The 55,846-nt window shown below is 74.8% G+C and carries 56 protein-coding genes and 1 riboswitch (2 of these 57 running past the window's edge); of the genes, 18 read left to right on the plus strand and 38 right to left on the minus strand.

Annotated elements, in window-relative coordinates; translation table 11 throughout:
- The 3 genes in view from ACTMS2_RS19085 to pdhA are tightly spaced (each overlapping or abutting the next) and all read right to left on the minus strand, a layout consistent with a single transcriptional unit that may run on beyond the window.
- A protein-coding gene (locus ACTMS2_RS19085) for a dihydrolipoamide acetyltransferase family protein (RefSeq protein WP_441176595.1) crosses the window boundary here: on the minus strand, nt 1-408 show its start. 969 nt of this gene lie to the left of the window's left edge; only the first 408 of its 1,377 coding nucleotides appear in the window; it begins with the start codon at nt 406-408; its stop codon lies off the left edge, out of view.
- Nucleotides 405-1,421 (minus strand): alpha-ketoacid dehydrogenase subunit beta, encoded by a 1,017-nt coding sequence (locus ACTMS2_RS19090; protein ID WP_441176596.1) that lies wholly within the window; start codon nt 1,419-1,421, stop codon nt 405-407. Before ACTMS2_RS19090 ends, ACTMS2_RS19085 begins: the two co-directional genes overlap by 4 nt.
- On the minus strand, nt 1,421-2,584 hold the full coding sequence (pdhA, locus tag ACTMS2_RS19095; protein WP_441176597.1) for a pyruvate dehydrogenase (acetyl-transferring) E1 component subunit alpha: 1,164 nt from the start codon (nt 2,582-2,584) through the stop codon (nt 1,421-1,423). The genes ACTMS2_RS19090 and pdhA overlap by 1 nt, the downstream gene beginning before the upstream one ends.
- A 104-nt stretch (nt 2,585-2,688) precedes the next feature.
- Between pdhA and ACTMS2_RS19100 the strand changes: the two genes are divergently transcribed.
- Nucleotides 2,689-3,195, plus strand: coding sequence for an Lrp/AsnC family transcriptional regulator (locus ACTMS2_RS19100; RefSeq protein WP_357720738.1), 507 nt, complete (start codon nt 2,689-2,691; stop codon nt 3,193-3,195).
- 34 nt (nt 3,196-3,229) lie between these two features.
- Here ACTMS2_RS19100 and ACTMS2_RS19105 read toward each other — a convergent pair whose 3' ends face one another.
- Nucleotides 3,230-4,201 carry a DNA polymerase domain-containing protein gene (locus tag ACTMS2_RS19105; protein ID WP_441176598.1) on the minus strand — a complete coding sequence of 324 codons (972 nt, stop codon included), beginning with the start codon at nt 4,199-4,201 and terminating at the stop codon, nt 3,230-3,232.
- Nucleotides 4,202-4,347: 146 nt separating this feature from the next.
- Entirely contained in the window at nt 4,348-4,578 is a 231-nt protein-coding gene (locus ACTMS2_RS19110; RefSeq protein ID WP_089003424.1) for a hypothetical protein, read from the minus strand.
- A 252-nt stretch (nt 4,579-4,830) separates the two neighbouring features.
- Here ACTMS2_RS19110 and ACTMS2_RS19115 point away from each other — a divergent pair, with 252 nt between their 5' ends.
- From ACTMS2_RS19115 to ACTMS2_RS19145, 7 genes are all read left to right on the plus strand, one after another.
- On the plus strand, nt 4,831-5,850 hold the full coding sequence (locus ACTMS2_RS19115; protein ID WP_441176690.1) for a sigma-70 family RNA polymerase sigma factor: 1,020 nt from the start codon (nt 4,831-4,833) through the stop codon (nt 5,848-5,850).
- A 109-nt stretch (nt 5,851-5,959) separates the two neighbouring features.
- The gene (locus tag ACTMS2_RS19120; RefSeq protein ID WP_441176600.1) at nt 5,960-6,679 is read left to right on the plus strand and encodes a DUF899 domain-containing protein; all 720 of its coding nucleotides are present in this window, start codon (nt 5,960-5,962) and stop codon (nt 6,677-6,679) included.
- Nucleotides 6,680-6,681: 2 nt separating this feature from the next.
- Nucleotides 6,682-7,404 (plus strand): alpha/beta hydrolase, encoded by a 723-nt coding sequence (locus ACTMS2_RS19125; protein ID WP_441176601.1) that lies wholly within the window; start codon nt 6,682-6,684, stop codon nt 7,402-7,404.
- Between the two features lie 136 nt (nt 7,405-7,540).
- Nucleotides 7,541-8,272, plus strand: a complete 732-nt coding sequence (locus ACTMS2_RS19130) for a histidine phosphatase family protein (RefSeq protein WP_441176603.1) — start codon at nt 7,541-7,543, stop codon at nt 8,270-8,272.
- Nucleotides 8,256-9,125 (plus strand): NAD(P)H-hydrate dehydratase, encoded by an 870-nt coding sequence (locus tag ACTMS2_RS19135; protein ID WP_396802100.1) that lies wholly within the window; start codon nt 8,256-8,258, stop codon nt 9,123-9,125. Before ACTMS2_RS19130 ends, ACTMS2_RS19135 begins: the two co-directional genes overlap by 17 nt.
- 147 nt (nt 9,126-9,272) lie before the next feature.
- Nucleotides 9,273-10,760, plus strand: coding sequence for a S8 family peptidase (locus tag ACTMS2_RS19140; RefSeq protein WP_441176604.1), 1,488 nt, complete (start codon nt 9,273-9,275; stop codon nt 10,758-10,760).
- Nucleotides 10,761-10,875: 115 nt separating this feature from the next.
- A complete protein-coding gene (locus ACTMS2_RS19145; protein ID WP_363897866.1) occupies nt 10,876-11,376 on the plus strand; it encodes a hemerythrin domain-containing protein in 501 nt (166 codons plus the stop codon).
- Here the strand turns inward: ACTMS2_RS19145 and ACTMS2_RS19150 are convergent.
- On the minus strand, nt 11,345-12,271 hold the full coding sequence (locus tag ACTMS2_RS19150) for a metallophosphoesterase family protein (protein WP_441176605.1): 927 nt from the start codon (nt 12,269-12,271) through the stop codon (nt 11,345-11,347). The two genes, ACTMS2_RS19145 and ACTMS2_RS19150, sit on opposite strands and share 32 nt — an antisense overlap.
- Before the next feature lie 91 nt (nt 12,272-12,362).
- Nucleotides 12,363-13,169, minus strand: a complete 807-nt coding sequence (locus ACTMS2_RS19155; protein ID WP_441176606.1) for an SDR family NAD(P)-dependent oxidoreductase — start codon at nt 13,167-13,169, stop codon at nt 12,363-12,365.
- Between the two features lie 155 nt (nt 13,170-13,324).
- Nucleotides 13,325-13,414: riboswitch (ZMP/ZTP riboswitch) on the plus strand.
- Between the two features lie 17 nt (nt 13,415-13,431).
- On the opposite strand from ACTMS2_RS19155, the gene ACTMS2_RS19160 reads away from it, so the two are divergent.
- The gene (locus ACTMS2_RS19160; protein WP_441176607.1) at nt 13,432-14,871 is read left to right on the plus strand and encodes a glycine hydroxymethyltransferase; all 1,440 of its coding nucleotides are present in this window, start codon (nt 13,432-13,434) and stop codon (nt 14,869-14,871) included.
- 164 nt (nt 14,872-15,035) lie between these two features.
- Here ACTMS2_RS19160 and ACTMS2_RS19165 read toward each other — a convergent pair whose 3' ends face one another.
- The 7 genes from ACTMS2_RS19165 to ACTMS2_RS19195 form a co-directional block, all read right to left on the minus strand.
- Nucleotides 15,036-16,706 (minus strand): ribulokinase, encoded by a 1,671-nt coding sequence (locus tag ACTMS2_RS19165; protein ID WP_441176608.1) that lies wholly within the window; start codon nt 16,704-16,706, stop codon nt 15,036-15,038.
- A 191-nt stretch (nt 16,707-16,897) separates the two neighbouring features.
- Nucleotides 16,898-17,158 carry a hypothetical protein gene (locus tag ACTMS2_RS19170; RefSeq protein ID WP_350821249.1) on the minus strand — a complete coding sequence of 87 codons (261 nt, stop codon included), beginning with the start codon at nt 17,156-17,158 and terminating at the stop codon, nt 16,898-16,900.
- 67 nt (nt 17,159-17,225) lie between these two features.
- Complete coding sequence (locus ACTMS2_RS19175) at nt 17,226-18,554, minus strand: PLP-dependent aminotransferase family protein (protein WP_441176609.1); 1,329 nt, start codon at nt 18,552-18,554, stop codon at nt 17,226-17,228.
- A gap of 3 nt (nt 18,555-18,557) precedes the next feature.
- Nucleotides 18,558-19,667: an alpha-hydroxy acid oxidase gene (locus ACTMS2_RS19180; RefSeq protein WP_350821247.1), complete on the minus strand. Its 1,110-nt coding sequence runs from the start codon at nt 19,665-19,667 to the stop codon at nt 18,558-18,560.
- Nucleotides 19,667-20,668 (minus strand): alpha/beta hydrolase, encoded by a 1,002-nt coding sequence (locus ACTMS2_RS19185; protein ID WP_441176610.1) that lies wholly within the window; start codon nt 20,666-20,668, stop codon nt 19,667-19,669. Before ACTMS2_RS19185 ends, ACTMS2_RS19180 begins: the two co-directional genes overlap by 1 nt.
- A complete protein-coding gene (locus ACTMS2_RS19190; RefSeq protein WP_441176611.1) occupies nt 20,665-21,885 on the minus strand; it encodes a cytochrome P450 in 1,221 nt (406 codons plus the stop codon). Before ACTMS2_RS19190 ends, ACTMS2_RS19185 begins: the two co-directional genes overlap by 4 nt.
- Nucleotides 21,886-21,951: 66 nt before the next feature.
- Nucleotides 21,952-23,226 carry an SGNH/GDSL hydrolase family protein gene (locus tag ACTMS2_RS19195; protein WP_441176691.1) on the minus strand — a complete coding sequence of 425 codons (1,275 nt, stop codon included), beginning with the start codon at nt 23,224-23,226 and terminating at the stop codon, nt 21,952-21,954.
- 299 nt (nt 23,227-23,525) lie between these two features.
- Between ACTMS2_RS19195 and ACTMS2_RS19200 the strand changes: the two genes are divergently transcribed.
- The 4 genes from ACTMS2_RS19200 to ACTMS2_RS19215 all read left to right on the plus strand — a co-directional run bounded on the left by ACTMS2_RS19200 (nt 23,526) and on the right by ACTMS2_RS19215 (nt 28,387).
- A complete protein-coding gene (locus tag ACTMS2_RS19200; RefSeq protein ID WP_441176612.1) occupies nt 23,526-25,121 on the plus strand; it encodes a class I adenylate-forming enzyme family protein in 1,596 nt (531 codons plus the stop codon).
- Nucleotides 25,118-26,437: an MFS transporter gene (locus ACTMS2_RS19205; protein WP_441176613.1), complete on the plus strand. Its 1,320-nt coding sequence runs from the start codon at nt 25,118-25,120 to the stop codon at nt 26,435-26,437. Before ACTMS2_RS19200 ends, ACTMS2_RS19205 begins: the two co-directional genes overlap by 4 nt.
- Before the next feature lie 163 nt (nt 26,438-26,600).
- The gene (locus ACTMS2_RS19210) at nt 26,601-27,353 is read left to right on the plus strand and encodes a GNAT family N-acetyltransferase (protein ID WP_441176614.1); all 753 of its coding nucleotides are present in this window, start codon (nt 26,601-26,603) and stop codon (nt 27,351-27,353) included.
- 344 nt (nt 27,354-27,697) lie between these two features.
- Nucleotides 27,698-28,387, plus strand: coding sequence for an SGNH/GDSL hydrolase family protein (locus tag ACTMS2_RS19215; protein WP_441176615.1), 690 nt, complete (start codon nt 27,698-27,700; stop codon nt 28,385-28,387).
- A 153-nt stretch (nt 28,388-28,540) separates the two neighbouring features.
- On the opposite strand, the gene ACTMS2_RS19220 is transcribed toward ACTMS2_RS19215, so the two are convergent.
- The 13 genes from ACTMS2_RS19220 to ACTMS2_RS19280 form a co-directional block, all read right to left on the minus strand.
- Complete coding sequence (locus tag ACTMS2_RS19220) at nt 28,541-29,503, minus strand: phosphotransferase family protein (RefSeq protein ID WP_441176616.1); 963 nt, start codon at nt 29,501-29,503, stop codon at nt 28,541-28,543.
- A 174-nt stretch (nt 29,504-29,677) separates the two neighbouring features.
- The gene (locus ACTMS2_RS19225; protein ID WP_441176617.1) at nt 29,678-31,036 is read right to left on the minus strand and encodes a hypothetical protein; all 1,359 of its coding nucleotides are present in this window, start codon (nt 31,034-31,036) and stop codon (nt 29,678-29,680) included.
- Nucleotides 31,037-32,008, minus strand: coding sequence for an alpha-ketoacid dehydrogenase subunit beta (locus tag ACTMS2_RS19230; RefSeq protein WP_441176618.1), 972 nt, complete (start codon nt 32,006-32,008; stop codon nt 31,037-31,039).
- Nucleotides 32,009-32,980, minus strand: a complete 972-nt coding sequence (locus tag ACTMS2_RS19235; RefSeq protein ID WP_441176619.1) for a thiamine pyrophosphate-dependent dehydrogenase E1 component subunit alpha — start codon at nt 32,978-32,980, stop codon at nt 32,009-32,011.
- Nucleotides 32,977-33,774, minus strand: coding sequence for a DUF3050 domain-containing protein (locus ACTMS2_RS19240; protein ID WP_441176620.1), 798 nt, complete (start codon nt 33,772-33,774; stop codon nt 32,977-32,979). Before ACTMS2_RS19240 ends, ACTMS2_RS19235 begins: the two co-directional genes overlap by 4 nt.
- A 1-nt stretch (nt 33,775) precedes the next feature.
- Nucleotides 33,776-34,705 (minus strand): phytanoyl-CoA dioxygenase family protein, encoded by a 930-nt coding sequence (locus ACTMS2_RS19245; protein WP_441176621.1) that lies wholly within the window; start codon nt 34,703-34,705, stop codon nt 33,776-33,778.
- Nucleotides 34,702-35,802: a 4-hydroxyphenylpyruvate dioxygenase gene (gene hppD, locus ACTMS2_RS19250; RefSeq protein WP_441176622.1), complete on the minus strand. Its 1,101-nt coding sequence runs from the start codon at nt 35,800-35,802 to the stop codon at nt 34,702-34,704. Before hppD ends, ACTMS2_RS19245 begins: the two co-directional genes overlap by 4 nt.
- A 67-nt stretch (nt 35,803-35,869) precedes the next feature.
- Complete coding sequence (locus ACTMS2_RS19255; protein ID WP_441176623.1) at nt 35,870-37,108, minus strand: beta-ketoacyl-[acyl-carrier-protein] synthase family protein; 1,239 nt, start codon at nt 37,106-37,108, stop codon at nt 35,870-35,872.
- Complete coding sequence (locus tag ACTMS2_RS19260; RefSeq protein ID WP_441176624.1) at nt 37,105-38,721, minus strand: class I adenylate-forming enzyme family protein; 1,617 nt, start codon at nt 38,719-38,721, stop codon at nt 37,105-37,107. The genes ACTMS2_RS19255 and ACTMS2_RS19260 overlap by 4 nt, the downstream gene beginning before the upstream one ends.
- Nucleotides 38,718-39,251 (minus strand): beta-ketoacyl synthase chain length factor, encoded by a 534-nt coding sequence (locus tag ACTMS2_RS19265; protein ID WP_441176626.1) that lies wholly within the window; start codon nt 39,249-39,251, stop codon nt 38,718-38,720. Before ACTMS2_RS19265 ends, ACTMS2_RS19260 begins: the two co-directional genes overlap by 4 nt.
- Nucleotides 39,248-40,330, minus strand: a complete 1,083-nt coding sequence (locus ACTMS2_RS19270; RefSeq protein WP_441176627.1) for a beta-ketoacyl-[acyl-carrier-protein] synthase family protein — start codon at nt 40,328-40,330, stop codon at nt 39,248-39,250. The genes ACTMS2_RS19265 and ACTMS2_RS19270 overlap by 4 nt, the downstream gene beginning before the upstream one ends.
- Nucleotides 40,323-40,568 (minus strand): hypothetical protein, encoded by a 246-nt coding sequence (locus ACTMS2_RS19275; RefSeq protein WP_088999970.1) that lies wholly within the window; start codon nt 40,566-40,568, stop codon nt 40,323-40,325. Before ACTMS2_RS19275 ends, ACTMS2_RS19270 begins: the two co-directional genes overlap by 8 nt.
- Nucleotides 40,568-40,834 (minus strand): acyl carrier protein, encoded by a 267-nt coding sequence (locus tag ACTMS2_RS19280; protein WP_088999969.1) that lies wholly within the window; start codon nt 40,832-40,834, stop codon nt 40,568-40,570. The genes ACTMS2_RS19275 and ACTMS2_RS19280 overlap by 1 nt, the downstream gene beginning before the upstream one ends.
- 15 nt (nt 40,835-40,849) lie before the next feature.
- Here ACTMS2_RS19280 and ACTMS2_RS19285 point away from each other — a divergent pair, with 15 nt between their 5' ends.
- Nucleotides 40,850-41,569: a 4'-phosphopantetheinyl transferase family protein gene (locus tag ACTMS2_RS19285; RefSeq protein WP_441176628.1), complete on the plus strand. Its 720-nt coding sequence runs from the start codon at nt 40,850-40,852 to the stop codon at nt 41,567-41,569.
- Here ACTMS2_RS19285 and ACTMS2_RS19290 read toward each other — a convergent pair.
- From ACTMS2_RS19290 to ACTMS2_RS19340, 11 genes are all read right to left on the minus strand, one after another.
- A complete protein-coding gene (locus ACTMS2_RS19290; RefSeq protein WP_441176629.1) occupies nt 41,500-42,885 on the minus strand; it encodes a class I adenylate-forming enzyme family protein in 1,386 nt (461 codons plus the stop codon). The genes ACTMS2_RS19285 and ACTMS2_RS19290 overlap by 70 nt on opposite strands.
- A gap of 276 nt (nt 42,886-43,161) precedes the next feature.
- Nucleotides 43,162-43,464, minus strand: a complete 303-nt coding sequence (locus ACTMS2_RS19295; RefSeq protein ID WP_441176630.1) for a hypothetical protein — start codon at nt 43,462-43,464, stop codon at nt 43,162-43,164.
- Between the two features lie 100 nt (nt 43,465-43,564).
- The gene (locus tag ACTMS2_RS19300) at nt 43,565-43,942 is read right to left on the minus strand and encodes an antibiotic biosynthesis monooxygenase family protein (protein WP_441176631.1); all 378 of its coding nucleotides are present in this window, start codon (nt 43,940-43,942) and stop codon (nt 43,565-43,567) included.
- A complete protein-coding gene (locus tag ACTMS2_RS19305) occupies nt 43,939-45,186 on the minus strand; it encodes a beta-ketoacyl synthase N-terminal-like domain-containing protein (protein ID WP_441176632.1) in 1,248 nt (415 codons plus the stop codon). The genes ACTMS2_RS19300 and ACTMS2_RS19305 overlap by 4 nt, the downstream gene beginning before the upstream one ends.
- Complete coding sequence (locus tag ACTMS2_RS19310; RefSeq protein ID WP_441176633.1) at nt 45,183-46,457, minus strand: beta-ketoacyl-[acyl-carrier-protein] synthase family protein; 1,275 nt, start codon at nt 46,455-46,457, stop codon at nt 45,183-45,185. Before ACTMS2_RS19310 ends, ACTMS2_RS19305 begins: the two co-directional genes overlap by 4 nt.
- Complete coding sequence (locus ACTMS2_RS19315; protein WP_441176634.1) at nt 46,454-46,858, minus strand: cupin domain-containing protein; 405 nt, start codon at nt 46,856-46,858, stop codon at nt 46,454-46,456. Before ACTMS2_RS19315 ends, ACTMS2_RS19310 begins: the two co-directional genes overlap by 4 nt.
- Nucleotides 46,851-47,576 (minus strand): SRPBCC family protein, encoded by a 726-nt coding sequence (locus tag ACTMS2_RS19320; RefSeq protein ID WP_441176635.1) that lies wholly within the window; start codon nt 47,574-47,576, stop codon nt 46,851-46,853. The genes ACTMS2_RS19315 and ACTMS2_RS19320 overlap by 8 nt, the downstream gene beginning before the upstream one ends.
- The gene (locus ACTMS2_RS19325) at nt 47,573-48,952 is read right to left on the minus strand and encodes an acetyl-CoA carboxylase biotin carboxylase subunit (RefSeq protein ID WP_441176636.1); all 1,380 of its coding nucleotides are present in this window, start codon (nt 48,950-48,952) and stop codon (nt 47,573-47,575) included. Before ACTMS2_RS19325 ends, ACTMS2_RS19320 begins: the two co-directional genes overlap by 4 nt.
- A 13-nt stretch (nt 48,953-48,965) precedes the next feature.
- Nucleotides 48,966-49,487 carry an acetyl-CoA carboxylase biotin carboxyl carrier protein gene (locus tag ACTMS2_RS19330; protein WP_441176637.1) on the minus strand — a complete coding sequence of 174 codons (522 nt, stop codon included), beginning with the start codon at nt 49,485-49,487 and terminating at the stop codon, nt 48,966-48,968.
- On the minus strand, nt 49,484-51,205 hold the full coding sequence (locus ACTMS2_RS19335) for an acetyl-CoA carboxylase carboxyltransferase subunit alpha (protein WP_441176638.1): 1,722 nt from the start codon (nt 51,203-51,205) through the stop codon (nt 49,484-49,486). The genes ACTMS2_RS19330 and ACTMS2_RS19335 overlap by 4 nt, the downstream gene beginning before the upstream one ends.
- Nucleotides 51,202-51,540: a TcmI family type II polyketide cyclase gene (locus tag ACTMS2_RS19340; protein WP_088999958.1), complete on the minus strand. Its 339-nt coding sequence runs from the start codon at nt 51,538-51,540 to the stop codon at nt 51,202-51,204. Before ACTMS2_RS19340 ends, ACTMS2_RS19335 begins: the two co-directional genes overlap by 4 nt.
- A 417-nt stretch (nt 51,541-51,957) precedes the next feature.
- Between ACTMS2_RS19340 and ACTMS2_RS19345 the strand changes: the two genes are divergently transcribed.
- The 4 genes from ACTMS2_RS19345 to ACTMS2_RS19360 all read left to right on the plus strand — a co-directional run.
- Complete coding sequence (locus ACTMS2_RS19345; RefSeq protein WP_441176639.1) at nt 51,958-52,797, plus strand: AfsR/SARP family transcriptional regulator; 840 nt, start codon at nt 51,958-51,960, stop codon at nt 52,795-52,797.
- 91 nt (nt 52,798-52,888) lie between these two features.
- Entirely contained in the window at nt 52,889-53,239 is a 351-nt protein-coding gene (locus ACTMS2_RS19350; protein WP_101410495.1) for a TcmI family type II polyketide cyclase, read from the plus strand.
- Nucleotides 53,240-53,253: 14 nt separating this feature from the next.
- Complete coding sequence (locus ACTMS2_RS19355) at nt 53,254-54,603, plus strand: FAD-dependent oxidoreductase (protein ID WP_441176640.1); 1,350 nt, start codon at nt 53,254-53,256, stop codon at nt 54,601-54,603.
- Nucleotides 54,604-54,848: 245 nt separating this feature from the next.
- Nucleotides 54,849-55,846, plus strand: the 5' portion of a protein-coding gene (locus tag ACTMS2_RS19360; protein WP_441176641.1) for a helix-hairpin-helix domain-containing protein. 241 nt of this gene lie beyond the right edge of the window; only the first 998 of its 1,239 coding nucleotides appear in the window; it begins with the start codon at nt 54,849-54,851; its stop codon lies off the right edge, out of view.

Genomic DNA, 55,846 nt, shown 5'->3' on the forward strand with positions numbered 1-55,846 from the left:
ATCGGGCGCGGCCACGAGACGGGGGCGCCGACGCCGCCGCCCCGCGCCGCCGTGGCCGGTGCCGTAGCCGATGAGGACGTTGCCGGAGCCGGCCCGCTCCTCCTCGCGGTAGGTGGCGTGCCCGGCGGGCTCGTCGCCGGCCCCGCCGTCGCCGTCCAGGGGCGCGATGGTGATCAGCGGCTGGCCGACCGGGCGGGTCTCGCCCGCCGCGCCGTGCAGCGCCACGACCCGCCCGGCGTACGGGCAGGGCACGTCGACGACCGCCTTGGCGGTCTCCACCTCGACGACGCTCTGGTCCACCGTGACCACGTCACCCACGGCGACCCGCCACTCGACGATCTCGGCCTCGCTCAGCCCCTCGCCCAGGTCGGGCAGGAGGAAGACCTGCGTACCGTCCACGGTGGTCACGCCGCGCTCCCCCGGCTCAGCCAGCGCCCGTCGGGCTGGTCGTCCCACTGGAGCCGGGCCACCGTGTCGAGGACCCGGTCCACCGACGGCAGGTGGGTGTGCTCCAGCATCGGCGCCGGGTACGGGATGTCCAGCCCGGACACCCGCAGCACGGGGGCGTGCAGGGCGTGGAAGCAGCGCTCCTGCACTCGGGCGGCGATCTCGGCGCCGACCCCGGCGAAGCCCTGCGCCTCCTGGATCACCACGCACCGGCCGGTACGCCGGACGGAGGCCGTGACGGTCTCGTCGTCGAACGGCACGATGCTGCGCACGTCCACGACCTCCAGGTCCCAGCCCTCCTCGCGGGCGGCCTCGGCGGCCTCCAGCGCGACCGGCACCGCCGGCCCGTACGCCACGAGCGTCGCGTCGCGGCCGGGGCGGCGCACGACCGCCCGGCCGATCGGCGCGGAGGTCGTGGACAGCTCCGCCTCGGCGCTGGAGAAGTAGAGCTTCTTCGGCTCCATGAACACGACCGGGTCGGGATCGTCGATCGCCTGGCGCAGCAGCGAGTACGCGTCCTCGACCGTGGCCGGGGTGACGACCTTCAGCCCGGGGGTGTGCGCGTAGTACGCCTCGCTGGAGTCGCAGTGGTGCTCGACGCCGCCGATACCGCCGGCGTACGGCACCCGGATGACGATCGGCACGCTGAGCGCGCCCCGGGTGCGGTTGCGCAGCTTCGCCACGTGCGAGGCGATCTGCTCGAACGCCGGGTACGCGAACGCGTCGAACTGCATCTCGACCACCGGGCGCATCCCGGACATGGCCATGCCGACGGCGAAGCCGACGATGCCGGCCTCGGCGAGCGGGGTGTCGAAGCAACGCTTGTCGCCGAAGCGGGCCTGGAGGCCGTCGGTGATCCGGAAGACGCCGCCGAGCGCCCCGACGTCCTCGCCGAAGACGACCACCCGGTCGTCGTCGAGCATCGCGTCGGCGAGCGCGGCGTTGAGCGCCTTCGCCATGGTCAGGGTCGCCATCAGCGCTCACCCTCCTCGTCCGCGGCGGCGGCCAGTTCGGCACGGACCTGCTCGCGCTGCTCGACCAACTGTGGGGTGGGCTCGGCGTAGACGTGGTCGAAGAGGCTCATCGGGTCGACCGTCGGCTGCGCGTTCATCCGGGTGCGCAGGTCGGCGGCGTACGCCTCGGCCTCCTCGGCGACCGCGGCGACGGCGGCGTCGTCGAGGGCGCCGCGCGAGCGCAGGTACGTCTCCAGCCGGGCGACCGGGTCCCGGTCCCGCCAGGCCTCGACCTCGGCGCCGTCGCGGTAGCGGGTGGCGTCGTCGGCGTTGGTGTGCGCCTCCATCCGGTAGGTGTGCGCCTCGACCAGGAACGGGCCCTTGCCGGAGCGGGCGTGCTCCACCGCGCGGGTGAGCACGGCGAGCACGGCCACGGGGTCGTTGCCGTCGACCTGCTCGCTGGGCACGCCGTAGCCGACGCCCTTGTACGCCAGCGACGGCGCGGCGGTCTGCCGTGACAGCGGGACGCTGATGGCGTACCGGTTGTTCTGCACGAAGTAGACGACGGGGGCCTTGAACACGGCGGCGAAGTTGACGCCCTCGTGGAAGTCGCCCTCGCTGGTGGCGCCGTCGCCGATGAACGCCAACGCCACGGTGTCGCGCCCCTGGTACGCCTCGCCGTAGGCCAGGCCGGCGGCGTGCACGCACTGCGTGGCCAGCGGCGTGCACTGCGGGGCGGTGCGCCGCTCGGCGGGGTCGTACCCGCAGTGCCAGTCCCCGCGCAGCAGGGTCAGCACCTCGACGGGGTCGATGCCCCTGCTGACGAGGGCCATCGACTCCCGGTAGGTCGGGAAGACCCAGTCCGACTCGCGCAGGGCGAGGACGGCGCCGACCTGGCAGGCCTCCTGGCCGCGCGAGGACGGGTAGACGGCCAGCCGGCCCTGCTTGGTCAGCGCGGTGGCCTGGACGTCGAAGCGGCGGCCGACGACCATCCGCCGGTACATCTCGACGAGCGCCTCGACGGGCGGCTCGGGGTAGGCGGCGGGGGCACGCAGCGGCGTGCCGGTCGGGTCGAGCAGGCGGACGGGCTCGGTGGCCGGCAGCAGCGGCTTGGCCGGGTCGGGCGGGGTGGCCGCCCGGCGGCTGCGCGGGGCCCTGCGGACCGCCTCGGGTGTGGTCGTCACGGCGGGACCTCCTGGACGTGTGGTGGGCCTATGCTCCTGCTGTCGGATGATTGACTCAAGATCCAGGACAAACGCGGGACGGATGGCATGGGACGGGCAGCGAAGTGAGCCAGGAGTCCGGGGGCGCGGCGGAGCCGGCAGCCGGAACGGGACGTTCGGCGCGACCGCTGGACGACGTCGACCGGCGGATCCTCGACGAGCTGGTCCGCGACGGCCGCACGTCGGTGCGCACCCTCGCCGAGCGCATCCACATCTCGCGCACCAACGCGTACGCCCGCGTCGAGCGGCTGCTGCGCGACGGCGTGATCACCGGCTTCCGGGCCCAAGTCGCGCCCGAGGCGGCGGGGCTCGGCACCTCGGCGTACATCGCGTTGAAGATCGAGCAGAACACCTGGCGCGAGGTGTCGGCGGAGCTGGCCCGGGTGCGCTACATCGAGCACGCCGCCCTGCTCGGCGGCGACCACGACGTGCTCGCCCTGGTCCGGGCGCCCGACAACGCCACCCTGCGCGACGTGGTGCTGGGCCGCGTGCAGAGCATCGCCGGCGTGCTCTCCACCCGCACCTGGCTGGTCTTCGAGGAGTTCGACGGCGAGCGCAGCCCGTGGGAGTGAGCCGGCACGGCGGCCTCCCCGCCGGCCGGTCCGCTCAGCGCTCCGGCGGGGCCTCCAGCCCCTCCCGGTCGGCCAGCTCCAACAGCGGCTGGAGGGAGAACCGCCGGTCGTCGAGGCCCGCGTGCGGGTCGCCGCGCTCGGCGAACCGGGCGGGTATCGTGGTCACGGCGAAGTCCTCCGGCCGCGCGTCGTCCAGCTCCGACCAGTCCAGCGGCGCGGAGACCAGCGCCTGCGGGGTGGGGCGGATGGAGTACGCCGAGGCCATCGTGTGGTCCCGGGACATCTGGTTGTAGTCGACGAAGACCGGCCGGTCGCGCTGTTCCCGCCACCACGTGGTGGTGACCAGGTCCGGCAGCCGGCGCTGCATCTCCCGCCCCAGCGCCAGCACCGCCCGCCGACAGTCGCCGAAGCTCCACCGGGGCTCGATGGACAGGTAGACGTGCAGGCCCCGTCCGCCGGTGGTCTTCGGGTAGCCGGTCAGCCCCAGCTCGGCGAGGAACGCGCGCACCTCGTGGGCCACCGGCACCACCTGGTCGAAGCCCACCCCCGGCATCGGGTCCAGGTCGATGCGCAGCTGGTCGGGCCGTTCGACGTCGGCGGCGGAGACCGGCCAGGGGTGGAACCGCAGGGTGCCCAGGTTGGCCGCCCAGATCACCACCGCCAGCTCACCGGGCGCGACCTCGTCGGCCGTACGTCCGCTGGGGAAGGTGATGTGGGCGGTGCGCACCCAGTCGGGCGCGCCCGCCGGCAGCCGCTTCTGGTAGAAGGCGTCGCCCCGGTTGTCCTGCCGGGTGCCGATCTTCGCCCCGTCGAAGACGCCGCGCGGCCACCGCTCCAGCATGGTCGGGCGGTCCCGCAGGGCGCGCAGGATGCCGTCGCCGACGGCGAGGAAGTAGCGCACCACGTCCAGCTTGGTCAGCCCGAGTTCCGGGAAGTACGGCTTGTCGGGGCTGGAGACGCGCACCAGCCGCTCCCCCACCTGGATCTCCTCGGCCGGCGTCGCCACGTGCACACCGTAACCCGGCCGGTCGGCCGGCACGCCGCGTCACGGCCCGCGCCGACCGACGCGGATCCCGCCGGGGCCGACGCCGGGCCCGCGCGCCGACGGCCGGGCGCTCCGCGCGCGGAGCCCCGGCCGCCGGCGGCCGGGTCTCAGCTCATCTCCTCCTGGAGGCGCGAGATGAGCATCCGCTTGCCCTGCTCGCCCGCCTTGCGGTTGTTCTCCTGGATCTTGCGGAACCAGGTGGCCAGTTCCGTGTCGCCGCGCGCGTCGGCGTCGGCGATGTAGTTCTCCAACTGCCAGATGTGCTGCAACGACATCTGCAGCGCGTGGATCAGGTCGTAGTTCTGATCCTTCACCGGGCTCGCCGGCTCCCTGACCATCGTGGCCACGGCACACCTCCCCGTCTCGGTGATCGATGGAGGCAGCGCTTACCCGGCCCGGCCCCGATCACGCCCCGGGCGCGGGGCACCCCGACGGACCTGGTCGACGCCTTCCTTGCCGGAAGCGGACGCCGGTGACGACTCCGTCGGTCGTCGTCGCACCGGTGGGTTACGGTGCGTCGATGATCCGGTGACCGGGACGGGGGGAGACGGTTCGTGGGCGAAGGCGACGCGGGATCGGGCGGGAGCGGGGTGACCGCGGCCGGTGCGGCCCTCCGGTCGGGCGACGAGCAGGCCTTCGCCGAGCTGACCGACCGGCACCGGCGGGAGTTGCAGGTGCACTGCTACCGGATGCTCGGGTCGTTCGACGACGCCGAGGATCTCGTGCAGGAGACGTTCCTGCGGGCCTGGCGCAGCCGGGAGAGCTTCCAGGGCCGCTCCACCGTGCGGGCCTGGCTCTACCGGATCGCCACCAACGCCTGTCTCGACTTCCTCGACCGCCGCCAGCGGCAGCCCGGTCCGCTCGTCGCGCCGACGTCGTCCCGGGTCCCCGGGCCCGGCCGGGCCTCGTTGCCGCAGGCGGAAATCCCCTGGCTCCAGCCCTATCCGGACCGGTTGCTCGATCCGCCCGCCCCGCCGGACGTCGAGCCGGACGCGGCACTGGTGGCCAAGGAGACCATCGAGCTGGCGTTCCTCGCCGCGATCCAGCACCTGCCGCCCCGGCAACGGGCGGTGCTCATCCTGCGCGACGTGCTCGGCTGGCCGGCGGCGGACACCGCCACGCTGCTCGACGGCACGGTCGCCGCAGTCAACAGCGCCCTGCAACGGGCGCGCGCCACCCTCCGGCAGCGCCTGCCGCAACGGCGGACGGAGTGGCCGGCGGCGACCGACCCGAGCGCCGAGGAACGGGCGGTGCTCCAGCGGTACGTCGCGGCGACCGAAAGCGCCGACCTGACGGCGCTGGCGGCGTTGCTGCGCGAGGACGCCCGCTTCACCATGCCGCCCGAGCCGACCTGGTACGAGGGACGGGACGCGATCATCGAGTGCTGGGCGCCCGCGCTGGTCGGGCCCACCGCCTGGAAGGACTGGTGTCACGTGCCCACCCGCGCGAACCGCCAGCCCGCCGTCGCCTGCTACGTGCGTGAGCCCGGCCGGCCCCGCTACCACGCGCTGGGCCTCGACGTGCTCCGCATCGAGGCTGGCGAGGTCGTGGAGGTCACCGCGTTCCCTCCCCGCGTCTTTCCGGCCTTCGGGCTGCCGATGACCCGTTGACGGATGGTGGCGGCGATGAGTTCTCACGCGCCCCGCCGTCTCAATGGGGGTGGCCGGCGGTGCGGCGCGACGCTGACGTCGCCGGAAGGACGGAGGCAGGAGAGACACCATGACCCAGCCGAGAGTTGTCAGCCGAGACGAGTGGGAGGCGGCCCGTGCGGAACTGCTCGTCAGCGAGAAGGAGCTCACCCGGGCACGCGACGCGTTGAGCGCTCAGCGGCGTCGGCTACCGATGGTCCGGATCGACAAGAAGTACGTCTTCGACTCCCCGGACGGCCCGGTGGACCTGCCGAGTCTGTTCGACGGTCGTCGCCAGCTCGTCGTCCGGCACTTCATGTTCCACCCCGACTGGGACGAGGGTTGCGTGGGCTGCTCCCTACAGGTCGACAACCTCGGCCACCCGGCTCACCTGCACGCCCGGGACACCAACCTGGTGCTGGTGTCCCGGGCACCGCTGACCAGGATCGAGCCGTTCCGGCGGCGGATGGGGTGGACTGTTCCCTGGTTCTCGTCCTTCGGTGGGGACTTCAATCCCGACTTCGGGGCCACCAGGGACGACGCGGAATGCTCCGGGCTGAGCGTGTTCCTCCGCGACGGAGCGGACGTCTTCCACACCTACTCGTCCTTCTCCCGGGGCGGCGACGCGTTGATCAACACCTACAACTACCTCGACCTGACGGCGTTGGGCCGACAGGAGGAGGGGCTGGATTATCCGCAGCAGTGGTGGCGGCACCACGACCGGTACGACGACCGACGCCGCGGGACCCGGCGCCGCGACGCCTCACCCGCGCGCGCCATGGGCCACTCCCCGGACCTGGAGGATCACTGACAGTGGCGACCTACGTGTTGATCCCGCCCGCGGGCAGTGGGCCCTGGTACTGGCACCTCCTCGCGGCGCAGTTGCGTGAGCGCGGGCACGACGTGGTGGCGGTCGACCTGCCGTGCGCCGACGAGTCGGCGGGGCTGGCGGAGTACACCGACGCCGCCGTCCGGGCCGTCGGGGACCGTACGGACCTGGTCGTCGTGGCTCAGTCGTTCGGCGCGTTCACCGGCCCGCTGGTGTGCGACCGGGTCCACGCGGACCTGCTCGTGCTGCTGACCCCGATGGTGCCCTGCCCCGGCGAGTCGCCGGGCGAGTGGTGGAGCGGCACCGGCTACGCGCAGGCCAGGCGGATCCAGGCCGAACGCGAGGGCTGGACGCCGGAGCAGGACGAGGACCCGAACGTCGTCTTCTTCCACGAGCTGCCGCCCCGGCTGGTCGAGGAGGCCACGGCGAACGCCCGGGACCAGTCGGGCACGCCGTTCGAGAAGCCCTGGCCGCTCGCCGCCTGGCCGGACGTGCCGACCCGGGCGCTGCTCTGCCGGGGTGACCGCTTCTTCCCCGTCGACTTCCTGCGGAAGCTGGTGTCCGACCGGCTGGGGATCACCCCGGACGAGATGGACGGTGGGCACCCGGTGGCCCTGAGCCGGCCGCGGGAGCTGGCCGTCCGGCTGGAGGAGATCCGGCGGGAGGTCTGCGAGGTCGCCCGCCCCACGCCGGATCGCCGGCGCTGACCGGCGCGCCGGGGGCCGGGTGCGGAATCGGCACCCCGGCGCGACCCGGGGCACCGTCTCCGTCCGCTGCCCGGGCCGAACGACACCGGTGGCGGGCCGCGGTTACCCGGGGCGGGGCGCGGGTAGGGGTTGCCGCATGGCGGAACTGGCGACGCTCTGGATCATCCGACACGGTGAGAGCACGGCGAACGTGGCGGCCACGGCGGCCGAGGCCGCCGGCGCCGAGCTGATCGACCTGACCCACCGCGACGCGGACGTGCCGTTGAGCACGACCGGTGAGGAGCAGGCCCGGGCCACCGCGCGCTGGCTGGCCGGGCTGCCCGAGGCCCGCCGGCCGGACGTGGCGGTGGTGTCGCCGTACCTGCGGGCGGTGCAGACCGCCGAGCTGGCCCTGGCCGGCACCGGCATTCCCCTCAGCCGAGACGAGCGGCTGCGCGACCGGGAGCTGGGCATCCTGGACGGGCTGACCGGGCAGGGGGTGCGCCGGCGACACCCGGAGGAGGCGGCACGCCGCGACCGGCTCGGCAAGTTCTACTACCGGCCGCCGGGCGGCGAGTCCTGGACCGACGTGGCGCTGCGCCTGCGCGCCCTGCTCGGCGACCTGCGCCGCGACCACGAGGACCGACGCGTGCTGCTGTTCGGCCACGACGCCCTGGTCTTCCTGACCCGCTACCTGGTGGAGGGGCTCACCGAGGTGGAGCTGATGGCGCTGACCCGCGAGCACGTCATCGCCAACTGCTCGATCACCGGCTGGTCCGCCGGCACCGACGGCCGGCTCGCCCCGGACGTGTTCAACGACGTCGGTCACCTGCACGCGCAGGGCGCCCGGCCGACCAGGGAGGACGAGGTCCATGCCGAACCGGTCTGACACCCGGGTGATCACGCCCGGGCTGCTGCGGGACTGGGCGCTGCCCGTGCCGACCGGCGGCAAGGAGGCCCGGGGCACGGTGCTGGTGGTCGGCGGTTCGCGGTTCACCCCCGGCGCGGTGCTGCTCGCCGGCGTGGCCGCGTTGCGGGCCGGGGCCGGTGTGCTCCAGCTCGCCGCCGCCGAGTCGACCGCCGCCGCGCTGAGCATCCAGGTGCCCGAGGCGCTGGTGGTGGGGCTGCCGGAGACCGCCGAGGGGGCGGTCGCGGGACGGCCCGGCGAGCTGCTGGGCGAGCTGGTGGCGCAGGCCGACGTGGTGGCCCTCGGCCCCGGCCTGAAGGACATCGACGAGACCGGCCGCCTGCTGCGCCTGGTACTCGACGCCGCCGGCCCGGAGACGTCGCTGGTGCTCGACGCGTACGCCCTGGGTGCCCTGAGCCACGCCCCCGACCTGCTGGTCGGGTCCGGTCGGCCGGTGGTGCTCACCCCCAACCTCACCGAGGCCCGGCACCTGCTCGACCGGGAGCCCGGCGACGACCTGGACGCCGAGGCGACGGAGCTGGCCCGCCGCTACGACGCGGTGGTCTCCCTCTACGGCCACATCGCCACCCCCGACGGCCGCAGTTGGCGGGAGGAGAGCGGCGACGCGGGCCTCGGCACCTCCGGCAGCGGGGACGTGCGCGCCGGGCTGCTGGCCGGACTGCTGTCGCGGGGCGCCGCACCGGCGCAGGCCGCGTGCTGGGCGGCGTTCGCCCACGCGGTGAGCGGTCAGCGGCTGGTCCCCCGGTTCGGCCGGATCGGCTTCCTCGCCCGGGAACTGCTCGACGAGATCCCGCACACCCTGGCGACCGTCTGACACCTTCCGTTGGCCCGCACGGACGCGTGTAACGCCAGCGGACCCCGTGGCGCTGCTGCTTGCGGAGGCGTGCATCCCGCGCGCCTCCCGCCGGTCGCTCCCCGCCAGGGGGCGTACCCCGGCTGGAAACAGCCCCTGGGAGTCTGTGTGAAGAACCTCCGTCGCAAGACACTGGCTGCCGCGTCCGCCGTGACGCTCGGCGTCGGCCTCGCCGTCGCCGGCGGGGTGGCCCCGGCGGCGTCGGCCGCCGGCCCGGACACCACGTTCCTGGTGCTCGCCCCGCAGGGTGCCAAGACGGACAAGGCGGCCGCGCGCGTGGCCGCCGCCAACGGCACCGTGGTCGCCAGCTACGACCAGATCGGCGTGCTCGTCGTCCGGTCGACCAACCCCGACTTCGTCACGGACGTGGCGGGCGCGGGCGTCGACTCGGTGGCGTCCACCGCCGGCCTGGGCACCGCCCTCGACGAGGGCGAGACCCTGGAGGTCTCCGCGGCCGAGGCGGTCAACACGACCGCCGACCCGACCAAGGAGCCCCTCTTCGGTCAGCAGTGGGACATGCCGATGATCGACGTCCCGCAGGCCCACGCCGTCAACGCCGGCCGGGCCGACGTGGTGGTGGGCGTGCTGGACAGCGGCATCTCGTCCAGCCACCCCGATCTGGCCAGCCAGATCGCGAAGAACAAGAGCACGTCCTGCATCGGTGGCGTCACCGACACCACCGAGTCCGCCTGGAACCCGACCACCTCCGACCACGGCACCCACGTGGCCGGCACCATCGCCGCCGCCGTCAACGGCGTCGGCGTGGCCGGTGTCGCCCCGGGCGTCAAGGTGGCTGCCGTCAAGGTGGTCAACGACGACGGCTACATCTTCCCGGAGGCTGCGGTCTGCGGGTTCATGTGGGCCGCCGAGCAGGGCATGCGGGTCACCAACAACAGCTACTACATCGACCCGTGGCAGCTGAACTGCCGCAACGACGCGCGCCAGCGTCCGGTGTGGAAGGCGGTCCAGCGGGCCCTGCGTTACTCGCAGGGCAAGGGCGTGCTGCACGTGGCGTCCTCGGGTAACAGCAACTGGGACCTCGCGCACAAGATCACCGACACGGGCAGCCCGAACAACGGGACGCCCGAGGAGCGCGAGAACCTCACCAACGCCTGCCTCGTCCTGCCGGCCGAGGCGCCGGGCGTGGTGACGGTGTCGGCGGTCGGCCCGACCGGGGAGAAGAGCTACTACTCCTCGTACGGCCAGGGCGTGGTCGAGGTGACGGCGCCGGGTGGCGACACCCGCTTCCGCACCCGGGGTGCCAGCTCGACCCTCTCCGACGGCATCCTCTCCACCACCTACAACACCACCACGAAGACCAACGGTTGGGGCTACAAGCAGGGCACCTCGATGTCCTCGCCGCACGCCGCCGGCGTGGCCGCCCTGGCCGTCTCGGCGCACCCGGGCATGACGCCCGGCCAGCTGTCGGCCTTCCTGGGCACCACCGCCGAGGCGATCGCCTGCCCCAGCGGCGTCTACAACCCGGTGCCGCTGATCGCGGCCGGCCCGAACGCCTACGACGCGACCTGCTCCGGCGGCAAGCGCAACGGCTTCTACGGCGCCGGCATGGTCAACGCGTACAACGTGGTGAAGTAGCAAGCACGGCACGACCCGTGGTGGGGCCCGGCGGATCACCGCCGGGCCCCACCCGTTTTCGCTGCTCACCACGGGGGTACGGGAGGAGGTGTCAGACGAGCCGAGGAGGTCGACGGTGTCCACCGATGCCATCGTGGTGTTGAAAGAGGACCACAAGGAGATGCGCCGCCTGTTCAAGGCGTTCCAGGACGCCGAGGAGGGTCCGGCGGCGCGGCGCCAGAAGCTGGTGAACGAGATCCTGGAAGCCCTCACGGTCCACACCTACCTCGAGAACGAGGTGATGTACCCCGAGGTCCGCAAGCTCCTGCCCGACCTGGAGGACGACATCCTCGAGTCGTACGAGGAGCACCACGTCGCCGACGTGCTCTGCGCCGAGCTGTTCACCATGGATGCCGGCGACGAGCGCTTCAACGCCAAGACCACCGTGCTGATCGAGAACGTCCTGCACCACGTCGAGGAGGAGGAGCAGGAGTGGTTCCCCAAGGTGCGCGAGGCACTCGGCCGTAAGCAGCTCCAGGAGATCGGCGAGCGGATGATCGCGCTGCGCGCGGACGCGCCGCGCAAGCCGACCGACCCGAAGGCGATCAAGAAGTCGCTGGACGCGGTGACGGCCTGAGCGGACGCGACCCCACGGGCCCCGGTGCGCCGGGGCCCGTCGTCACGTCCGGGGGCGCGGGCAGGATCCGCCGCAGCGTCGGTGGCGCGGCGCGGGGCCGCCACTCCCGGGGGTAGCCCACCGAGACCTCCTCGAACCGCACCCCGTCGTGCCAGGTGGTACGGGGGATGTGCAGGTGGCCGTAGACCACGGCGGTGGCGTCGAAGCGCAGGTGCCAGTCGGCGGTGGACTCGGTGCCGCACCACTGGGCGAAGATCGGATAGCGCAGCACCCGGGTCGGCTCGCGCAGCAGCGGCCAGTGGTTGACCAGCACCGTCGGCAGCCCCGGCTCCCGGTCGGCGAGCCGCCGCGCGGTCTCGGCGACCCGGGCGGCGCACCACGCGGACCGGCTCGGGTACGGGTCGGGGTGCAGCAGGAACTCGTCGGTGCACACGACCCCCACCCGGTACGCCTCCTCCAGCGCCGCCTCGGGGGTGTCGAGCCCGTCCGGGCGCCAACTGTGGTCGTAGAGCAGGAACAGCGGCGCCACCAGCACCGGCCCGCCCTCCCCCCGCCACACCGGGTACGGGTCCTCCGGGGTCAGCACGCCCAGCCGCCGGCAGACGTCGACCAGGTACGCGTAGCGCGCGGCCCCGCGCAGCGCCACCGGATCGGCGGGCGGGGTCCACAGCTCGTGGTTGCCCGGCGCCCAGAGCACCTTCGCGAAGCGGCGACTGAGCAGGCCGAGGGCCCACTCGACGTCGGCCACCGTGTCGCCCACGTCGCCGGCGACCAGCAGCCAGTCCCGCGGCGACCCGGGGCGCAGCCCCTCGACCACCTCCCGGTTACCCGCGTGACCGACGTGCAGGTCGCTGATGGCGAGCACACTGCCGCCCTCGCCGTCCTCCCCCGCCATGCCGCTGATCCTAGGCAGCGACGGGCCCCACCGCGAGGGTCACCCGCGTCGCCGGCCGGGCCCGACGGACCGCCGCCGGGCCCGGAAGGGCTCAGCCTCCGGAGCCCGGCTCGGCCATCCTGCGGTGCTGCGCCGCCTTGAGCCGGTCCGGGACGATCTTGCCGGCGGCGGTCTGCACCTTGTTGAGCAGGGAACCCGCGGTCACCGTCTGGTCGCCGCGCATCATCGCCGCGAAGCCCTGCTCGGCTACGGTCCGCGGGTCGTCCTTGCGCCCGGAGCCGACCCGGGTGTCCTCCATCTCGGCACGGTCGAAGAACTCCGTGTCGGTCGGCCCCGGCATCAGCGACGTCACCGTCACCCCGGTGTCCTTCAGCTCGTTGCGCAGCGCCTCCGCGAACGACTGCACGAACGACTTCGAGGCGTTGTAGACCGCCTGGAAGGGCCCCGGCATGGTGGCGGCGATCGACGAGGTGAACAGGACCCGTCCGGCGCCGCGGCGCACCATGGCGGGCAGCAGCAGCTTGGCCAGGTGCACCGTCGAGCGTACGTTCAGGTCGACCACGGCCAGCTCGTCCGCGAGCGCGGTGCCCCCGACGAACTCCCCGCCGGCGCCCCGCCCGGCGTTGAGCGCCAGCCCGTCGACCGGGCGGCCGGTCGCGGTCACCGCCGCCGCCAGCTCCTCGACCCCCTCGACGCGGGTCAGGTCGACCCGGACCGGGTGCACCCGCGGTCCGCCGTCGCGCCGCAGCCGCTGCGCCGCCGTGCCGATCCCGTCGTCCTCGGCGGCGATCACGAGGTCGTACCCGTGCTCGACGAACTGGACCGCCAGCTCGTACCCGATGCCGCTGGACGCGCCGGTCACCACGGCGAACGGCCGGCCCGTGCCCGATGTGGTCATCTGCCTGTCACTCCCCTCGTCGGCCGCCGGTCACGCGCGTGCCCGGCCCCGACTGTGCTGTGCCCCGCCGCGGCCCGGTCATGCCCCGCGTCGGCACCCGCCGGTTCCGCCGCGCGAGGTGGGCCGGGAGCCGCCGGGACGGACCCGGTAGGATCGGCACGGGCCGTGACTGGCGCGTGGGGATGGAAAACCATCGGGAAGCGGTCCCGTCATGAGGACGCATGCCGAGCGCCTGGGCCTTCCGCACGTCACTGGAGGTCGCATGTCGTCGCTGAACGCCGAATCCACCGCCTTCCGCAGCGCCCTCGAGGTGATCCGCGCCGTCGAGCCGCGGGTCGCCGACGCCATCGGCGCCGAGCTCGCCGACCAGCGCGAGTCGCTCAAGCTCATCGCCAGCGAGAACTACGCCTCCCCCGCGACCCTGCTGACCATGGGCAACTGGTTCAGCGACAAGTACGCCGAGGGCACCGTCGGGCGCCGCTTCTACGCGGGCTGCCAGAACGTCGACACCGTCGAGGCGCTCGCCGCCGAGCACGCCCGGGAACTGTTCGGCGCCGCGCACGCGTACGTGCAGCCGCACTCCGGCATCGACGCCAACCTGGTCGCGTTCTGGGCGATCCTGGCCGACCGGGTGGAGTCGCCCGCGCTGAAGAAGGCCCAGGTGCGGCAGGTCAACGACCTCACCGAGGCCGACTGGTTCGCGCTGCGCCGCGAGCTGGGCAACCAGCGGATGCTCGGCATGTCGCTGGACGCCGGCGGCCACCTCACCCACGGGTTCCGACCGAACATCTCCGGCAAGATGTTCGACCAGCGCAGCTACGGCACCGACCCGGCCACCGGGCTCGTCGACTACGACAAGGTCGCCGAGGCCGCCCGCGAGTTCAAGCCGCTGATCCTGGTCGCCGGCTACTCGGCGTACCCGCGGAAGGTCAACTTCCGGATCATGCGGGAGATCGCCGACTCCGTCGGCGCCACCTTCATGGTCGACATGGCGCACTTCGCCGGCCTGGTCGCCGGGAAGGTCTTCACCGGCGACTTCGACCCGGTGCCGCACGCGCACATCGTCACCACCACCACGCACAAGTCGCTGCGTGGCCCGCGCGGCGGCATGGTGCTCTGCCAGCCCGAGCTGGCCGACCAGGTCGACCGGGGCTGCCCGATGGTGCTCGGCGGCCCGCTGCCGCACGTGATGGCCGCCAAGGCCGTCGCCCTCGCCGAGGCCCGCCGCCCCGACTTCGCCGACTACGCCCAGCGGATCGTCGACAACGCCCAGGCGCTCGCCGAGGGGCTGCTGCGGCGCGGCGGCAAGCTGGTCACCGGCGGCACCGACAACCACCTGGTGCTGATCGACGTCTCCGGCTACGGCCTGACCGGCCGGCAGGCCGAGCAGGCGCTGCTCGACTCCGGCATCGTCACCAACCGCAACTCCGTGCCGCAGGACCCGAACGGCGCCTGGTACACCTCGGGCATCCGGGTCGGCACCCCGGCGCTGACCAGCCGGGGCCTCGGCACCGCGCAGATGGACGAGACCGCCGAGCTGATCCACACCGTGCTCAGCCAGACCAAGCCGGGCGCCAACCCCGACGGCACCGCGTCCAAGGCCAAGTACGTCCTCGACCCGGCCGTCGCCGACCGGGTCGCCAAGCAGGCCAGCGACCTGCTGACCGGCTTCCCGCTCTACCCGGCCGTCGACCTCGGCTGAACCGCGCCACCCGACGCCCCCGCCCGGCCCGCCGAGCGGGGGCGTCCCCGTCCCCACCCCGATCCCGCAGCGTCCCGAGCGCGGCGTCGATCATGCAGCTTCGGTGCCCGTTTCATCCGCTGTGATGCCGTCTTGTGACCCACCACAACTGCATGATCGATGCGCTACTGGGGGTGGGGGTGGTGGCGCAGGGCGCGGAGGCGGTGCAGGACGTCGGTGCCGCCCCGGCCGAAGTGGTCGTGCAGCGCGCGGTACTCGGCGTACAGCTCGTCGTAGGCCGCCGACCGGGCCGGATCGGGGTGCCAGGTCTCGCGCCGGCCGGCGCCCATCGCCGCCGAGGCGGCCGGCACGTCCGGGTACGCCCCGGCGGCGACCGCCGCGTGGACGGCCGCGCCCAGCGCCGCCGGGTGGGCGGAGTCGAGCACGTGCAGCGGCCGGTTGAGCACGTCGGCGTAGATCCGCAGCAACAGCCGGTTGTCGGTCAGCCCGCCGGCCACGGTCAGCTCGTCGACGGCCACCCCGGCGGCGGTGAACGCGTCGACGACGGTCCGGGCGCCGAAGGCGGTGGCCTCCAGCAGCGCCCGCCAGATCTCCTCCGGCCGGGTGGCGAGGGTCAGCCCGACCAGCACGCCGCTCAGCTCGTGGTCCATCAGCACCGAGCGGTTGCCGCTGTGCCAGTCCAGGGCCAGCAGCCCGTGGCTGCCCACCGGCTGCTCGGCGGCGAGGGTGTCCAGCAGTTCGTACGGGCTGAGCCCCCGGCGGCGCGCCTCGTCGGCGTAGTGGCCCGGCAGGGCGTTGCGGGCGTACCAGGCGAAGATGTCGCCGACCCCGCTCTGCCCCGCCTCGTAGCCCCACGCCCCGGCGGTGACGCCCCCGTCGACCACGCCGCAGACGCCGGGCACCTCGCGGTACGCCTCCGCGTTCATGATCAGGCAGGTGGAGGTGCCGAGTACCGCGAGCATCCGGCCGGGCTCGACCGCGCGGGCCGCCGCGGCGGTGACGTGCGCGTCGATGGCGCCGGCCGCGACGGCGGTCCCGGCCGGCAGCCCCGTCCACCGGGCGGCGTCGGCGGTCAGCCGGCCGGCCCGGGCACCGGCCGGTACGAGCGGGCCGTCGACGCGGGGCAGCAGCCCGTCGAGGCGGGGGTGCAGGGCGCGCAGGAACTCCGCCGACGGGTACCGCCCGTCCTGCCGTAGCCCCTTGTAGCCGGCGGCCGGGACGTTGCGGGTCTCCCGGCCGCAGAGCTGCCAGACCAGCCAGTCCGCGGCCTCGATGAACCGCTCCGCCCGCTCGAAGACGGCCGGGTCCTCCTGGAGCACCTCCAGCGCCTTCGCGAGCTGCCACTCGGCGGAGACCCGGCCGCCGTAGCGGGGCAGCCAGCGCTCGCCGCGCGCGGTGGCGACGTCGTTGATCCGGGCGGCCTGCCGCTGGGCCGCGTGGTGCTTCCACAGCTTCGGGTACGCGTGCGGCCGGCCGGCCAGGTCGGGCAGCTCGCAGAGCGGGGTGCCGTCGGCGAGGGTGGGCAGCATCGTGCAGGAGGTGGCGTCGACGCCGATGCCGCACACGTCCCCGGGCCGGACCCCGGCGGCGCGCAGTGCGGCGGGCACCGCGACGCGGAGCACCTCGCGGTGGTCGTCGGGGTGCTGCAACGCCCAGTCCGGCGGCAGCGGCGTCCCGTCGGGCAGCCGCTCGGTGATCACCCCGTGCCGGTACGGGTGGACGGCCTCGCCCCGTACGGTGCCGTCGGCCACGTCGACCACGACGGCCCGGCCGGAGAGGGTGCCGAAGTCGACCCCGACGACGTGCCGGGGTGGACCGGCCACGGGCTGTGCCACCGCTGCTCCTCCCGCCGCCACGCGCCGGGCGCCCGGGGTGGGCGGCCGGTCGGCAGCGCCACGAGACGCTACCGCTGTCGAGGGGCCGGACGACGTGGGGGCCGGGTGTGGTCGGGGACGCGGCCGCCCGCCCACCGGGAGCGGCCCCGCTGGCCCGTCAGCCGGGCCACGTGCAGCTTTCGCGGTGGCGGTCAGGCGATGGGCCGCTTCAGGTGGTAGCGGTGCACCTCGGTGCTGCCCTGGACGTTGTTGACGTCCTCGGCGGCGGAGACCAGCTCCCAGCCCTCCCGGCCGGCCCGGTTGAGGTGCGCGATCGCCGTGTCGCCGTACGCGGTGATGTCCCGGCGCGACCCGTCCGGGCCGTACCAGATGAAGCTGACGTGAAAGGCGCGGCCCTGCCCCTGATAACGGCGGACCAGCAACGCGTACTCCCAGGCGACCATGGCGTCCATTATGAGTGTCCACCCAGGACGACGAAACACGGGCCGTCGCGCTTTGCCATGCGGTGAACGCGGTGTGTCATCCCACCTCGGCGGTCACCGCCCGGCAGGCCGTCTCGTCGGCGACCAGCGCGGCCAGCCGGTCCAGCCCGAGGTCGATCTCGTCCGGGGTCACGGCGCTGGCCGACAGCCGCAGCGCGTCGACGGGGGCGCCGTCGTCGTAGAAGTGCGCCATCGGCGTCCAGAGCACGCCGTACTCGCGGGCGGACCGGTGCAGCAGGGCGTCGTCGACGCCGAACGGCACGGTGAGCACGACGAAGAAGCCGCCGGCCGGGACGTTCCACCGCACCGGCGAGGTCCCCGCCGGGAAGCGCCGGGCCAGGCCGTCGAGCAGGTGGCGCAGATTGCGACCGTACGCCGCCCGCTCCCGGACGGTGGCCGCCACCAGGCTGCACCCGTGCTCCAGCAGCGCCCCGCCGACCACCGCCTGGGCGATCGCCGACGTGTTCACCGTGACCATGCTCTTGATCTTGGCAAGCTGGTCGGCGAGGAGGCCCACCGTGCCGTCCGCGCCGGCGACGCGCTGGTCGGCGACCACGTAGCCCACGCGGGCGCCCGGCAGCACCGTCTTGGCGAAGGAGCCCAGGTAGACGACCCGCCGCGCGGTGTCCAGCGCCTTGAGGGTGGGCAGCCGCCCGGCGTCCGGGGCGGGGAAGAGACCGTACGGGTTGTCCTCCAGCAGCAGCAGGTCCTCCTCGGCGGCCAGGTCGAGCAGCCGCCGCCGGTCGGTCAGGCCGATGCTGGTGCCGGACGGGTTGGCGAAGTCCGGCATCACGTAGCAGGCGCGTGGGCGCAGCCCCGCCGCCCGGGCGACGCGTACCTGCTCGCGCAGGTCGGTCAGGTCGACGCCGGCCGGGCCGCCGGCCACCGGGCGCACCGGCAGGTCCAGCAGCCGGGCGGCGCCGGTCAGCCCCACGTACGTCGGTGCGACGGCGAGCAGCACGTCGCGCGGGTCGGCCCGCAGCGCCCGCAGCACCAGGAACATCGCCTCCTGGCAGCCGACGGTCACCACGATCGCCTCCGGGTCGACCGTGACGTCCTCGTCGACGGCGAGGTTGCGGGCGACGAGGTGGTGCACGATGCCCTTGGTGCGGCCGTACTGCAACAGCGTGCGGTGCACCTGCGCGGGGCTCTGCCCGAGATCGTCGGCCAGGTGCCGGCGGAACCTGTCCAGGTGCCGGTGCAGCGCCGCGACGTCGAGGAACTCCTCGTACGGCCGGCCGGCCGCCAGCGACACCGCGTCGGGGTAGTGCTGGGCCACCTCGTTGAGGAAGTTCATCGAGTTCAGCGCCGGATCGTCGACCGCCGGGTGCAGGTCGGCGACGCGCAGGTCCACCGTCTCCGTCACCGGTCAGCCCTCCCTGATCACGCGCAGCTCGCGGGCCGCCTCGGGGTCGGCGCAGCCGGCCAGCGCCAGGGCGTCGCGGAACTCGCCGGCCAGCAGCTCAAGCGCCGTGCGCGCCCCGGCCCCGCCGCCGGCGGCGAGCGCCCACAGCATGGGCCGGCCGACCAGCACCCCCCGCGCGCCGAGGGCCAGTGCGCGCAGCACGTCGAAGCCGTCGCGCACGCCGCTGTCCAGCAGCACCTCGCACCGGTCGGCCACCGCCGCCACCACCTCCGGCAGCACGGTCGCGGTGGCCGGTGCGCCGTCGAGCTGGCGGCCACCGTGGTTGGAGACCACCACGGCGTCCGCGCCGGCGGCCACCGCCAGCTCCGCGTCGCGCGGGTCCAGCACGCCCTTGACCACCAGTGGCAGGGCGGTACGGCCGCGCAGCCAGTCCAGGTCGGCCCACGTCAGCGCGGGTGCGAAGACCTCGCCGGTGTGTGCGGCGATGGCGGAGACGCCCGGGGTGGCGGTGTGCGCGAGGTCGTCGCGGCCGGCCGGCAGGTTGGCCGCCACGACGTGCGGCGGGATGGCGAACGCGTTGCGCACGTCGCGCCGCCGGGGGCCGAGGATCGGCACGTCCACGGTGACCGTCAGCGCCGTGCAGCCCGCCGCGTGCGCCCGGTCCAGCAGGTCGGCGACCAGAGCCCGGTCGCGCAGCCAGTACAGCTGGAACCAGACGCTCGCGCCGGTCCCGGCGATCTGCTCGATCGGCGCGCTGCTCAGGGTGCTGGCCACGTACGGCACGCCGGCCGCGCCCGCGGCGGCGGCCAGCCCCGGCTCCCCGTCGGGGTGCACCAGGCGCTGGTACGCCATCGGCGCCACCGCCACCGGCAGGGCGTACGATGTGCCGAGCAGCCGCGCCTCGGTGCGGGGCGTCTGCACGCCGCGCAGCACCCGGGGCAGCACGGCCACGCGGTCCAGCGCGCGGCGGTTGGCGGCGAGCGTGGTCTCGGCACCACTGCCGCCGTCGACGTAGTCCCACACGTCGGGCGGCAGCACTGCCCGGGCCGCTCCCGCGAAGTCGGCCAGGCTGGCCGGCGACGGCTCCGACTTCGGCGACACGCCCTCGACCATCACCGGTCTCCCTTCCCACCGGCACCGCCTCCGCTGGCGGCCGCCGCACTGCCGGCCCCCGCCGAAGCGGTCGCCGCGTCGAACCGGTCGCGCAGGAACGCGGCGGCCTGGTCCTGGGCACGCCGGCCGTCGTCGAACGCCCCCGGCATGGCGAAGAAGCCGTGGATCATGCCGGCGTACCGGGTGAGGGTGGTCGGCACGCCGGCCTCGCGCAGCCGGTGCGCGTACCGCTCCCCCTCGTCGCGCAGCGGGTCGTGCTCGGCGGTGATCACCAGCGCCGGCGGCAGGCCGGCCAGGTCGGCGGCGAGCAGCGGTGACGCCAGCGGGTGCCGCGCGTCGGCGGGGTCGGCGAGGTAGTGGCCCCGGTACCAGGCGACCGAGCGGCGGTTGAACAGCAGCGGGTCCTCGGCGTCGCCCCCGGCGTCGGCGCTCTGGTCGGTGTTCGGGTACACCAGCAGTTGGGCGGCGAGCCGGGGCCCGCCGCGCTCGCGGGACAGCAGGGTGACGGCGGCGGCGAGGTTGCCGCCGGCGCTGTCGCCGCCGACCGCCACGCGCAGCGGGTCGACGCCGAACTCCGCGGGGTTGTCGGCGATCCACCGGGTGGCCGCGTGGCAGTCGTGCACGGCGGCGGGGAAGGGATGCTCCGGGGCCAGCCGGTAGCCGACGGTGACCACCTGGCAGGGCACGGCGTTGGCCAGCCGTCGGCAGATGCCGTCGGCGGTGTCCACGCTACCGAGGGTCCACCCGCCGCCGAAGAAGTAGACCAGCGTGGGTAGCGGACCCTTCCCCGCCGGCCGGTGGACGCGCACCGGCAGGTCGCCGGCCGGGCCGGGCACGTGCGTGTCGCGTACCTCGTGCACCGGCTCGACCGCGCCGCCGCCGGCGCGGATCGCGGCGAGGTCGGCGGCGCGGGCCTCGGCCAGGCTCTGGGTGTACAGCGGCGGGGTGCCGGCCGCCTCGCGGACGGCCCGGTACGCCGCCACCTGCGGATGGATGCTCACGCGGGTCCTCCTCGGGTGTGTACGGCCAGCCTGTCGACGCCACGCAGGAAGAGGCTGCCGCTGTACGTCGGCGCCTCGGCGACGGTGAGCCCGGGGAAGCGGGCCAGCAGCCTGGGCAGCGCGAGGCGACCCTCCAGGCGGGACACCGCCGCGCCGAGGCAGAAGTGCGGGCCGGCGCCGAACGCCAGCGACGGCGGTCCGCTCCGGCGCGGGTCGAAACGGTCCGGGTCGGGAAAGCGGGCCGGGTCGCGGTTGGCGGCGGCGAGGATCAGCAGGACGTTGCGGTCCCGCCCGACCGGCACCCCGCCGACCTCGCTGTCGTGGGGCGCGGCCCGGGCCAGGAAGTGCACGGGCGCCTCCAGCCGCAGGATCTCCTCGACCGCGCCCCGGGTCAACGCGTCGTCGCCGGGCAGCGCGGCGGCCACGTCGGGGTGGGCCAGCAGCAGCGGCAGCCCGTTGGAGAACATGTAGACGGTGGTGACGAAGGCGGCGTTGAACAGCACGATCAGGTTGCTCACCAACTCGTCGACGGTCAGCTCCACGTCCCCGAAGTCGACCGCCTCGACCAGGGCGCTGATCAGGTCGTCACCGGGCCGGTGGCGCCGGTGGGCGATCAGGTCGGCGTAGAAGTCGCGCAGCTCGGCGGCGGCGGTGTTGGCGGCGGCGAGCCGCTGCGGGGTCGCGCCGGCCACGTCCAGGAACTCGTCGATCCGTTCCACCCGTTGCCGGTAGAAGTCCAGCTCCCCGGCGGGGATGCCGATGAACTCCGCCATCACCAGGGCCGGCAGCGGGTACGCGAACTCCGCGACGAAGTCGAGGCCGGCGTCGCCGGCGTCGGCCATCCGGTCGAGCAGCCCGTCGACGACCCGGTGCACGGTCGGCTTCAGCGCGGCGAGCCGGCGCGGGGTGAAGCTCCTCGCGAAGGCCGCCCGCATCCGGGTGTGCTCCGGCGGGTTGACGAACATCATCGAGGTCTGGAGGGTGCGCAGCACCTCCTGCTCCTGCCAGCCCGGCGGGGCCTGCTTGTACCACCGCGGGTCGCGCAGCACCTGGCTCACCAGGTCGTAGCCGACGGCGACGGCGGCGACCGAGCGGTGCTCCGCGCGCTCCGGCACCGGGCTGACCGGCCCCAGCGCGTGCAGGGCGGCGTAGCAGGGGTACGGATCCTGCCGGCCCTCGTCGCTGTAGAGACGGGTCAGCAGCTGGGTGACGTCCACGTTCCTCCGGTCTCCCCCATCGACGGTGCCGCGGGCGGCGGGGGTCGCCCGCCGCCCGCGCCGGTGTCACAGGCCGAGCAGTCGCAGCGGTACGGCGTCCGCCAGCGCCTGGTTGCCGGCGTCGTTCGGGTGGATGTGGTCCCCCGAGTCGTACGCGGGCAGCAGCCGGCTCGGCTGCGCCGGATCGCGCAGCACCCGGTCGAAGTCGAGCAGCCCATCGAACTCGCCGCTGCCGCGCAGGTACGCGTTCACCGCCTGCCGGGTGGCCTCCTTCTCGGGCGTCCACACCCCCGGGTTGCCGTGCCCCTCGTACGGGGTCAGCGTCGACACGAGGCTGCGCAGGCCGCGCGCCTTCACCTGCTGGTTGATCTGCCGCAGCGAGGCGATGATCTGCTCGGCGGAGTCGCCCGACATCCAGACGTCGTTGATGCCGAGGTGGGTGATCACGGTCCGGGCGTCGGTCTGCGCGAAGACGTCCTCGTCGAGCCGGGCCAGGGCGTTCGGTCCGAGCTCGTGGTAGCCGGGGAAGCCGCCCGCCCCGGGCTCGGTGCCCTCGTGGTTGAGCCGGTTGCCGGCGAGGCTGAGGTTGAGCACGCCCGGGGTGCGGACGTCCGGGCGGGCGTCAATGAGCCGGTCGGCGAGCAGGTCGGGCCAGCGCTTGTTGGCGTTGACGGTGCTGCCGTTGCCGTCGGCGATGGAGTCGCCGAAGACCACCACCGAGCCGGGGCTGTGCCGCCGCTGCACGTCGATGCCGGACAGGAAGAACCAGCAGCAGTTCGGTCGGATCGTGAAACCGGCCCCGCCGGCGGCGGAGGTCAGGTCGGTGGCCCCGATGAAGTTCGTCTGCCGGGACTGGCCGTGGAAGGTCACCGGGCCGGTGGGGGTCGGGAAGTGCACCGTCAGCACCAGGTCCTGCTGGTCGCCGACGGGCAGCGCGACGGGGTCGCTGACCAGTTCGGCGCCCCGGTTCATGGTGGCCGAGGTGGCGCCGCCGAAGGTCAGCGTCCGCAGGGTCGAGGGGTCGATGTCGGACAGGTCGTCGGGGGTCGCGGTGTTCGGCTTCGCGACGGTGGCGCGGCCGACCCGAACGGCCTGCTCGCCGTAGGAGTTGCTGAGCCGGACCCGGAACCGCTCTCCGCCGACGGTGGTGTGCACGACCATCCGTACGCTCTGGTCGTTGAGGCCGTTGTTGGTCAGGCCGGTCGCGTTTCCCCTGGTGACCGCGGCGGCCCAGCTGCCCGCCCAGACCGTGCGCTGGTGGGACGCCTCGGTGTCGGCCGGGCCGGCGCTGGCCACCATCGCCGGGGTGCCGGCGACGAGCAGGGTGGCCGCGGACGCGATGACATGCCATCTCTTCGGGGTCGACATTGAACCTCCATCGTTGGCAGCCCAGGGCCATCCGCTGACGGCACCGCCTGGACGATGGTCCAGAAACCTAGCCGCCCCGTTTCACGACCGTCAATCAACCTGATCGACGCGATCAAATGTCCTCCGGTCCGCCCGGAGCGCCGTTCAGGCCCTGTCCGGTGACAGCCGGTGGTACCTACGCTCACGGACGGCGGCGGTGCGCCCGCCCGGCCGCCGCGCCGTGGCGGGCTGCCCGGCACACGGCCACACTTCTGCGGCGAGGGGGCTGTCGGATGACCGACCGACCGGAGCGACGGGCCGACTACGTGCACCGGGCGCTGGAGCTGTTCGCGGGCTTCGGCGACCGGGAGGCGCTGGTCGGAAACGGACGCCGGCTCAGCTACGCCGAGGCCGCCGCGCAGGTACGCGGGCTGGCCGCGGCACTGCTCGGGCACGGCGTACGGCCGGGGCAGGCGGTGCTGCTCGCGCTCGGCAACCCCGTGGAGGGGCCGCTGGTGCAGCTCGCCCTGCACCTGCTGGGCTGCCGGACGATGTGGATCGCCCCGGTCACGTCCCGCCGGGAGGTCGACGAGTTCGTCCGGCTGGCCCGCCCCGACGCGTTCGTCTACGACGCCCGGGACCCGGCCGGCCTCGGGCCGGAGCTGGCGGCCGGGCTGCCCGGCGTACCCGTGCTCTGCCTCGGGTCGGGCGGCGCGGGCCCGGACCTCGTCGCCGCGGCCGCCGGCGCCCCGACGGCCGACCTGCCGGCCGAGGCGCCGGTGCCGGAGTCCTTCCTCCAGACCAGCGGCACCACCGGCACCCCGAAGCTGGTGCACCACCGGGAGAGCTTCTACACCCAGATCCTCGCCCTGGCCGCCGACTTCCGCGCCGCCGGCCACCCGCCGCTGCGGCACCTGTCGCACTCGCCGATGTGGCTGGCCAGCGGCCAGATCACCACGCTGTTCAACCTCTTCACCGGCGGGGTGCTGTTCCCGCGCGACGGCTGGGACGCGGCGCGGTTCATCGCCACCGTCGACCGGGAACGGATCAACTCCACCTTCGTCACCCCGCCGATGCTCTATGAGGTGCTCGACCACCCGGCCCTGGACGGCGCGGACTTCTCGGCCATGTTCATGTTCAACGTGGGCGCCGGGCCCGCCGCGCCCGCCCGGCTGCGTCAGGCGATCTCCCGCTTCGGGCCGGTGCTGCGCATCGTGTACGGCCTCAGCGAGGCCGTCGTGGTCACCGCCCTGCCGGGGCTGACCGACGACCCGGCGCACCCGCAGCGGCTGCGCTCCTGCGGGCGGCCCTACGGCGACGTACGCGTCGAGATCCGCGCCGACGACGGCACGGTGCTGCCGCCCGGCTCCGACGGCGAGGTGTGGGTGCACACCGACCTGCGCTTCGCCGGCTACCACGGCCAGCCCGAGCTGACCGCCGAGACACTGGTCGACGGCTGGGTCCGCACCCGCGACGTCGGGCACCTCGACGCCGACGGCTACCTCTACCTCGTCGACCGGTTGCAGGACCGGATCCTCACCCGGCGGCGCAGCTGGCCGATCCACTCCCGCCCGATCGAGGACACCCTGGCCGGGCACCCGCAGGTACGGGCGGCGGCGGTGATCGGCGTGCCCGACGAGGCGGCCGGCGAGCTGCCGTACGCCTTCGTGGTGCCGGCGCCCGGCGCGACGGTGACCGCCCGGGAGCTGATCGACCTGGTGACCGCCGAGCTCAGCGACACCTGGGCGCCGGGCGGGGTGCAGTTCGTCGACCGGCTGCCGCTCAACCGCTCCGCCAAGGTGGACAAGCGCGCGCTGCGGGCCCGCCACGCCGAGGAGCACCCGTCCTCGGTCGAGCACCCGGAGGCGTCGATCGGCAGCCTGGCGTGACCCCCCGGCGGGAACTGACCGTCCTGGTCGCCGCCGACCTGATCTCCAACCTGGGCAGCCGCATCTCGGTGGTGGCCATCCCCTGGCTGGTGCTGGAGACCACCGGCAGCCCCGCGAAGATGGGCGCGGTGGCCGCCGCCGAGATGCTGCCCTACCTGCTCTCCAGCGCGCTCGGCACGCCGTGGGCGGACCGGGTCGGGCTGCGCCGCACGTCCATCCTGGCCGACGCCGGAAGCGCCGTTCTGATGGTGGCGGTTGCCCTCACCCCGTGGCTCGGCTTCGGCGCGCTGCTCGTCCTGGTGGCCCTGGTGGGCGCGCTGCGGGGCGTGGGCGACCGGGTCAAGCACGTGATGTTCCGTCCGGCCGCCGAGGCCGCCGGCGTACGGCTGCTCCGGCTGACCTCCGTCTACGACGGGCTGGGCCGGCTGGTCACCCTGCTCGGCGCGGGGCTGGGCGGGCTGCTCGTCTGGTGGTTCGGGGTGACGGGGGCGCTCCTCATCGACGCCGCCAGCTTCGCCGCGTGCGCCCTGCTCGTCGGCCTGCTGGTCCGGCCGCCGGCCGCACCGGCGGGACCGGCCGCACCGGAGGGCTACCTGCGCGCGCTCGCGGGCGGGTTCCGCCACCTGGGCCGCGACCGGATGCTGCTGACCATGCTGCTGGTGATCTCGGCGCTGAACATGGTGGTCAACGCGAGCGTCGCGGTCTACATCCCGCTCTGGGTGGCCGACGTGCTGCGCGGCCCCGCCGGGCTGGGCCTGGTCCTCGGCGCGTTCTCGGCGGGCGCGTTGCTGGGCAACCTGCTGTTCACGGCGTACGGTCCCCGGCTGCCCCCGTACCTGACCTTCGCGGTCGGCGCGGCGCTGGGCGGCGCCCCGCGGCTGCTGGTCCTGGCGCTGAGCGAGGAACTGGCGGTCGTGCTGGCGGTGACGTTCGCCTCCGGCATCGGCATCGCGGCGGTGAACCCGCTGCTGGGGGTGGCGATCTACGAGCGGGTGCCCGCCGCGTTGCAGACGCGGGTGATCGGGTTGGCCGGGTCGCTGGCGTTCGCCGGCCTGCCGCTGGGCGCGCTGCTGGGCGGCTGGTCGGTCACCGCGTTCGGCCTCGTCCCCGCCCTGCTGGTGATGGCGGCGTTCTGCCTCGTCGTCACCGTACTGCCGATGCTGCCCGGTCTGCGTCCAACGCAATCGCCCGACGGACGGATCCCGAAATCCCCCGATCCCAGCGCCGCCTGCACGGACGTCACCGGGTCTCGGCGTCACCCACGCCGAGACGCCGCCAGCACACCGGCTGTGCATGACCCGAGGGGACCCGGGTAACCGGATGATCGAGGCTGCGCTGGCGCCGCCAGGCGCGACGCCACCAACGCGAGGGCATCCGGCCCCGTCTGCCGGGGCTGTCCGTGAGCGGGAAGGTCAGGTCCTCGGGACAGGGATCTGACCCTGACACGTGGGGGCTGACGAGATGCGCATTCCCCGGGGGATGATCGACGATCTCCGTCTGGGTATCGTTGCGCCGCCGGCGACCGAGGAGCCCGCAGAGGCTGACCGGATGGCAGGCCGGCTGGCTCTGCGACGGGCCAGATATGAGGATCTCCCTGCGATGGCCCGCGCCCACGTCGAGTTGCTTCCGATGGGGCTCTTTCCAGCGCTTGGTGCCCGCTTCGTCCGCCGTTGGCAGCGCACCTACCTGAACTCCCCGTACGGGGTGGGCGCAGTCGTTGTCCGCACTGCCGCCCGGCAGGAGGAGATCGTCGCATTTGTGCTGGGTGCCAGTGACCACGCCGCCTACACCGCCGAGCTGGCAAGGGACCGGCGCGTGGCGGCGTCTCTCGCCCTCGCCGCTCTCGGCGCGCTGATTGTCCGGCCCGCTGTTGCCGTCCGTGTCCTGCGGACGCGGGTCCGGCCGTTGGCCCGGCGGGTGCTGCGCCGGCGGGCGGTCGCGGCGACACCGGAGCGAAACGGGTCGGTGGTGACTCCACACGTGGCAGTCATGACTGCGCTGGCGGTGCGACCCGATTCGCGCATGAGCGGCATCGGGGTGGTGCTGGCCGCTCATTTCGTCGACATGGCCCGAGACGCCGGCGCGATGTGGGTCGAGGCGCAGACGTCGATCGGGCCCCTGGGGGCGACAGGGTTCTACGAGCGGTTGGGTTGGGAGGCGGGAGCTGATCGGCCGACGCCCGACGGTGACAGCGTGCGCACGTACCGCCTCCGTCTTGCTGACGCGCGTTGAACCTTCGCCCGGCCGTGGCCGACGACCAGCCGCCGCTGACGCTCAGTGCGACGGGCAGTCCACGAACTGCGGCCGGCCGCCGGACCTGGGATCATCGCCTAACTGGCCAGCCGACGTGTCGATCACGTTCGCTGCCGGGCCAGGTCCGTCAACATCGCGGTCGCCGGCCCGCACACCGCCACCTGCACCATGCCGCCGTGGTGCCTGAGGCACACCCGGCCGGGGCGGGCTCGGCCGAGCGTCGCGGTCCCTGACCGACCGCACCGTCTCCACTGCCCTCACGGCTCACCCGGGTCGGACGACGGACCCTGTTCCGGGCGCCGGGGGTGGGCTAGCGTGCCGGCATGCCATCGACGTTGACCGAATCGACGGATCCGTGGTGCCTGCGCGACGGCGAGAGCGCGGCGCTGCTGCGCGGGCACCCGTGGCATCGTTTCGCGGTGCTCGGCGACAGCGTGGCCGAGGGGCTCTGCGAGCCCGTCGACGGCTATCCCGACGTGCAGTGGGCCGACCGGATCGCCGCCGAGCTGCGGGCCGTCCGGCCGGAGTTGGCGTACCTCAACCTGGGCCTGCGGGGGCTGCGGGCGCACGAGGTGCGCGCCACCCAGCTCGCCCCGGCGCTGGCGTTCCGCCCCGACCTGGCGCTGGTGGTCTGCGGCGGCAACGACGCCTTCAGCCGCAGGTACGACGCCGACGCGGTCGACGCGGAGCTGACCGCGATGATCGAGGCGCTGCGCGCCGCCGGGGCTGGCGTCATCACCGTCGGCATGTTCGACGTCTCGCTCAGCCCCGCCGTGCCCGAGCGGCACCGGGCCGACCTGGGCGCGCGGATGCGCCGGCTCTCCGCACGCACGCAGGCCCTCGCCGAGCAACTCGGCACCCTGCACGTGCGGCTCACCGACCATCCGCTCGTCGCCGAGGCGTCGATGTACAGCAGCGACGGCCGGCACGGCAGCGCCCGCAGCGACGCGGTGGCCGCCGCCGAGACGGTCCGCCGCCTCGGCGCCCACCTGGCGAGCCTCCGCCCGAGCTGACCCCGCCCACCACAGCCCGGCGTGTCAGACGGGCTCGCTGGCTGACTCCCTGGCCGCCGTCGCAGCGGTGCGCCGGATCATGCGGGCGGTGACCCTGCGGTAGGCGCGCGGGTCGACCGGTGGCGGGTTCGTAACCCCGGCGACGGCGACGGCTCAGGCGAGCTGGTCCAACGTCCGGGTGATGTTGTGCTCGACGATGGCGAGCATGCCGGCCCGGTCCGGGAAGTCGCCGTCGAGCAGGCGCAGCGGACCCGCCACCAGGGACAGGTACGTCGCGAGCCGGTAGAGGCGCAGCCGGTTCCCGTCGAGACCGTCCACGGCCAGCGCCGGATAGGCGTCGCCGAAGCGCAGTTCGAGGAAGGCGTGCTCCCACTCCACGTCGAGGAACACCGCGCCCTCGATGTCCACGAGCACCGGGCGGTCCCGCTCGTCGACGAGCACGTGGTCCGGGCCGAGTTCGCCGTGGATCAGGCCGTACCGGGAGCGGGGTGCCACGGCGGCGCACCGCTCGGCCAGGGCGTCGGCGAGCCGGTCCCGCACGGCGGCGATCCGCTCCACCCGGGCGGCGGCCTCGGTCAGGTCCCGCAGCGCCCGGTCGAGGATGATCCGCTCCACCGGCCGCCCGGGCGTCGGCCCGTCGAGGCCCGGCCGGCCGTACCGGTCGCGACGGCGGGCGTGCATGCTCCGGACGGCGTCGCCGAGCCGGGCCAGCACCACCTCGGCCCGTCGCGGGTCGCGCCGGCGCAGGTCCTGCAGAGTGCCGCCCCGGACGTCCTGCACCACCGCCACCTCGCCGGGCAGCAGGCCCGCGGTGGGGGCGAGCAGCAGCGGGGGCATCCGCACCCCGGCGGCGGTGAACTCGCGGTGCGCCGCCTCGAACAGCCCCGCCCCGGTGGCGTGCCCGAACGGGTCGTCGCGTTCCGGTGCCGCCCGCACCGGCCAGTAGTCCTCCGCCGGATGCCACACGTAGGCGATGCCGGTAGACCCGTCGTCGAGGGTCAGCCGGTAGACGCCCTTCTTCGTGCCGCCGGCCAACCGCTCGGCCGACACCAGCGCCCGCCCGCCCCCGAACGCCGCCTGCGCCACCGCCCGCAGCTCCCCAACCGTCAACCCCACCCGCGCCCCACCCACCCGAAGATCCTGCCGGACCGAACCCGCCCTCGCCCGCCCGCCTGATCGCGGATCGTGCGGTCGTGGTGCCTGGCTCACCCTGTCTTCTCCGATCTGGACTCCACCACACCTGCATCATCGACGCGTCAGAGGGTCGGAGGCGCGGGAGGAGCGGCCGTGTCAGGGGGTCACCAGGAGGCCGGAGAGGAGGACGCCGCGGGCCAGGTTGAGGACGCCGTCGCAGCCCGGGAAGCCCGTACGGATGCAGGCGCCGGCGGGCCGGCGGCCGAACAGGTACGGGGCGATGCTGTACGGCACCTCGGCGGCGACCGTCTCGCCGGTGCCGACGTGCACGAAGTCCAGCGGGACGTCGTCGGCCTTCACGTACTCCTGGAGGATGAAGCCGCCCCGCCCGACGGCGCGGGTGAGGCCGTCGCGCCACGCGTCGGCGTCGGTCTCCCGGCCGATCAGCACGTCCACCCCGGCGGAGCCGTCGGCGGGCTTCGCCACCAGGTCGGCCTGGCCGGCCACCGCCCGGTCGAGCAGTTGCGCCGTCAGCGTCCAGGTACGCGGCACGTACCGGTGCACCAGGTCGCGGTCCGCCGCCGGCAGCGTGTCGGCGTCCTCCCACAGCCAGGCGAAGGCGCGCTTGTTGGCGACCAGCCAGGCCGCCGCCGACACCCACATCGGCGCCGTGCCCGCCGCCAGCGCCGCCGCCAGGGCGTCCACGCCGGCGCTCGGGGTGACCCGGTTGGGCACGAACAGCCGGAACACCCCGTCGACCGGGGCGCCACCGGCGACCAGCCGCTTGCGGTCGTCGAGGCTCACCTGGGAGACCGGCGCGACGACCAGGTCCATGCCGCACGCGGCGGCCCGCTCGACCACCGGCGACAGCAGCCGGATGAAGCGCTGCGGGTCGTCGAGCCCCGGGTACTCGGCGTCGAAGTCGATCAGCATGGCGACCCGGGCGCCCTCGGGCAGGCCGAGGTCGGCGCGGATCGCGGCGAACCGCTGGTCCACCGCCGAGGGCGCCGCCGACAACCGGACCCGGTCGGTGAGGCCGCGCCGCCGGTAGACGTCGACGAAGCGGCGCACCGTGGTGTCCGCGTCGAACGCCCCGCCGAGGCTGCTGTCGATGTTGTACTCGACGAAGCGCGGCACCCCTTCGCAGAGCAGCACGTCGGGGCGGAACGCGGCCAGCAGCGCCTCGGTCAGCGGCTCGTCGTCGTCGAGCAGCCGGGTCTCGCCGTCGGGCACGCTCAGCAGCCGGCGCAGCTCCCCCGCCGTGGCGGCCCGCCGCCGGCACGCCTCGAAGATGAGCTGGGCGAGCCGGTCGGAGACGGCGTTGAGCACCCCCAGCGACGTCTCGTCCATCACCGGCGGCCGGGCCAGGCGCCACCGCTCGTTGTACGTGGCCCGGCCGTCGAAGACCTCGCGCCACGCCCCCGCCCCGGCGGCCACCATGTCGGCGCGCACCGGCGCGGGCAGGTCGAGCCACGCGCGCGCGGCGGAGGGCCAGCGGTAGTCGGCGTGCTCCATTCATCCCTCCTTCATGACGTGCCCGATGGCGGCCCGCAGCTGCTCGCGGCTGGGCTGCACGGCCCGGTCGAGCGCCGGGGCGAACGGCAGCACCGCGCCGTCGGGGCGGGTGACGCGGCGCGGCGGGGCGACCAGCCGCACCCGCTCGACCATCGTCGCGATGATCTCGGCGGCCATGCCGCAGGAGCGGTTGGCGTCGTCCACCACCACCAGCCGCCCGGTGCGCGCCACCGAATCGGCGAGCGCGTCCCAGTCGAACGGGTACAGCGTGCGCGGGTCGAACACCTCCACCGACACCTGGTCGGCCAGTTCCTCGGCGACGGCGAGGGCGTCGTGCACCAGGTGCCCGACCGCGACCACGGTCACGTCGTCGCCGCGCCGGTGCACCCGGGCCCGGCCCAGCGGCACCGGGGCCAGCGCGGCGAGGTCGACGTCGGCGCGCACGTCCATCGCCCCGGCGGGGGCGAAGACCACCACCGGGTCGTCGCACCGCACCGCCGACACCAGCAGGCCGTACGCGTCGGCCGGCGTGGCCGGCACGACCGTGGTCACCCCGACGTGGGCGAAGAGGCTGTACGGGTGGTCGGAGTGCTGCCCCGCCCAGCCCGTACGGGAGCCGGAGCCGGGCACCAGGTAGGTGACGGGAACCGCGCACTGCCCCCCGCTCATTAGCGGGAACTTGTGCGCGTGGTTGACGATCTGCTCGAACACCAGGAACAGCAGCGACGGGATCTGGAACTCGACCACGGGCCGCATCCCGGCCAGGGCCGCGCCCGTGGCGAAGCTCGTGAACGCCTGCTCCGACAGCGGGGTGTCGCGTACCCGCTGCGGACCGAACCGGGAGAACAGCCCGGCCGTGACGGCCGAGGCGGCCACCCGGATGTCCTCGCCGAGCAGGAACACCGACTCGTCGCGGGCCAGCTCGTCGGCCAGGGCCCGGGTGAGCGCCCTGCGGTAGGACAGTCGGGGCATCTACCCACCTCCGGTGCGCGCGGTCAGGCCGCTGGCGTACAGGTACGCGAGGGCGTCGGCCGGGTCCGGCTCGGCGCCGGCGAGCGCGAACTCCACGGCCCGCGCCAACACCGCCTCCACCTCGGCGTCGACGTCGGCGCGTACGGCGGCGGGCAGCCGGTCGCCCTGGATGTGCACCGGGTCGCGGGAGCGGCCCCGGGCCACCTCGTCGGGCGGGCGGTAGTCGAGGCGTACCGCGTGCTCGAAGGTGTGGTGGGCGTCGAAGCGGTAGGTGCGGGCCTCGATCAGTTCGGGGCCGCCGCCGGCGCGCATCCGGTCGACGGCGGCGGTTGCGGCGTCGCGTACCGCCTCGGGGTCCTGGCCGTCGACGACGGCGGCCGGGATGCCGAAGGCGGCGGCGCGGCCGGGGATGCTGCCGGCGACCGCGCCCGCGACGGGCATGGTGGTGGCGTAGCCGTTGTTCTCGCAGACGAACAGCACCGGCACCCGCCACAGCGCGGCCAGGTTGAACGCCTCCAGCAGCATCCCCTCGTTGACCGCGCCGTCGCCGAAGAAGCTCACCCCGACGGTGTCGTCGCCGCGCCGGCGCCGCGCCCACACCGCGCCGGTGACGATCGCCCCGGACGCGCCGACGATGGCGTTCGCGCCGAGTACGCCGACGCCGAAGTCGGCGGCGTGCATGGAGCCGCCCCGGCCGGCGTTGAGGCCGGTGACCCGGCCGCACAGCTCGGCGAGCATCCGGGCCGGGTCGGCGCCCTTGGCGAGCACGTGCCCGTGCCCCCGGTGGGTGCCGGCGACCACGTCGTCGGCGCCCAGGGCGGCGCACACCCCGGCAGCGATCCCCTCCTGCCCGAGGTACGGGTGGATGCCGCCGACGACGTGTCCGGAGCGGACCAGCTCGATGGCCCGCTCCTCGAACCGGCGGATCAGGCGGACCGTCCGGTAGAGCCGGACCGGGTCGGTGCCCGTCACCGGTCGCGCCCCTCCTTGACGGCGGCGAGGATGTCGTCCCAGAGCCGGGCGCGGGCGGCGAGCGCGGTGTTGACGGTGTCCGCGCACTCCTGCCACCTGGCGTCGTCGTCGCCGCACAGGTCGGCGAGCATCTGCATCGCCATCGGGGTGTGCTGCTCGCCGTCGACCTCGATGTGCCGCTCCAGGTAGTCGACGAACGTGTGCAGCCGCCGGCTGCGCTCGTTGACGGCCACGACCTGGGTGAACATGTCGGGGATCAGGTCCTCGCGACCGAAGGCGAACGCGGCGGCCTGGCAGTGCACCGGGGTGGTCTCGATGATCCGCCAGGTGGTGCCGGCGAACGCCGCCGACGGCGCGGGTACGCCCGCCGCCACCAGCGACTCGGCCACCGGCCGGCCCGATCGCAGCAGCTCGACCAGCCGGTCGACGGCGGTGGTGTCGGCGCCGGCCTCCCGCATCCCCCGCACGTACAGCTCGAAGTGGCTGATGTGCCCGTCGCCCAGCTCGTCGCTCTCCTCCACCATCACGATGTCGTTGATCAGCCGGCGGCTGCCCGTCGGGCCGGTGGGGATCCACGGCACCGTGACGCAGGTGAGCTGCCGCTGCAACGACTTCAGCAGGGACATGAAGTCCCAGACGGCGAAGACGTGGTGCTCCATGAAGGTGACCAGCGCCTCGTGGGTGTCGAGGGCGGCGTAGAGGGGGTGCCGCACGACCGCCTCGCGGCGTTCGCTCACCGCCTTCTCCAGCCGCTCGATCCCCGGGTGGGTCCTTCCCCAGTCGTACCGTGACATGTCAGCCTCCCTGCGGGGCGCGGTGGCGCCAGATGACCGGGCAGTACTCGGGGTCCGCGTAGTCCGGCCGCCCGTCGTGGGTGCGGCGGACCAGCACGTCGTGGTTGTACGCGGCGGGGGTGCCGTCGGAGAGGGGGTACTCCCGCCAGGCGTTGTCGCCGTCCTGGAGGTGCAGCGAGATCGCCCGGCGCGGGCGACCGCTGACGTTGGCGCCGCTGCCGTGGTAGGTGCGGCAGTGGTGGAAGCTCATGTGCCCCTTGGGGATCACCATCGGCACCTTGCGGATCTCCGCGCCGTTGTGGGCCGCGTTCTCGGCGAGCATCTCCTCCAGCTGGTCACGGTCGCGGTCGGCGAAGTGGCGCACCACCGTGTCGTCGGCGCCGGTCTCCTCCCAGCGGTGCGAGCCGTCGACCATCGTGATGGTGCCCATCTCCTCGCCGCAGTCGTGCATCGGGATGAACGCGGTGAGCATGTCCTCCGACGACGAGGACGCCCAGTAGTGCTTGTCGAAGTGCCAGGGCACGATGTTGGACGGCTCGCCCGAGACCGGCGGCTTGTAGATCAGCGTGGACTGGAAGACGCGGATCTCGGTGGCCCGGGCGAGCCGGGCGGCGACCGCCCCGATCAGCGGCTTGCGCAGGATCGCCCCGAGCCCGTCGTGCTCGTGGTGCACGTAGTCGTTGTGCCGCTGCACCGGGCCCTTCGACGGGTCCCAGTAGGCGAGCTTCGGTGGGCGTACCGGCAGGCGTCGGTGCCGCTCGCCGGCGTAGTAGCGGTCGGCGGCGGCCGCGAGGGCGTCCACCTCGTCGTCGGTGAGCAGCTTCTTCGACAGGTACCAGCCGTGCGCGGCGTAGAACGCCACGTCCTCGTCGGAGGGCAGCAGCGCCTCCTCCTCGGCGGTCAGTACCGGCTCGAACTCGGTCGCGGTCACGCCCGCACCTCCTGCGGTGTCGGGGCCGCGACGGAGGTTCCCGCGGCGGCCAGTTCCCGTTCCTTGGCCTCGTAGAGCGCCTTGATGTTGCCGCTGCCGAAGGTCCGCGCCCCGCGCCGTTCGATCAGCTCCAGGAAGAGCGTGCGGCGCACGTGCAGGGACTCGGTGAAGATCTGCAGCAGCTGCCCGCCGTGGTCGCGGTCGACGAGGACGCCGAGGTCACGCAGCCGGTCCAGCGGCGTGTCCACCGGGCCGACGCGCGCCTCCAGGGCGTCGTAGTAGCTGGCCGGGGTGCCGGCGAAACGCACGCCCCGCTCGGCGAGGGCGGCGACGGCGGTGACGATGTCGTCGGTGCGCAGCCCCAGGTGCTGCACCCCGGCGCCGACGTGCTGGTCGAGGAAGGCGTCGAGCTGCCCGGGTCGGCGGGTGCGGTCGGGCTCCAGCAGCACCAGGGTGACCCGACCCGACGGGCTCTGCACCACCGTGGAGTTCATCGCCTGCCCGGCGACCTCCACGTGCTCGGCGAAGATCTCCGCGAACCCGAAGACGTCCCGGTAGTACCCGACGGTCTCGTCGAGCTGGCCGGGCGGCACGCAGACCGCCAGGTGGTCGACCTCGGCGAGCAGCTTGCCACCGCCGTCGACGGGCGTCATCTCGATCGCCCCGGGCAGGAACGCGCCTGGGTCGCCGCGCCGGGACACGAGGCGGTGCAGCACGTCGCCGAAGCCGCCCACCTCGGCGGTCACCACCTCGGCGTCCGCGCCGGTGCGGGTGGTCGGCGCCGTCACCGGCGTCGCGCCCCGGCGCACCAGCTCGGCGTACGCGCCAGCGGCGTCGTCGACCTCCAGCGCGACGACGGCCACGCCGTCGCCGTGGCGCCGCACGTAGCGCGACGCCGGATGCTCGGCGGTGAGTCCGGTGGTGAGCAGCATCCGGACGTCGCCCTGGCACAGCAGCAGCGAGCGCTGCTCGGCCAGCCCGGTCTCGGGGCCGCCCTGGCCGCACAGGTGGAAGCCGACCGCGCGGTCGAAGTAGAAGGCCGCCTGGCGGGCGTCGCCCACGAAGAGTTCGATGTGGTCTATCCCACGGATGTCCATGTCCTCAGCCCTTTCACGGTTCCCCGTGGTTGCCGCCCGGGCGCGGTCCGCCCGGGATGGAGCGTGGTCAGTCCCTCGGCTGCGCGGCCCGGGCGAGCAGCAGACTCACGTTCTGTCCGCCGAAGCCGAAGGAGTTGGTCAGCGCGTATCCGGTGTCCGTCTTGCGCGGCTCGGCGCGGATGTGGTCGGCCGGGCAGGCCGGGTCCGGCTCGTCGAGGTTGTGTGTCGGCGGCAGCAGGCCCCGGCCGAGCGCCAGCGCGGTGGCCGCCGCCTCCAGCGCCCCGGAGGCGCCGAGCAGGTGGCCGGTGAGCGCCTTGGTGGAGCTGACCGGCACGCCGCCGACGCCGAACACGTCGGCGAGCGCGGTGGTCTCGGCGATGTCGCCGAGCTTCGTGCCGGTGCCGTGCGCGTTGACGTAGCCGACCCGCGCGGCGGGCACGCCGCCGCCGGCCAGCGCGCGCCGCATGCACTCCGCCGCGCCGGCGCCGTCGGGCCGTGGGGCGGTCGGGTGGTACGCGTCGGTGGTCGCCCCGTACCCGGCGACCTCGGCGTAGCCGGCGGCGCCCCGGGCGGCGGCGTGCTCGGCGTTCTCCAGCACCAGCAGGGCGGCGCCCTCGGCGAGGACGAACCCGTTGCGGCGGGCGTCGAACGGCCGGCTCGCCGCGGTGGGGTCGGCCCAGCCCCGGGCGAGCGCCCGGGCGTTGCCGAAGGTGTCGGCGAAGGTGGGGAACAGCGGCGCCTCGCTGGCCCCGCAGAGCACCACGTCGGCCTCCCCGGCGCGGATCAGCCGCAGCGCGTCGGCGATCGACTGCGCGCCCGAGGCGCAGGCCGTGCCGACCGACGACGTGTAGCCGCGGATGCCGTGGCGGATGGCGATGCGGGCCGACGGCATGTTCGGCAGGATGCCGGTGAGCAGGTACGGGCTGACCGCCGCGCGGCCCCGCTCGGCCCGGGCCAGCACCTGCGCCTCCAGGGTGGCCATCCCGCCGACGCCGCCGACGATCACCCCGACCCGGCCCGGGTCCACGTTCCCGCCCACCTCGATGCCGGCGTCGGCGAGCGCGTCGGCGGCGGCGAGCAGGGCGAGCACCACGACCCGGTCCAGCACCCTGGTCTCCGGTCCGGAGGCGACGGTGCGCGGGTCGACGTCGGGGAGCAGGCCGGCCACCTCCAGCGACCCGGCCGCCGGGTGCCCGGCCGGCGGTCGGGTCAGCCCGGAGCGGCCGGAGCAGAGCGCGTCGAAGGTGGCCTCGACGCCCCGCCCGACGGGGGTGAACAGCCCCATCCCGGTGATGACGGCGGTCATGACGGCGACTCGGTGAGGTAGCGCTCCCGCAGCGCCACCTTGCGCACCTTGCCGGTGACGGTGACCGGGATGTCGGCGGAGCGGACCGGCACCACCCGACGCAGGGTCGCCCCGACGTCCGGGCCGAGCGCCGCCCGGACCCGTTCGGTGCGGTCCTCGGCGGCCTCGGCGCCGGCGGCGAGTTCCAGCAGCACGTCGGTGACCACACCGCCGGCGCCCGAGGTGATCACCACTGTGCAGTCGGTGACGTCCGGGCAGGCGGCGAGGACGCGCTCCTCGGACAGGGCGGTGTAGAACCGCCGCCCGTCCCCGGCGTCGACGGAGTCGACTGCCCGGTCCAGGTGGTAGTAGCGGCCCTCGTCGTCGGCGTACACCAGGTCGCCGGTGAGGTACCAGCCGCGTTGCCGGGACCGGTACGTGGTGACCGAGTCGTTCCAGTAGCCCCGGAACAGCGACGGCGAGTCGATGCCGAGCCAGCCCACCTCACCGGCCGGCACCGGCTCACCTGCCGCGTCGAGCACGGCGACCCGGGCGAACCGGTAGGGGCGACCGACGCAGCGGCCGTAGCGGTCGGTGTCGACGCGGTGGGTGATGTGGAACATCGAGTGCCCCATCTCGCTGGAGCCGAGCCCGTCGATGAAGACCGAGCCGGGCACCCGGGTGACCCCGTCGCGGGTCACCACGTCGCGGGAGCCGACCGCGACCAGCCGGCGTACGTGCGGCTCGTGTGAGCAGTCGCCGGTGTTGAACCACAGCGACACCGAGTCCAGGTCGTACGCGGACAGGTCGAAGCGGGCCAGCTCCGCCCAGGTCACGGAGAACCCGAACACCCCGTCGGGACGCCAGCGCTGGATCGCCTCCAGCACCCGCTCGCCGCCCTGGTCGGAGAGCAGGAGCATCTCGGCGCGGTTGCCGAGGGCCTGGTTGACCATGAGCACGGTGGCGGTGTGCGGGGCGGGCAGCGCGTTGAGGATGCGGCGGGTGCCCTGCGCCTGCGGCATGGCGAGCAGGTGCCGGGTGGCGGCGAAGAGGCTCGCGTGCGAGTGCAGCACCGCCTTCGGCACCCCCGTGGTGCCGGAGGTGTGGGTGATGACGACCGGGTCGTCGGCGTGGTGCCGGTAGTGCCCGGGCGCGGCGGTGGGGTCGCCGGCGCCGGCCTCGGCGGGTGTGCCGAGCAGCGGGACGCCGAGATCGTGGCCGGCCAGCAGGGCGCGGTGCGCGTCGTCGGCGAGCACCCCGACGCCGCGCAGCCGGCGCACGTACTCGGCGGCGATCTCGGGACGCAGCCGGCCGTTCATCAGCGCCGGTATGGCCCCGAGGCGGCTCAGCGCGAGGAAGCTGAGCACCATGTCGGCGGCCGCGGTGGCCCACACGGCCACCGGGTCGCGGGGCTTGATCCCCCGCTCGTGCAGCCAGGCGGCGCGGGCGGCGACGCGCTCGTCGAGCTGGCCCAGCGTGAGCGCCCGCCCGGCCGGGTGGCCGTCCACACCGGTGTCGAAGGTGAGGCCCGGCCCGTCCGGGTCGGCGCCGTGCGCCAGCACCCGGGCCAGCACGTTGCCGGCGCCGATCCGCTCGTCGGCGGCCAGCACCCCGCGCAGTCCCCTGTTCCTCATGGTGCGTCTCCTCCCCCCAGCAGCACCGCGACGGCGCCGGTTGCGGATGCCCCGCCCGGGACGCCGTCGTCGGGCGCCTGTTCGATCAGGACCAGCAACGCCCGGTCGGCGTCACCGTCGTGCAGCAGCAGCTCGACCTCGGCGGTGCCCTCGGCGCGCGGGTCGCCGACGGGCGCGAGGCAGACCACCGGCCCGCCGAGGCCCCAGCGGGCGGCCACGTGCCCGGCCACGCTGTTGGGCACCGACTGGAAGAAGAACAGCGGCCCGGGTCGGCCGCCGGCGGCGACCGTGGCGCGCACGTGGGCGGCGCTGGCCCGGTCGCCGGCCGCGCTGACCAGCACGACCGCGGTCCGCTCGCCGTCGGGGGCCGGCCGCCGGCCGTACGCCCGGGTCAGGCAGCGCTCGGCGACGGCCGCGACGAGGGGCGGGAAGCGGGAGTGCACGTACCCGGGCACCGGCGGCGGCGCCCCGTCGCCCGGCTCGGGCCAGGCCGCCTCGGCCAGCACGGTGAGGTTGCCGGTCGCGCTCATGCCGTACCGACCAGCAGCGCGGTGTTGGCGCCGCCGAAGGCGGCGTTGAGGCTCAGCGCGTACCCGGTGCTGGCGGGCCGGGGCGCGTCGCGCACCACGTCCAGCGGGCAGGCCGGGTCGGGGGCCAGCCAGCCGGCGTTGACGGGCAGTTTCCCGTGCCGCAGGGCGAGCACGGTCACCACCAGTTCCAGCAGGCCGGAGGCCTCCAGGGCGTGCCCGTGCAGCGCCTTGGTGGAGCTGACCGGGACGTGTGCCGCCGCCGCGCCGAACGCGGTGCGCAGGGCCGCGGCCTCGGCGGCGTCGCTGTGGCCGGTGCCGGTGGCGTTGGCGTTGACGTACCCGATCGCCTCCGCCGTCAGCCCGGCGCGGCGCAGCGCCGCGGTGACCGCGCGGGCCAGGCCGCGCCCGCCCGGCTCGGGCTGGCAGGGGTGGAACGCGTCGCCGGCCCGGCCCCAGCCGAGCAGGTCGGCGACCGCGTCCCGGGCGACGGCCCGCGACTCCAGCACCACCGCGGCGACGCCGTCGCCGAGCAGCAGTCCGGTGCGGCCGGCGCTGAACGGGCGCACCGCGCCGTCGGTGGCGAGGGCACGACCGGCGTCGAAGAGCGCGTACTGGTCGGGCTCGACCAGGTAGCCGGCGGCCACCACCGCCCGGTCGACGTCGCCCCGGCGGATCAGGGCGGCGGCGTCGGCGACCGCACTGCTGGCCGAGACGCAGGCGGTGGTGTACGCCCGGGCCGGGCCGGTGAGCCCGCTGCGGGCGGCCAGCGCGGTGGTGAGCGCCGGCACGTGCGCGCCGCCGTGCACGGCCAGCAGCAGGGCGGTACCGGCCCGCCGGCCGGCGTCGAGGCCGGCGGCCCGGCAGGCCGCGTCCACGGCCTCGGCGAGTTCGTCGGCGAGGTCACCGGCGTCGGGCAGGGTGGCGGCGGCGTCGACCCGGCGGGGCGTGGTGTCGAAGCGGTCCACGGGCCGGAACGCCGAGTCGCCGGCGAGCACGCCGGCGAGCTGCGCGTCGGTTCCTCTGCCGAACGCGCTGCTCGCGTGGACGCCGGTGATCGGGACGGCCGCCGGCTCAGCCATCGGCGGCGGCGGTCAGGGCGGTACGGAAGACCGCCAGGGCGTCGTCGACGGTGCGGATCGCGGCGAGCTGGTCGTCGGTGAGGTCGAGCCGCCGGTCGTGGCGCTGCTCGACGAGGTGCACCAGCCAGGCCAGTTCCATGGAGCCGATCCGGTCGCCGACCTCGGCGGACGGTTTCCCGGACAGGTCGGCGAGCATGGTCACCAGGTCGGCCCGCCCCAGGTCGGGCTGACCGGCCATCAGGAGTTGTCGCTCGGCGCCCCGGCGACCCGGTCGGCGACCATCGTGGTGAACTCGCCGACCGTCATCAGGGCCAGCTTCTCGGACTCGTCGTCGGCGAACTTGAGGCCGTAGCGGTCCTCGACGCGTACGGCGAGGTCGGCGAGGGCCAGCGACTCCAGGTCCACCCCGGACGGGCCGAGCGTGGTGTCGTCGTCGATGCCCTCGACGTCGTAGTTCATGTCCTCGAGCTGCTCGACGACGAAGGCGCGGATCTCGGGTCGCATGGTTAACCTCTTTCCGTGAGCCAGTTACCGGTGCCCGGTCGGGACACCGCGTACGTGTGGATCGGTCGGGGCGTCGGCGGTCGGCCGGCCCCGGCCGGTCGGCTGTTGCGGCGGGCGGGTGCCGCGCTGCTCGGCCGCGCGGAGGCGGAGATCGTGGTGGAGCGCGGCCGCGACGGGCGTCCGCTGGTCGCGGTGCGCGGCCCGGAGGCGCGGCTGCCGGTCAGCGTCAGCCGGTCGGGCCCGGTGGTGGTGGTCGCCGCCCGGGCGGGTGGCCCGGTGGGCGTGGACGTGGAGCGGTGCCGGCCGCTGCCCGCGGCGGCGCTGGCCCGGCGGTGGTACGCCCCCGCCGAGGCGGCCTGGCTGGTCGGGCGGCCCGCCGACGGGCAGGCGACGGACTTCCTGCGGCTGTGGACGGCGAAGGAGGCCGTGGGCAAGGCCCTCGGGATGGGGCTGCGCGACGGCGGCCTGCGCCGGCGGATGCCGGTGCCCGTCGGCGCGGACGCGTCGCTGCGGCCGGTGCCCGGTCTCGCACGGCTGCGCGTGGGGCATCCGGGCGTGGGCGCGGGCCTGGTCCTGGCGGTCGCCGTCGACGCCGTCGACGCGGCGCCGGTCGAGGTGGTCGTGGTCGAGGCGGACGGGCACGTCGGGGCGGCGCGGCACGGTGGTCACGTCGCCGCCGTACGCAGCGCGTCGGTCGAGCGGACCAGCTTGCCGGTGGTGGTGCGCGGCAACTGAGCCACCAGGCGCAGGGTGCGGGGTCGCTTGTAGCCGGCCAGCCGCTCGGCGAGCAGGTCGTCGAGCACCTCCTGCGACAGCGGCCCGTCGGGCTGCACGTAGGCGGTGATCGCGCCGTCGAAGACGACGACGGCGGCGGCGACGCCGGGCAGCGCGGCGACGGTCGCCTCCACCTCGGTCAGATCGACCTTCAGGCCGCCGACGGAGACCTGCGAGTCGAGCCGCCCGCGGACGGTGACCAGGCCCGTGTCGGCATCGACGGTGCCGGCGTCGCGGGTGTGCAGCCAGCCGTCGGCCCAGCGGGTGGGGTCGCTCAGCCCGACGTACGGCGACGCGGGGCAGCTCACCCGCAGCTCGCCGTCGACCTCCCGGACCTCGATGCCGGGCGCGGGGGTGATGGACGGGCGGTGCCGGCCGCGCAGGTCGGTGCCGATGACGCCGACCTCGGTCATCCCGTACATGTTGCCCAGCGGCACGCCGTAGCGGTCGGCGAAGGCGGCGGCGACGGCGGCCGGGACCAGCTCGCCGCCGGTGGTCATCCGCTTGAACTGCGGCAGCGGCCCGGTGGGACGGGTGGAGGCGAGCAGTCCGATGTGGAACGGCACGCCGAGCACGGTGGCCGGCGAGTCGTCGGCGGCGATCGCGGCCAGCACGGCGTCGCCGGCCAGGCGCTCCGGCGGCACCAGCTCGACGCCGGCGTGCAGGCCGTAGAGCAGGCCGCCGACCAGGCCCAGCACGTGCACCATGGAGGGCAGCAGGATGATCCGCTCGCCGGGCAGCGCCACGCCGTCGATGCGGGTGTAGCGGCGCACCTCGGCGACCAGGTCGTCGGCGGTACGGCCGATCACCTTGGACGGTCCGGTGGAGCCGGAGCTGAGCTGGATCACGGCGTGCCCGCTGACCGCCGGGCGGTCGGCGTACGCGGTGACGCCCTCGGTGACGTCGACGAAGATCCGCAGCCCGCCGCCGCCGGTGCGGACCGGGGCCACCACCACCTGCGGGGTGAGCCGCTCCAGCGCCCGGCCGACCTCGTGGTCGGTGAGCCGGTGGTCGAGCAGGATCGCCTGCGCCCCGCTGCGCCAGGTGGCCAGCAGGTTCACCACGTAGGCCAGCGAGGGTGGCAGCCGCAGCGCGGCGGCGCCGCCGGGGCGCAGTCCGGCCGCGACGAGGCGGGACTGCGCCCCGCTCACCAGCCGGCGCAGGGTGTCCCGGTCGACCGGTTCGGGCAGTCGGAGACAAATGTCGGTGGAACGGCCTTGGAGCAGAATTTCGTCAACCCAGAGCGGGTCTGTCGCCGCAGGATTTCCCGTCGTCACTACCGTTCACCGCCCAGCCTCAAAGAGGGCGGAACCGCCCATAAGGTGTGCCTGTCGGGGTGCTGCGGGGAACCTTACGACGCCGTCCGGACGCATAGCTAGATGCGAATGGCTAGATCAGAAAGAGCGGCCGGCCGGATTGCCCACGACCGGTTCGACGGGCAGGATCGGGCGCGTACGGCGGCGCAGGGTGACCGCCGGATGACCCATCGTGCGTACGGCGCGAGACGCCCACCGGACGGCCGATGGCGGTCTTGAACGGTTGGTGGAGGGAGGTCAGGAGGCAGGTGGGAGCACCACGCGGGCGGTACGCCGCTCCCCGTCCATCGCGCGCATCGCGCGGGCCAGGGTGCCGGCGTGCAGCTCCGTCTCGCCGCGCTCACGCATCAGCTCCGCCACGGCCGCGATCGCCCGCGCCTCGGCCGCCAGGGCCTGGGCGGCGATCACGCAGCCCAGCGGGTCGAAGTGCCCGCTGTCGCGGGCCGGGTTCAGCCGGGCGACCAGGTCGACGACGCGCAGGTAGCGCTCGACGAGTTCCTGTTCGGCCCGGGTCAGCGCGGGCAGGTCGCGTTCGCTCATCCCCGCAGCCTGCCACCGCGCCCGGCGCCCGACAGCCCCGCCACGGCGCCCCGGGCGGGCTGCGGCTGGCTGCGGGGCCCGCCCCCACGCGGTGCGCGGATCAGGCCCGCGCCACGGCCGGGGTCTGGGCGTGGATGACGAAGCGCAGCGACCGCGCGTCGGTGAAGCACTCCCGCATCGGCCGGACCAGGTCCCGGTGCTCCGGGCTGCGTTCCCATGCCTCGAAGTCGGCCAGGCTCGCCCACTCGCTGGTGATCAGCCACTGCTCCGGGTCGGCCGACGACCGGCAGACCTGGTCGACGAGGTGCCCGGGCACGCCGCCGGCCACGAGGTGCCGGACCTGCTCGTACGCGGCCAGGAACGCCTCCGTGCGCTCGGTCGGCACCCGCACCAGGAACACCACCCGCGCCCGCTGCCCGCCCGCGTCGGCACGCCGCTGCGCCCCGACCGGCGTCGTACCGGTGACCTGTTCGCTCACGGTGTCGCTCCCCTCTGCGGCGCGGCCCCGCGCAGGACCAGCGCGCTGTTGAACCCGTCGAAGCCGCGCGCGCAGACCAGCGCCAGCCGGCTGCGCGGCCGCCGGTGCTCCCGCAGGAAGTCCAGCTCGCAGCCCTCGGCCACCTCGTCCGGTCCGGCGGAGGCCGGCAGCGTGTCGTGGCCGAACGCGAGCAGCGCGGTGGCCACGTCCAGCGCCGAGCCGCCCTGATGGGCGCGGCCCGTCAGCGGCTTCTGGGTGGTCACCGGGGGCGGGCGGTCGCCGAAGACGGCGCGCAGCGCCGTGGCCTCGCTGCGGTCGTAGCGGGGCACGCCGAGCGCGTCGGGCAGCACCACGTCCACCGCCTCCGGCCCGACGCCGGCCCGGTCCAGGGCCAGCCGCATCGCGCGGGCGTACTGGACCGGGTCGCCGGCCGTGTCCGCCGTGGTGTGCACGGCGTCGTGGGTCGACCCCCAGCCGGTCACCTCGCCGTAGACGCGGGCGCCCCGCGACAGCGCGTGGCCCAGCTCCTCCACCACGAACACCGCGCCACCCTCGGCCGGCAGGTAACCGCTGGCGGTGGCGTCGAACGGCCGGTACGCCCGCTCCGGGTCGGACACGTCGCTGAGCAGCCCCGAGCGCAGCTGGCAGGCCAGGGCGTACGGGCTCAGCGGACACTCGGTCGCCCCGGCGATCACCACCGGCGTGCCCCGGCGCACCGCCCGGGCGGCGTGCGCCAGGCTGTCCAGCCCGCCGGCGGCCTCGGCGACCAGCACCCCGCACGGCCCCTTGAACTGGTGGTGGATGGAGAGCTGCCCGACGCTGGCCGCGTAGAACCAGGCGATCGACTGGTACGCCCCGACCGTGCGCGACGGCCCACCCCAGAGCCGTTGCAGCTCCCGCTGCCCGAACAGGTTCCCGCCGGAGGAACTGGCCAGCGTGACGGCGTAGCCGTACGGGTCGGGCGCCCGCTCGGGCAGGCCGGCGTCGGCCAGCGCCAGCCGGGTCGCGGCGAAGCCGAGGTGCGTCCACCGGTCGGTCTGCACCAGCCGCCGGTTGTCGGCGTACGCGGCGGCGTCGAAGCCGGGCACCTCCCCGCCGTGGCGGGTCGGGTAGCCGCCGGGGTCGAACAGGGTGATCGGCCCGGTGCGGCGGGTGCCGGCGAGCACCGTACGCCAGTGCGCGTCCACGCCGACCCCGCTGGGCGCCACGACGCCGATGCCGGTCACCACGGCCCGCGCCGTCACGACACCGCCCCGGCAGGCTCCCGGCGGAACACCATCGCCGACTGGAAACCGCCGAAGCCGCTGCCCACCGAGAGCGCCACGTCCACCGGCAGCTCCCGCGCCTCGTTCGGCACGTAGTCCAGGTCGCACTCCGGGTCGCGGGTGCTCCAGTTGGCCGTCGGCGGCACCACGCCGAACTCGACGGCCAGCGCGCACGCCGCCATCTCGATCGAGCCGATCGCGCCGAGGGAGTGCCCGACCATCGACTTGATCGAGCTGATCGGCACCCCGTACGCGGCCTGACCCAGCGCCCGCTTGAAGGCGGCCGTCTCGTGCCGGTCGTTCTGCCGCGTGCCCGAGCCGTGGGCGCTGATGTAGGAGACCTGCTCGGGGGCGACGCGGCCCTGCCTCAGCGCCGCCGAGATCGCCAGGCCCATCTCCAGCCCGTCGGGCCGCAGCCCCGTCATGTGGTAGCCGTTGCTGCGGCTGGCGTAGCCGGCCACCTCGCAGTAGACGTGCGCCCCCCGACGGCGGGCGTGCCCGGCCTCCTCCAGCACCAGCACCGCCGCGCCCTCGGCGAGGACGAAACCGTGCCGGTCGGCGTCGAACGGGCGCGAGGCGTGCGCCGGGTCGTCGTTGTCGGGACTGGTCGCCTTGATCGCGTCGAAGGAGGCGACGGTGACCGGGGAGATCGGCGAGTCGGCGGCGCCGGCCAGCACGATGTCGGCCTCGCCGTCGGCGATGAGCTGGTGGGCGTACCCGATCGCGTCGATGCCGGAGGTGCAGCCGGTGGAGACCACCTGCGCGGGGCCGTGCAGCCGGTGCCGGCACGCCACGTCGGCGGCGAGGCTGCTGGGCACGAGCGCCTGATAGAGGTACGGGCCACCGCGCGCCGCGTCGACCAGCCAGCGCCGGCCGGTGTCGCTGACCGTCACGTACTCCTGCTCCAGGGCCGTGGTGCCGCCGACGGCGGTGCCGAGCACCACGCCGGCGCGGTCCCGCTCGGCGTCGGTGAGGTCCAGTCCGGCGTCGGCGACGGCCTCGGCGGCGCAGGCGAGGGCGAACTGCACGTACCGGTCCGCGCGCCGCAGCTCGGTCGCGCTCAGGCCGGCGGCCACCGGGTCGAAGTCGCACTCGGCGGCGATCTGGGACCGGAACGGCGACGGATCGAAGAAGGTGATCCGCCGCGTCGCCGTACGCCCCTCGGTGATCGTCTTCCAGAACCGGTCCCGGCTGGCGCCGCCGGGGGCGACCACCCCGACGCCCGTCACCACCGTGCGGCGCCCGCTCACGATCCGCCTCGCTGTTCGACCAGCTCGGTGTCGACGTGCCCGAGCTCGGGCCGGGGCGCCAGCGGGCCGAGGTGGAAGACGACCTCGGCCGGCTCCTCGCCGGTGTTGCGCAGCCGGTGGCGCACGTTGCGAGGCACGAACAGCGCCTGCCCGGCGGGCAGCGGCACCGGCTCGTCGTCCAGGTCGACGGTGATCGCCCCGCGTGCCACGTAGAGGAACTCCTCGCTGTAGGGGTGGTAGTGCTCGGCGATCCGCTCCCCCGGGCGCAGCGCCGCCACGCCCATGAAACCCGAGGTGCTGCCGACGGTCTTCGGGCCGAGCAGCACCCGCAGTTCGCCGCCGCGGCGGCTGTCGGGGACGACGTCGGCGGCGGCCACGAGCCGCAGGTCGCGCTCACTCATCGCCGGCTCCCGTCGCCACGCCGGCGCTGGCCAGCCGCTCGATCTTCTCCTTGATGACGGCGAGCTGCACCGCGCTGTTGGCGTTGATCCGGTCGGTCATGCCCGCGTCGTCGACCGGCGCGGTCGGCTTCATCGCGAAGTCCTGCACCCAGGTCATCCGGGTGCCGCCGGGCTCCCGCGTGTACCGCCAGTGGATACGCATGTACTCGAACGGCCCGGTCTCCACCCGCCGGGCGTGGACCTGGCGGGTGGCCGGGTCGGCGGTGCGTTCGCTGACCCAGCTCCACACCGTGCCGTTCTCGTCGGGGTGCATGGTGAGCCGGAACCGCACGGTGTCGCCGTCACGGTGCAGGATCTCCGCGCGGGCGTACTCGGTGAACAGCTCCGGCCAGTTCGCGACGTCGTTGGTGACGTCCCACACCAGCGGCAGCGGCGCGGCGATGAGGACGCTGTTCTCGGTGTGCCCGGGTGTGTCCGCGCGGCGGGCAACCAGCTCGGCCACGCCCGCGATGCTGAGCTGCCCGGCCTGCTCGGGGATCTGCACCTGCCACCGGTCGGCGACCACGGCGGAGAGTTCCAGCAGCGCCAGGGAGTCCATGCCGAGTTCCTCCAGGGAGGCGGCCGGGGCGCGGGCGGCGGCGTCGGCGTCCAGCCCGCAGTTCGCCACCAGGATGTCGGTGATCTCGGCGGTCAGCGGACGGCCATGGGTGACGGTCATCGGTGCCTCCTGTGGTGTGCGTCGGGCGGGCCGGCGAGCAACTGCTCGACCAGGCCGGTGGAGTAGCGGCCCTTGCGGAACCCGGCGTCGTCGAGCACCCGCCGGACGAACGGGATGGTGGTACGGACCCCGGGGCCGGCGACGTCGAACTCGTCGAGGGCGCGTTCCAGCCGGTTGAGCGCGAGCTCCCGGTCCGGGGCCCAGACCGCCACCTTGGCCAGCAGGGAGTCGTAGTGCGGGCCGAACAGGTAGCCGGCGTGCCCGTGCGTGTCGACCCGGGTGAAGGGGCCGCCGGGCGGGGTGAAACGGTCCAGTCGCCCGGGCGTCGGGGCGAAGCCGCGGTCCGGGTCCTCCACGTTGACCCGGCACTCGATGGCCACCCCGTGCGGCCGGACGTCCTCCTGCCGCCAGCGCAGCGGCACCCCGGCGGCGATGTGCAGCTGCTCGTGCACCAGGTCGATCCCGGTGATCATCTCGGTGACGGGATGCTCCACCTGGATCCGGCAGTTGATCTCCAGGAAGTGGAACCGCTCCTCGCCGTCCACGAGGAACTCCACGGTGCCCGCGCCGGTGAACCCCGCGTGCAGGGCGCCGCGCAGGGCGCACTCCGCGATGGCCTCCCCGGTGCCGGCCGACAGCGCCGGCGCGGGGGCCTCCTCCACCAGCTTCTGGTGGCGGCGCTGCACCGAACAGTCCCGGGTGCCCAGGTGCACCCCGTTGCCGTGGGAGTCGCACAGCAACTGCACCTCGACGTGCCGGGCGTCGGTCAGGTACCGCTCCACGTACACCCGGTCGTCGCCGAAGGCGGCCTGGGCGGCGGCGCGGGTGCGCGCGTACGCCCGGGGCAGCTCCGCCGGGGTGGCGACCACCGTCATGCCCCGTCCCCCGCCGCCCGCCGCCGCCTTGACGATCACCGGGTAGCCCACCTCGGCGGCCACCTCCGCCGCCGCGGCGGCGCTGGGCACCGGCGCGACGCTGCCCGGCGGCAGGGGCAGCCCGGCCCGGCGCATCAGCGCCCGCGCGGAGGACTTGTCGGCCAGCACGGCCATCACCTCCGGCGGCGGGCCGATGAACGTCAGGCCGTTGTCGGCGCAGATCTCGGCGAAGTCGGCGTCCTCCGAGAGGAACCCGTAGCCGGGGTGCACCGCCTGCGCGCCCACCTGCCGGGCCGCCTCCACGATCGCGGCGGCGTTGAGGTAGCTGCGCCGGCTGGCCGGCGGCCCGATCCGTACGGCCTCGTCGGCCAGGCGCACGGCGACGGAGTCGGCGTCCGCGGTGGAGTAGACCACCGCCGTACGCACCCCCAGCTCGCGGCACGCGCGCAGCACCCGCAGGGCGATCTCCCCCCGGTTGGCGATCAGGACCTTCTCGAACATCGCGGCCCGCCCCTCAGTCCGGATCCAGCGCGACCAGCGGCTGGTCGTACTCGACCGGCTGGCCGTCGGTGGCGAGGACCTCGACGACCCGGCCGCCCCGCTCGGCGCTCACCTCGTTCATCAGCTTCATCGCCTCGACGATGCCGACCACCTGCCCGGGACGGACCAGGTCGCCGACGGCGACGAAGGGCGCGGCGCCCGGCTCCGGGGCGCGGTGGAACGTGCCGACGATGGGCGAGCGCACGGCGTACCGGTCCGGCGGCGGCGCGACGGCCGGCGCGGGCGCCGGGCGCACCGCGTCGGCGGCGGGGACGGGCTCGGCGGGCGTGCCGTGCCACTCCACCTCCAGCACCGTGTCCCCGCCGCGCAGCCGCACCCGCCGCAGCGGGCCGGGAAGCTCGGCGACGAGGTGTCGGGCGTGCCGCCGCAGCCCGGCCAGCACGGCGTCCGTGCCGCGCCCGGCCTCCGCGCCGGCCGCCTGCTCCGGGGCGGGAGGCGACGGCGGGGAGCCGACGGGGCTCGCGCCGGCGTTCACCGGGCACCCGCCCGGGCGCCGAGGCGGGCCGCGCCGAAGCGCCGGAAGCGCTGCCGCCGGCGGCGGACCAGCGTGGCGGGCGGCACGTCGAGCAGCGGCAGCAGCTGTGCCAGCACCGCCTCGCGCAGCGCCCGGGCGGCCGCCCCCGGGTCGTGGTGCGCCGCCGGGGCCGGCTCGGGTACCAGGTCGTCGACGATCCCCAGCCGGCACAGGTCGGGTGCGGTCAGCCGCAACGCGCGGGCCGCCTGCGGCGCGGCGCCCCGGTCGGGCCAGAGGATGGCCGCGCAGCCCTCCGGGCTGATCACCGAGTAGACGGCGTGCTGGAGCATGAGCACCCGGTCGGCCACCGCGAGGGCCAGCGCCCCACCGCTGCCGCCCTCGCCGGTGATCACGGCGACGACGGGGGTGGGCAGCACGGTCAGGGCGAGGATGTTCTCGGCGATGGCCGCCGCCTGCCCCTGTTCCTCGGCCCGTACGCCGGGATCGGCCCCCGGGGTGTCGACCAGGGTGACCACCGGCAGGCCGAGACGGGCGGCGAGGCGCATCAGCCGCAGCGCCTTGCGGTGCCCCGCCGGGCTGGCCATGCCGAAGTTGCGCCCCACCAGCTCGGCGGTGGTGTGCCCCTTCTGGTGCCCGACGACCATGACCGGCCGGCCGTCGAGGCGCGCCAGGCCGCCCACCACGGCCGGGCAGTCCGCGCCGAGCCGGTCGCCGTGCAGCTCGACGAAACCGTCGAACGCCGTCTCCAGGTAGTCCAGAGTGGTCGGCCGGCCGGGGTGCCGGGCCAGCCGTACCGTCTCCCAGGCGTCGCCGGCCGGGCCCGGCGCCGTCGTCGCGGCGGTCCCGCCGGCCGACCGCGCCACCAGCGGTGACGGCTCCTGCCGGGGTACGCCGGTACGGGACGCGGGGCGGCGGCCCGCGCGGGCGGCGGCGAGCAGCGCCACCAGCCGGCCCCGCAGCGCGTGCCGGGGCACCACCATGTCGACCTGGCCGTGCCGGAGCAGGAAGTCGGCGGTCTGGAAGCCCTCCGGCAGGTCCCGGCCGGTGACCTGCCGGATCACCCGGGGACCCGCGAAGCCCATCCGCGCGCCGCTCTCGGCGAGCACCACGTCGGTGTTGGTGGCGAACGAGGCGGCCACGCCCCCGTACGTCGGGTCGGTCAGCACGCTGACGGTGAGCAGGCCGGCCTCCCGCAGCGCGGCGACCGCCTGGCTGACCGTGGCCATCTGCATCAGCGACAGGACGCCCTCCTGCATCCGCGCCCCGCCGGAGGCGGTGACGAGGACCAGCGGCACCCCGTCGGCGAGGGCCCGCTCGGCGGCCAGGGTGATCAGCTCCCCCACCACGCAGCCCAGGCTGCCGCCCAGGAAGCGGAAGTCCATCACCGCCAGCACGCACGGATGCCGCCCGACGGTGGCGGTGCCGCAGACCACCGCCTCGGCCAGTCCGGTGCCGGCGCGGGCGGCGGTGAGCCGGTGCGGGTACGGCAGCAGGTCGACGAAGCCGATCGGGTCGACCTCGGCCGGCCGTTCCGGCAGGGCGGTGAACGACCCCGGGTCGACGAGCTGCACCAGCCGCTCGGGTGCGTCGACGCGGGCGTGCGCGCCGCACTCGGGGCAGACGTCGAGGTTGCGCCGCAGCCGCTTGCGGTACAGCAGGGTGGCGCAGCCGCCGCACCGGGACCAGAGCTGCCCGTCGCGGGGCGCGGTGGCGGTCACGACGGCCGCCCGGCGGGCGCGGCGTCGAAGCGGTAGAAGCAGCGGGCCATCGCGTCGCGCGGCTCCCGCCACGTCGACAGGTACGGCGACACGTACGGCCGCAGCCGGGCGCTTACCCGGGCGAACTCGGGGTGGCCCCGGGCCGCCTCGACGGCCGCCCCGCCCGGCGCCTCCGTCTCCAGCAGGTGCACGTACAGGTCACCCAGCCGGTAGAGCGACCGGTGCGTGACGCCGACCAGGCGCGGCAGCTCGGTCGCGTCGGACTCCGCGAAGATCTCGGCGACGCGCGCCTCGGCGCTCGGCACCACCTTCGCGACGATCAGCGAACGGTCCATGGACCGGCCTCCCTCCACGGCATCCGGCGTCGGTGACGACGGCACCGGCCGAGCCGGACGACTGGCGCCACGATGCGGCCACGGGCGTCACGGCGGCGTCACCGGCGACCGCCGAACGGCGACGCAGCCTTCGTGACGCTGCGTTGACGCAAGCTGTGCATGAGCTGTGCGGCACGAGCTGCACACAGTGGACTCTGTGCAGTTCGGAACGGTTCTCGTGGACGCCGACAGGCAAGCGCGATCCCGCATCGAATGTTGACCCAGAGTGACCACTATTGATAATCTTCGTCACGGTCAGCCCGGCGGCCGCGGCGCACGACGCCGTGCCGCGGCGGAGCGATCCGACAGTGGGGTCATGGGCAGCCGCGCCGGGGACAGCAGACGAGTCGGGACGAGCGTTCCGCAGGGGGTGCCGCCGTGGCCGCTGATCCGTCGACGCCGACCACCGGGTGCCGGTCCGACGCCGAGATCTCGCTGCACCTGCTCGGCGGGTTCCGGCTGCTGCACGCCGACGCGCCGGTCGTGGTGCCGCGCGGCCTGCAACGGGTCATCGCGCTGATCGGGCTGCGCCCCGGCGCCACCCGCAGTCACCTGGCCGGCCTGCTCTGGCCGGACGCGCCGGAGGAGCGGGCGCTGTCGTCCCTGCGTACCGCCCTGTGGCGGCTGCGGCAGGACCCCTGCTGCCCGATCATGACCTCCGGCGACACGGTCTGCCTCGCCCCGGTCGTCCGCGTCGACGTCGACGCGCTCGTCGGCACGGCGGCACGGGTACGCGACGGCGACGACCCGTGCGCCGCCGCGGCCCTCGCCGCAGGCCGGCACGACCTGCTCCCCGGCTGGTACGACGACTGGGTGCTGGCCGACCGGGAGCGGCTGCGCCAACTGCGCCTGCACATGCTGGAGGACCTGGCCGGCCAGCACCTGTCGGCGGGCCGCCACGGCGCCGCCCTGGAAGCCGCGCTGGAGGCGATGGCCGCCGAGCCGCTGCGCGAGACGCCGCACCGGCTGGTGGTACGCATCCACCTCGCCGAGGGCAACGCCTTCGAGGCCGTGCACGCCTTCTACGTCTATCGCGACCTGCTGCTGCGGGAACTGCGGCTGGAGCCCTCGGCGGCGATGACCGCCCTGCTCGACGACACCCTCGCGCCCATCCGGGAGGCCACCCGCGAGGCCCCGCCCGGGCCACCCCGGGGCCGTCCACCCGGCTCGCGCCCCGCGCCCACTGACGCGGCGTCACCGGCGCGACGGTCGGTGTGACGGGCAGGTGACAGCCGCCCGGGCACGGTGGGCGCACAACAGTCCGTGGGCTCCGCCATGGTCGCGGAGCACCACCGGCGAGAGGGGTCCCATGAGCCGTCTTCTGATCGTCAGCAGGATCATCCCGGGCGCGGAGGGTCGGGTGGCGCAGATCTTCGCCGAGTCCGACGCGACCGAGCTGCCCGCCCTGACCGGGGTCCGCCACCGGTCCCTGTACTGCCTGCACGACCTGTGCGTACACCTGATGGAGACCGCCGACGTGGCACCGGACGCCCTGGCCGACGCCCGTAACCACCCGCTCTACCGGCAGGTCAACGAGCGGCTCTCCGCGCACACCACGCCGTACCTGCCGACCTGGCGCTCGCCGCGCGACGCGATCGCGGGCTGCTTCTACCGATGGGACGCCGCCGACGCGACCTCGTCGTCGCATCCGGCCGGCTGAACGGGGCGGTCGCCATGTCGTCCAGACCACCCCACGTACTGATCATCGGGGCCGGCACCGGCGGGCTGTGCCTGGCGCACGGCCTGCGCCGGGCGGGGATCAGCGTCGCCGTGTACGAGCGCTACCGCACGCGCGGCGAGGGGCTGCTCGGCTACCGGGTCGGCATCGGACCGACGGGGAGCCGCGCGCTGCGCGAGTGCCTGCCGCCCGCCCTCTTCGACGTGTACCTCGCCACCTGCGCCCGCTCCCCCCGCTACTTCAACGTCATCACCCAGGGGATGCGCCGCACCGCCTCGTTCACGCTCCGGCCGGACACCGACCCGGTGAACACCGAACGGTCCGTGGCCCGGATGACCCTGCGCCAGGTCCTGCTCACCGGCATGGAGGACGTCGTCCACTTCGACAGGACCTTCACGCGGTACGACCAACGCGACGACGGCACCGTGACCGCGCACTTCGCCGACGGCAGCACCGCCACCGGCGACCTGCTCGTCGCCGCGGACGGCACGCACTCGGCGGTACGCCGCCAGTACCTGCCGCACGCGGTCACCCGCGACGCCGGCACCATCAACATCGCCACCCGGATACCCCTGACCCCGCACACCCGGGGGCTGCTGCCGGAGCGCATCGAGCAGGGCATCTCGCTGATCTTCGGCACCGGCGGGATCATGGGCGTGCTGCACGTGATGGAGTTCAAGTGGGACCGCGACGGGGCACTCAAGCCCGGCGTGGACCCCGCCGACGCCGAACTGCTGCGCGGCTGGCCGGGGCTGCGCCACGACAACACCCGCGACAACATCAACCTGGTCGTGTGGAGCACGGCCCGCCGCTTCCCCGCCGACGTGATGCAGCGGCGCGGCGAGGAGCTGATCCTGCTCGCCCTGCGGCTCACCCGCAACTGGCACCCCCACCTGCGCGAACTGCTCGCCCGCGGCGAGCCGGACAGCGCCCTGCCCATCAAGGTGTCCACCAGCGAACCGGTGCCGCCGTGGAAGAGCAGCACCGTCACCCTGCTCGGCGACGCCATCCACACGATGACGCCGGGACGCGGGGTGGGCGCCAACACGGCCCTGCGCGACGCCGCCCTGCTCTGCCGGCAGCTGCGGCAGGCCGCGACGGGCGACAAGACGCTGCTCCAGGCGGTGGCCGACTACGAGGCCGCGATGGTGCCGTACGGGTTCGCCCGCGTCGCCGACTCGCTCAACCGCAGCGGCACCAACGGCGACGACCGGATGTACAAGCCCGTCGTCGGGCGGCTCGCGCTGCTCGGCGCGCGGGGCTACTTCGGCGTCACCAGTCGGGTGCCCCGGCTGGCGCGCCGGTTCGTCGACGACTTCTACAGCTACCGGGGCGAGGAGGACTGACTGTCCGACGGGGACCCCGGCGCCGCCACGGGTGCCGGGGTCCCCCGCGTACCCGGTCCCGCGGACGACGACCTGACACGTACGCCCCGACGGCGACCCTGCGTCGCCCGCCGGACACCGCCGGTGCGATCCGTCCCGCGCGACGGCGGACATCCGGTCCTGCCCGTCGGCGCCTACGCGCGTGTGCGAAGCTGCGGCGAGTTTTTCTCGCGGGTTTCCGGACGTGAACGATAGGGAGGTTTGCCGTGACGTGGTCTTTCGGGCACTGGCTGATACTGATCGTGGCCCTGGTGGTGGGTGCGGCGGGCGGTTGGTTCTGGCGCGGCCGGCAGGACGCCGCGACCGCCACGCACGGCTCGCCCATGGTGGATGGTGACCCGGTCGCCGGCATGACCGCCGTGGTGGTCGACCCGCCGCCCGTCGCGACCCTCGACGAGGCGCGGCCGGAGGTGACCGTGGATCCCAGGCCGGACGCCGTCGCCGACCGCGTCCCCGCCGCGCCCGGGGCCGACGCCCCGACCGACGCCGACCCGGCGACCGCCCCGTCGGCCACCGTGGTCACGGCCGACGCGTCGCGGGCCGACGACGTCGACCCGGCCGACATGGCCCTGACCGGTGACCCGGTGCCGGCGCCCGACACCGACCCCGCGCCGCCGGCCACCGCCGCCGACGCCCGGCCGGACCACGAGATCGTGCTGCCGGTGGCGGCCGAGGTGACCGGTCCCGTCGACCACCGGCCGGCACGGGAGGCCACCCCGGCCGCCGAGCCGCGGGACGTCCCCGCCGCGACGCAGGAGCCCACCCCGGCCGCCGTCATCCCGACGCCGGCGGACGTGACCGGGCCGGAGACCGCGCCCACCCCCGCCGCCGAGCCGGAGCCGACCCCTGTCGTCGCGGTCGAGCCCGACCCCGCGCCCGCCGCCGCCACCCTCTCCCCGGCCGAGCCGGAGACCGCGCCCGTCGTCGCGGCCGCCTCCCCCGCCGAGTCGCAGCCGGCAGACGCACCGGCCGAGCCGGAGCCGGCCCGCACCGCGCCGGCCGAGCCGGCCACGGCCGTCGCCGTCGAGCCGGCCACCGCCACCGCTGTCGAGCCGGCCACGGCCGCCGCCGAGGTGGACGTTCCGGCCACGGCGGTCGACGCACCCGTCGAGGCGGAGTCGACGCCGGTCGAGGCGGTCGTCGTGCCCTCGCCGCGCGGCGAGGTGACCGCCCCGCCCGCCGCCGACTCCGACGCCGCCGACGA

It is taken from the genome of Micromonospora sp. SD12, assembly GCF_052068495.1.
GTDB lineage: Bacteria > Actinomycetota > Actinomycetes > Mycobacteriales > Micromonosporaceae > Micromonospora > Micromonospora echinofusca.

Excerpts from the sequence above, each read along its gene's own strand:
- ACTMS2_RS19120 (WP_441176600.1), top strand. The coding sequence starts at position 5,960 with ATGACCCAGCCGAGAGTTGTCAGCCGAGACGAGTGGGAGGCGGCCCGT.
- ACTMS2_RS19160 (WP_441176607.1), top strand. The coding sequence starts at position 13,432 with ATGTCGTCGCTGAACGCCGAATCCACCGCCTTCCGCAGCGCCCTCGAG.
- hppD (WP_441176622.1), bottom strand. The coding sequence starts at position 35,802 with ATGGACATCCGTGGGATAGACCACATCGAACTCTTCGTGGGCGACGCC.
- ACTMS2_RS19270 (WP_441176627.1), bottom strand. The coding sequence starts at position 40,330 with ATGGCTGAGCCGGCGGCCGTCCCGATCACCGGCGTCCACGCGAGCAGC.
- ACTMS2_RS19135 (WP_396802100.1), top strand. The coding sequence starts at position 8,256 with ATGCCGAACCGGTCTGACACCCGGGTGATCACGCCCGGGCTGCTGCGG.
- ACTMS2_RS19240 (WP_441176620.1), bottom strand. The coding sequence starts at position 33,774 with ATGTCACGGTACGACTGGGGAAGGACCCACCCGGGGATCGAGCGGCTG.
- ACTMS2_RS19090 (WP_441176596.1), bottom strand. The coding sequence starts at position 1,421 with ATGGCGACCCTGACCATGGCGAAGGCGCTCAACGCCGCGCTCGCCGAC.
- ACTMS2_RS19320 (WP_441176635.1), bottom strand. The coding sequence starts at position 47,576 with ATGACCGTCACCCATGGCCGTCCGCTGACCGCCGAGATCACCGACATC.
- ACTMS2_RS19325 (WP_441176636.1), bottom strand. The coding sequence starts at position 48,952 with ATGTTCGAGAAGGTCCTGATCGCCAACCGGGGGGAGATCGCCCTGCGG.
- ACTMS2_RS19260 (WP_441176624.1), bottom strand. The coding sequence starts at position 38,721 with ATGAGGAACAGGGGACTGCGCGGGGTGCTGGCCGCCGACGAGCGGATC.
- ACTMS2_RS19230 (WP_441176618.1), bottom strand. The coding sequence starts at position 32,008 with ATGCCCCGACTGTCCTACCGCAGGGCGCTCACCCGGGCCCTGGCCGAC.
- ACTMS2_RS19265 (WP_441176626.1), bottom strand. The coding sequence starts at position 39,251 with ATGAGCGCGACCGGCAACCTCACCGTGCTGGCCGAGGCGGCCTGGCCC.
- ACTMS2_RS19355 (WP_441176640.1), top strand. The coding sequence starts at position 53,254 with ATGTCGTCCAGACCACCCCACGTACTGATCATCGGGGCCGGCACCGGC.
- ACTMS2_RS19280 (WP_088999969.1), bottom strand. The coding sequence starts at position 40,834 with ATGCGACCCGAGATCCGCGCCTTCGTCGTCGAGCAGCTCGAGGACATG.
- ACTMS2_RS19180 (WP_350821247.1), bottom strand. The coding sequence starts at position 19,667 with ATGGTCGAGGGCGTGTCGCCGAAGTCGGAGCCGTCGCCGGCCAGCCTG.
- ACTMS2_RS19200 (WP_441176612.1), top strand. The coding sequence starts at position 23,526 with ATGACCGACCGACCGGAGCGACGGGCCGACTACGTGCACCGGGCGCTG.
- ACTMS2_RS19210 (WP_441176614.1), top strand. The coding sequence starts at position 26,601 with ATGATCGACGATCTCCGTCTGGGTATCGTTGCGCCGCCGGCGACCGAG.
- ACTMS2_RS19155 (WP_441176606.1), bottom strand. The coding sequence starts at position 13,169 with ATGACCACATCGGGCACGGGCCGGCCGTTCGCCGTGGTGACCGGCGCG.
- ACTMS2_RS19350 (WP_101410495.1), top strand. The coding sequence starts at position 52,889 with ATGAGCCGTCTTCTGATCGTCAGCAGGATCATCCCGGGCGCGGAGGGT.
- ACTMS2_RS19110 (WP_089003424.1), bottom strand. The coding sequence starts at position 4,578 with ATGGTCAGGGAGCCGGCGAGCCCGGTGAAGGATCAGAACTACGACCTG.
- ACTMS2_RS19215 (WP_441176615.1), top strand. The coding sequence starts at position 27,698 with ATGCCATCGACGTTGACCGAATCGACGGATCCGTGGTGCCTGCGCGAC.
- ACTMS2_RS19225 (WP_441176617.1), bottom strand. The coding sequence starts at position 31,036 with ATGGAGCACGCCGACTACCGCTGGCCCTCCGCCGCGCGCGCGTGGCTC.
- ACTMS2_RS19150 (WP_441176605.1), bottom strand. The coding sequence starts at position 12,271 with ATGGCGGGGGAGGACGGCGAGGGCGGCAGTGTGCTCGCCATCAGCGAC.
- ACTMS2_RS19255 (WP_441176623.1), bottom strand. The coding sequence starts at position 37,108 with ATGACCGCCGTCATCACCGGGATGGGGCTGTTCACCCCCGTCGGGCGG.
- ACTMS2_RS19340 (WP_088999958.1), bottom strand. The coding sequence starts at position 51,540 with ATGGACCGTTCGCTGATCGTCGCGAAGGTGGTGCCGAGCGCCGAGGCG.
- ACTMS2_RS19275 (WP_088999970.1), bottom strand. The coding sequence starts at position 40,568 with ATGGCCGGTCAGCCCGACCTGGGGCGGGCCGACCTGGTGACCATGCTC.
- ACTMS2_RS19315 (WP_441176634.1), bottom strand. The coding sequence starts at position 46,858 with ATGAGTGAGCGCGACCTGCGGCTCGTGGCCGCCGCCGACGTCGTCCCC.
- ACTMS2_RS19295 (WP_441176630.1), bottom strand. The coding sequence starts at position 43,464 with ATGAGCGAACGCGACCTGCCCGCGCTGACCCGGGCCGAACAGGAACTC.
- ACTMS2_RS19130 (WP_441176603.1), top strand. The coding sequence starts at position 7,541 with ATGGCGGAACTGGCGACGCTCTGGATCATCCGACACGGTGAGAGCACG.
- ACTMS2_RS19170 (WP_350821249.1), bottom strand. The coding sequence starts at position 17,158 with ATGGACGCCATGGTCGCCTGGGAGTACGCGTTGCTGGTCCGCCGTTAT.